Origin of the sequence: Synechococcus sp. PCC 7336, assembly GCF_000332275.1 — a bacterium.
In the GTDB taxonomy this organism is placed as follows: domain Bacteria; phylum Cyanobacteriota; class Cyanobacteriia; order Thermostichales; family PCC-7336; genus PCC-7336.
In genome coordinates this window covers 2891426-2945839 of sequence record NZ_CM001776.1, presented here as the reverse complement: position 1 = coordinate 2945839, position 54414 = coordinate 2891426, and the positions used below count along the sequence as shown (strand labels likewise).

Below are 54414 nucleotides of genomic sequence, written 5' to 3'. Positions count from 1 at the left end.
TGCCCATTGCTCGACGCCGCTGTTGACTTTCGGACTGCCAACTTTGCGAAGTTCGGAGACGATGTTGGTGTCGAGGAGAAACATTACTGCAGGTCTACCTCTCGCGCAGCCACCACTGCAGTGCGTTCGGGGTCGAAGTCAATGTCCGCAGATTCGGGCATGGCAAGTAGATCGGCTACGGTCTTTGTGGCTCCAATGAGTTTGTAGTATTCCTCTACGGTTAATAGGACGTGGGCGGGTTTGCCTCGATCGGTGATAAATACGGGGCCTTTTTCTGTGGCTCGCTTGGCTTTGCCTACATCTTGGTTGAAGTCTCGGCTTGAAATGGTTTGCAAGGTGCTTCCTCCACGGCATGTAGCAATGTGACTACATTGTATGCTGTCTGCAGGGTTGATGTGGTGAATTTCAGTGGGGGCGAGATAGTTTGCGGAGGGGTCGGGCGATCGCTAAAATCGCATATCTTTTTATCTCTACTTTCAAAAATCTATCCAATAGGCCAAAGCCTCTCAAACTCTCCCTTCTCTCCCAAAAAATCGACAAAATTAGCAAATTCTTCCGAACCATCATCAAACAACGTATGCCTGTTAGAACAAGTTTTCCCATTCATCGGAATGGATTAGTTGGAAACGTGAGATAGGTCATCCCTATCAAGGGAATTTCTAGAATTTTTTCCATTTATTCGTATGGGAAAATACCCATCATCGGAACGTATTTCGAACCACCGAATTGTAATCCTCATGCGACATCACCCTGAGCGGCAAAACCCCATCCCGCTCCCAGCGACACAACAACCGATACCCCACAGGCACACTCACAATTCGCCGATCCCACCTCATCCGCTTCCCCCCCAACTCCCTCACACTCTCCCCATCACCCAGCACCTCAATAATCTCCCGCGCCCTCAACACCACCTTCCGAGGCAAATGCCTCAACTCCACCCCATCCCCCTCAAACAAACGCCGCCACCGCAGCCTCTCCTCCCGCCTCTCCAACAAGCGATCGCCCCCCTCGCAACGGCAACAACCCTGCCTACTCCTCCTACTCAAGGGGATTTACTCGTCACCCGTTAAACCCCACTCCACATCTTGACGAATAAACTCCTCCATCAACTCTTCTCGATGAGACTCCAAAAAACGACGCAAAGCATCCAGAACAATTTCATCTAAATCTCGAAACCATCCTGCATCAACTAACTTTTGAGCCTGATTTATCAAACCAATGGGAACTTCAGTCTGAAGGGGTGCTGTTTCTAATGGGTGCATTTGTTTGGCTACGGTACCTATCAATATGATAAGGCGCTGGATGGTTAGACAGTTCCAAAGCAGTGAGCGGACAAGGCAAGGGCGATCGCCTTCCCAAAGTCAAAGAGGTCGAGCGGGAACCCTGGTGGCAGCAGATGTGGGGTGAGTAAAGGCAATTGAACACGCTTACGCCTTACACTGGCGAGGACTCAGTTAGGTTTGCTCGAACGATGCTATCGAGTAAGAACAGGCCCATTCGTTTGTTCAAGCCCTCATTCAGCTGCGGGCAACTGTGCTGCATCAGACAGCGGGGACAGCCGAAGTCACACTCACAGGATTCCGCCAAAGACTTCGCCCTCGCTGCCAGCTTTGGCAACTGCTGGAAAATCGCCTCCGTCGCCCCGTTCCCCCCTTCGCAGGTGTCGAAAAAGTAGCCCACCGTCCGCTTTGCCTCTCGCTCCACGACGTAGTTCGCATCCTGGCTGGAGCAGAGCACCACCTGAGGGAGAGCGGCAATGGTCTGATGCCCCATGCTGTGCAGTCCTAAAAAGTCGCAACCACTGGTCCACAGCGCGCGCACGGGCTCGGGAATCTCAGCACCGTGGGCGGCCTTGAGTTCGACTTTGACCCGGTCCACTTCTGCTTGTAGAGCTTTGCGCAAAGGAGGATTCAGTTCGAGGCAGACAACCGGAGCGCGATAGCGGTTGTGATAGGGCTGCTCAAATACCACCTCTTGCTTCACCTCGGTAATTTCTGCCATCCGTAAGGAACGCTTGCATTGCGAGCACAGTTTTCCGTTGAGAGCGCGACGAAAGTTGGCACACTTGGGATTCATGCAGGTCGAAGCGTATTCCCGCGCCATCAGCTTGAAACCGACAACTGACGACGTTAGCTCCCCCCACGCCAGAGACAGCTGGATTTTTCCCTGCGGCAACGCGGCTTGGCTTCAGGGTCGGTAGGAGATCCTACAGACGCGATCGCAGTCGCTTGCCCCTCAGGCAGGCAAAGACCTGCGATCGCGCCATAAAATTACCTTCGTCCAACGGTGAAGATTCGTGCGGCGATCGTTATCTGGACTATTTGGGATTCCTTCCAGCGGGAATTAAGCCGTCGTAGCCCCTGCAGCCGCTTCCTCCGTCTCCGACTCTACTTTCGAGCGAGGGTTAACCACAAACACCGAGCAAGGAGCGTGGTGCAACACGTAATTACTCACACTCCCCAACAAAAACTCCACCGCTGCATTGCGTCCCCGACGACCCAACACAATCGCATCTGCCCCCCACTCCTCGGCCACATCGCAAATGGTGCGACCGGGGTCGCCAAACCGATAGCTATACTCCGTGTCGAGTTCTGCCGATGGAGCCCGATTGGCATAGCTAGAGAGAGCCGCTTCAGCGCGATCGCTAAACGACCGCAACAACTGCAACCCTAACTTCTCCATCTCGCGAGTTTGCTGCATATAAGCCTCTAAATCTTCCCCAGCCCCCGACAGCGTCATCCCTTCAAATAAGGCTGTGACGTGCAAGAACAACAGTTTGGCCCCCGTCGCGCCCGCCAGAGTGACAGCTCGATCGAACACCTGTTCGCTCATTTCCGAGCGATCGAGGGCAACCAAAATCTTACGCACATAACCCCCTTTGCCCGGAAAATTCGCTCGGGCAAAATCCTTACATCTCAATTTTAGGAAGGCGAGCCGCTTGTCAGCGATCGCGATCGCAATAATTATCTAGACTATTTCAAGCAGTAGCAGGTCAACTGAGCAATTGGAACTCACGTGGGATTGGCCTGTCCTGTCGATAAACTTCTCAGGGGTCTAACATCCCCGAAGTCACTACTTCGCAAATTGAATATCGAGCGTCCGCATATAAATTTGCATGCCTGCATCCTGAACGGGGAAGACAAAAGCATCTTCATCCGATTCATTGTGGTGGGAATGCCAGAGGCTCGGCGGCGTAACAAAGACACTATACGGTTGCCAAGTCACTTTGACAGGATTGATGATATTTCCCTCACTATCAATAGATTGACCAATGAGAGTGTAGGTATTTGCTTGTGCGGACACGGCTAGATCGAGAGCAATGGAATTATGGCGGTGGGGTTTCTGGGTAGAGTGAGGGGGCACAAGGTTATACAAGGACCACATAGTATGAGTTGCAGTGCGAGTCGCTTCACTTTCGGGATTGCCTAAGATTACGCCATTGCGGTTGAGGTTACGCCGCACACCTTCATCTCGAATCCGTTCAATTTCATTGGTGAGATACTCCCGAGAGTAAAAGGCTGGTTCGAAGCGGGGCCTACTTGGCTGCACGCCGAGATAAGCCAACATTGGTGCATCGTGAACCCAATAGAGCGCTGCATCTTCAGCGGCAAAATGGGTTGCTCCAGCATTCATTGGCAAGGTAAAAGAATCACCTTGTTCCCATTGCACAATGCCGTACTCCGTCTCAGTTCTCCCCGTCCCCCGCATCACATAAAATACTTCTGAGCTTGAGGTGACTCTCGCCTGAATTGCTTCACCCGGATGAATACGAATGTAGTTGGCAAGGAGGTTTGGAGTGGTTGCGAAGTAAGCTGTCCCCAATTCCATGGATAAATCTAGGGGAATAATGCGAGTGTTCCCAGATTCGTGGAGACTTGCAGGAAAAGAACGAATTGGAACTTCAGACAAACGGGGATTTGCGGCTCGATGATATTCCCAACTGATTGCCGACTTCTGCCAATTTGTATTGACTACGCTCATCTCTTCGCTCCCAGTCAACCAACTCACCTCTTGTGCAATTATAAAGTTTTGTATCGGCTTCGGCAATTGCTCGAAGACCGCTAGCCCATTGCAAGCAAGGTCAAGTTTCAGATTATATGAACATTTATTACGCAAATGACTGTTGTAAAAAGTGCGCCTTGTTACAGAAAAACTAAGTCTGCCTGATAGAAGTGCTTGAAAGCCAGTTATCACAGGCTTTAGAGGGAAACCAGCAGGTCACTCAAATCGACTTCAAGCTCTTGTCAGACCTTTGCTTTGGCTTGCAACTTGGCCATCAACATCTACCGAGATTTTGGGCTGGCCCATCGAGATCGAGCTCGGCAACGATGCGGACAATGGATGGCCATCGGCATTCCTCGATCGTCATACTCGGGCAGCTCGGGCAAAGACTTCACCCCAGCGATCGCCCCCTGCTCTGCGGCTAGTGCCAATCCCAACGCATCCACAATGTCGTCATCTGCCATTTGCCGCTTGAGATAACTTTTTCGCACCTGCGCAAACCAATCCCTCGCCTGTGGCAGAACCCGTGCCAATAATCCCAATCGCTCCTCCTGTCCCTCTAATGTTTTCTTCTTCGCCCGCAAAGGGCGATCGCCATTCAACTTAAAAAACAACAACTCTGGATGGCTCTCCAAAACCCGCTGACACAGATCTGGGCGTGCTAGCAACACCTCATCCACCTGCCGAATCTTGCGAGTAATCTGCCAAGACTGTTTCGAGATCTTCTTGCCCGTGCGCTCGAAATTGCGATCGCAAGCTTCCCCATAAGACTCCGCATAGACCGCAGCCCGAATTGGCGGATTGAACACACTAGAGCTAAAGCGACCCCCCAGCGTTTTTCGCAAGAGGCGATCGCACCTCCGACTGGCTTCCCCCTCTGCCAGACCAATCGGAATATCGACAAACGTCAGTCCCGTCCGCCCGAACAATTCCAACAGTTGCGCGCCCTCCTCCAGCAACCAATGCCTGCAATCCCGTTCTCCCACGCGGGCGATCGCAAGCCACCCCCCTCGGCAGCCATCCATTCCCGCCGCCTGAAATTCAACTGACATCCGATTGCCATCTCCAAGATGTCCGCGCACCGCAGAGGAACTCGATAGGGGGATAGCCTCTCACCAGCCCCTCAAGATGTTGGTGGCATATACCGCACCAAAATCGCCTCCAACTGATTAGCACTCTCGCTCGAAATTTGGCTCAGATCCGTCAAGATAGAAAACTTCAGGGCATCGTGGGCCTGAGAAACCGGCGGGCTCTCGCTCAATCGCCGCACCACTTCGCGCACAACCATTTGGGCATTCGCTGCATTCTCGTGCAAATTCTCAATCACCATCTCCACTGTCACCGCCTCGCGATCGGGATGCCAGCAGTCGAAATCGGTCACCAGGGCTAACGTGGCGTATGCGATTTCGGCTTCGCGGGCCAGTTTGGCCTCAGTCACATTGGTCATGCCGATGACAGCGGCGTTCCAGCTTTTGTAGAGCAGCGACTCCGCTTGAGTGGAGAAAGCCGGACCTTCGATGCAGACATAGGAGCCCCCTCGATGGACGGCGATCGCGCTCGGGGAGACCGCCTCGGCTGCTTCGTACACCACATCGGCTAAGGCAGCGCAGACGGGATCGGCAAAACTGATGTGGGCCACAACGCCCTGGCCAAAAAAGGTATCGGTACGGTGTTTGGTGCGATCGATAAACTGAGTGGGAATCACCATATCTAAGGGCGCGATCGCCGCTTGCAGCGACCCCACAGCAGACGCCGAGATCAGATACTTTACCCCCAATTGTTTGAGGGCATAGATATTCGCTCGAAAGGGAATTTCGGAGGGCAAGAGGCTGTGGGTGCGTCCGTGGCGGGCCAAAAAGGCGACGCGGCTGCCTGCGAGAGTGCCAATGCGGATGGAATCGGAGGGTTCGCCGAAGGGGGTGAGCAGGGCCACCTCCTCGATGTCCTTCAGATCCTGCATGCGATACAGCCCGCTGCCCCCCACGATCGCGATGGGAGTGGGTTCGATGGGAAGAGTCGTCATGGTGCTCGGTCTAGAGTGCGGGGCTAAGTTAGGCGATCGCGCGGCGAAAGGCAAAGAACTTTTTCAGGAAAGTCTGCAGGCCGGTATTGTTTGCATAACTTTTCTTCTTGAACTGTAGGGCAGCCTTCGCACTAATTTCCGACAGAGTGGGATAGACGTGAACCATTCCGCTCACTTTATTGATGTCGAGACCGTAGGTCATGGCCATGACGTATTCGTGAATCAGTTCTCCTGCAGAACGGCCCACAATGTGTGCCCCCAAAATCTTGCCCTTCGGATTGCAAATCACCTTCGCAAACCCGTAACCGGCCCCCTCGGCCAGAGCGCGATCGACCTCGGCAAACTGATGTTCCACCACCACCACATCGTCTCCATATTTCTGGCGAGCTTCCGCTTCCGTCAGTCCCACCCGACCCAATTCGGGATCGGTAAACGTCGCCCAAGGAATGACGCTGTATTTGGCCTTGCTGAGAAAGGAGAAAAATAATGCATTTGTCAGCACCACCGTGGCTTCGTATCCCGCCACATGGGTGAATTGATAGCCGCCAATAACATCGCCGCAGCCATAGATTTTGGGGTTCGTCGTTTGCAGCCTCTCGTTCACCACAATCCCCCCCTTACCCACTTCCACACCAGCCGCCTCTAGATTGAGCCCCTCCACATTGGGTTTGCGACCGGCGGCTACTAGAATCTCGTCCGTTTCAATGCGGTGGCCGCCTGCATGCACAATCTTTTTGCCGTTATAGACCTCCACCTTCTCCAAGCGAGTCCGAGTCAAGATTTCGATCCCTTCGTAAATCATTCGATCCTGTACCACTCGGGCGAGGTCGGGATCTTCTTTGGGCATAATGACATCGCGGCTGGCCAAGATCGTCACCTTCGAGCCCAACCGCGAGAAAGATTGACCCAATTCGCAGCCAATGGGGCCAGCCCCAACCACCACTAAAGAACTGGGTCGCTGCGTCAGGGAGAAAACTTCAATATTGGTCAGATAGCCCGCCTCTTTGAGGCCGGGAACGGGGGGAGCCACCGGATGGGAGCCCGTGGCGACGACGAAGGCGCGGGCTTTGAGATCCCGTCCGTTGACAGTGAAGGTATCGCGATCTTTAAATTGACCGCTGCCATAAATAACTTCCACCCCCAAGCCTTCGAATCGCTCGGTAGAATCGTGGACGGCGATGGTTTTAATCACGTTTTGAACGTGGCCGGTGGCACGGGCAAATTCAATATGAGGGGGTTGGGTATTGACCCCCACGAGCTCGCCCGTTTTGACAGAGTGGGCCACCTCGCCTGCGTGGATGAGGGATTTACTGGGCACGCAACCGTAATAAAGACAGTCGCCACCGAGGCGATCCTGCTCTTTCTCGACGAGGGCGACTTTGGCATGGAGTTGGGCGGCGGCACTGGCCACGACTAGCCCCCCCGAACCACCGCCAATAATCACAACGTCGTAGGGAACTGCCACAATGCCACCTTCCTTCTTTGTGCGGAATCGAACTTTGTCCGAGATCGAATCTCTGTGCAAATATTAGCTTGCGGGAGTTGCCACCCACTCAGCGCCAGCCTCGTAAGCCATCCTAGAAGCGTCCGCAAGACCACACATGAAATTTCACTTAAAAAAACCGATGGCTCGGGGTCGATCGCCAGTTACGTCGATCGCGATCGACATTTATAAGGTTATGGTTCGGAGCTGTCTAACCCCGGACAGCCTGCCTTTTGCCAGTTGGCGATCGCCTGGGCAATTGCCCCCTGCGAAGCATCGCGAGGAGCCAACCGTCCGCCGCCGTTCGCCTGGCTGGATTGAGCCACTCGCACCGCAATTGGCAGCCAAGGGGCGGGACGATCGCGCGGGCGAACGAGATAGACCCGATAGGCCCGCTGCAATTGCGATCGCCCCGCCGCATCCCCTTGCTGGCGTTCGAGAGTGGAAAAGTAAACTTGCGCCAGTTCGTCATTCCCCTCACCCCAGTCCAATAACTGACCGCCACCATCAACGACTGGAACCACTTCGGGAAAACCCACAATGCTCACGTGGGTGGGGGTATTGGCTCGCCTGAAGGCGCGATTGGCATAGGCGGGTAATTGAGCGGTCATGGCCTCAGCCCAGGTTGTGGCAGAAGCGATGCAACTGGAAGGAACGGCGGCGATCGCTAGGGGAGGAGCGGCGTTAGCTGCAGTTGCCCAGACGATAGCAAAAGTTGGGAATATCGCTCGGGAAAAAAGCATCAGATGGGGCGATCGAGGGCAGTGAGGCGATCGGCAATGGCGGACATCGAAGCAGAGGGAATTGCCATCAAAGCAACGTGCTTGGGAGGCGTCAAGCATTCATTCAATCGAGAATAACGCCGGTCGTGGCGATGGGCTTATTAGAAAAATCTCACAACCTGCAACAGGGTCAGTGAGGAGTGTACTATACTTCAATGAATTCGAGCTGCCGCAAGCATTGCGCTGATTGGCATAGCCGATTGACGCAGCTTGGGTAGAGTTAAAGTTGTAGCCTGTAAACTCGGCTGTATCCAATATTCCCAATCATTCCTGTTCCACTTTCAGAACGAACCCACTGCCACCGTCAGCGTTTATGGATTCTTCTCATTCGATGCCTGACAATTCGATGCCTGACAATTCGATGCCCGATCGTTCGATGTCTAACGAGACATTCGTTCGCCAGCAGCAAGTGGAACGGCTGCAACAGCAACTGTCTGAGTGCGAGCGCCTTGCCGATCGAGGGCGCATCGAGTTGCAAGCCAAGGCCGCGGAACTAGAGTCGCAGTTGGCAGTGCGACAGAAGTTAAACGATCGCCAGCGCCACGACATCGAATCTTTGCAAGAGCAGTTAGAGCGGCAGCAGTTGGAGGCGGCCCGCGAGTCCCGTCAGTGGACGGAGCGTTACGAGCAACTCCAAACAGATTTAGTCGAAGCACGGGATGTGGCCCAGAAGCGGGTCGAGACAACACAGCGGTTTAAGGCGGAGTTATCGCTCTCGCGCACGTCGGTGGTGGAGCTTCAAACTGAGTTGAATGGACTCAAACAACAGGTGGCTGGCGAACGGGCAGCCTGGATGGAGCAGCGGGAATTGATGGAAGCTCAACTGGCTGGGTACGAAGAAACCGAGGTGGAGTCGGCCCAGCGATGGCAGGAGGAACGGGAAGCAGTCCAGCGCGAGCTGCAAGAGCAGCGGCAACAGTTACAAGAATTAGGACAGCAGTTGCAGGCGTGGCGACAGCGCTGCGAGGCTGCCGAACAACAATGGGCAGAGCTGGAAGATCGGTTGGGCGATCGCGATCGCCTGCAAGCCCAAAACCAGTGGCTGACCGAGCAGTCGGAACAATTACAGAACCAGAATCAGTTGCTGGCCGAACAGGTCGAGCAGCTACAAACGCAACTGAGCGAGTGGGAAGTGCTGGCTGGGGTGCAGGAGCAGTTACAGGCGAGCGAGCGGCGCAATCAGGAGTTGTTGAAGGAATCGTCTGAGGCCCGATCGCTGTTGCCCCGGCTGGAAACAGAGGTAGCTCGCTGGAAAGAGAAGTTTGCCAGTTTGCAGATGCAGCACATGCGTCTGAAATCGGCATTGGAGCGTTCGACCTCAGGGCGTGCGAGTAGTATGCGCTCGTTTGATGAAAAACCGGCCAGAGTGGGGGCAGTTAAAGCTGCGATTGAAGCAACTTCAGAGGACGCGATCGGAGGGGGTGGGCGATCGGGGGCCGATCTGCCTGGCTTCATCCAACACCGCCCTTAGCTGGCATTAGTCGCTTCGACTGCAAATCTTGCTTGGAGGCGAGCCGCTCTAACCCCTATTGGCCCATCGTTGCAAATACAGTAAAGTTCAGACGAAGTTTGGGGTTCCAGTATGGCGCTCACACTACAGCAGCAAGTGGCCCAAATGATTGTGGTGCGGGCTTCAGGCCATTTACTCGACTCGCAGGCTGGGTATCCCCAGTGGGAATGGCCCCGAGAGCAACTGGAGCCCCTGATTCGGCAGACCGGCATTGGGGGCGTACTGCTGTTTGGGGGCACGGTGGCGGATGTGGCGCTGCGGATTCAACAGATGCAGGATTGGGCCAACCTGCCGCTGCTCGTCTGTGCCGACGTGGAGGCGGGGGTGGGGCAGCGGTTTGCGGGGGGGACGAAGTTTCCGCCCGCGATCGCCTTTTCGACCTTAGGCGAGCGGGGGGTGCAGTGGGCTCGCCAGATGGGACAAATTGTGGCCAGCGAGGCAGCGGCGCTGGGGATTAACTGGCTCTTAGCTCCCGTAGTGGACGTGCAGAGCAACCCCGATAACCCCGTCATCGACATTCGTGCCTTTGGCCGCGAGCCCGAGCAGGTCTCTGCCCTGGCCGCCGCATTTATTGCCGGAGCGCAGTCCGCTCCAGTTCTCACCACCGCCAAACACTTCCCCGGCCACGGCGACACCAGCATCGATTCCCATCTGAACCTGCCCACCCTACTCCACAACCGAGACCGCCTCGAAGCTGTCGAGTGGATGCCCTTTCAGCGAGCGATCGCCGCTGGCGTCAGCACCATCATGAGTGCGCATTTAATGGTGCCGGCATTGGACGAGCGCTGGCCGGCCAGCCTATCTCCTGCCATCCTCAATGATGTCATTCGCCAACAATGGCATTTTTCCGGCCCGATCGTGACGGACGCCATGACCATGGGGGCGATCGCCAACTACCCCAACTCCGACACCCCCCTATCCGGCGGGGAGTTAGCCGTTCGCGCGGTTGAAGCCGGAGCTGACATCATTCTGATGCCCCCCGATCCGCAAGCGGCCATTACCGCCATTTGTGCAGCAGTAGAGAACGGCCAACTCTCTCGCCAGCGCATTCAGCAATCGCTCGAGCGAATTTTGCAGGCCAAACACAAGGTGTGCGATCCCAAACGTATGGCTCCTCCGAGCAGCGGCGATCTGCTCTCCGATCGGGCGATCGCCTCCCCAGCCGTACAGCCCAGCCCCCCAGCTCCCCTGCCACTGCTCGCCGACAAGCCCCTCTCCACCTCCAGCAGCCTCAATCGCCTGCTCGTCAACACTATCGCCAGCAATACAATTAGCGGCAAAACAGTGACCAGCAACAGACCTGATAGCCAGATACTTGCTAGCAAAACTGCCGCCCCCCGCTCATCCGCCACCCTTTGCAACATTGTCAGCATTAGTAACAGTGTCGGCACCCCCTCCGCCCGTCAATGTGCGAACGAGATCGCCCGCGCCGCCATCGTCTCGATTCGCAGCGAAAATTTGCCACTGCAGCCCGAGCCAAACTGGCTCAATTGGATGTGGAGCGATCGCTGGCTCGGGGCCAACTATCTCTCCCCCACCAGTCCGGCGATCGCCGCTGCCACAGCCCACAGCCTTCCTACGCTGCTAGCCGATCTCGACACCCCCCTCTCCATCCTGACCGACGCCCTCGATCGCGCTTCTGGCTTGGTGGTCCAATTGTTTGTGCAGGCTGGTCCCTTCCGGGGCTTTGGGGGATTGCCCCCCACCGCTCAACACCTGCTGGTGGAGCGCTGGGAAAAGGTGAAGGCCATTGTGGTGTATGGCAGTCGCAGTTGTAGCGATCGCCTGACGGCCCTCTCGGAACCCTACGACATTCCCTGTCTGTATGCGGGCGATCGACGGGATATCGCGCAGGCAGAAGTTGCCTCGAAACTGTGGGGGCAGGCGTTTGTGGCGCCGGAAGCTCGCCCAGAAGCTTAGGGAAGATCTGGCGGATGGCGTAGAACTCACACCAAAGCCCCTCAAATGCTTGTCTGGACTTTCGCCTCAACCGCTAGCATGAATGGGGAGCAATCTAATCTCGCGGCGGCTATGGACGTTTTTCGCTTGCCAGTGCTATCGGATAATTACGTGTTTCTGTTGTTCGATCCGAGCGATCGCACCGCTGCCGTCGTCGATCCCGCCGTTGCCGAGCCCGTCCTGGCCAAACTGCAGGAACTGGACGCCACACTCATCGCCATTTTCAACACCCACCACCACTTCGATCACGTGGGCGGCAATCGAGACTTGCTCGCGCGCTATCCCGACACCGTCGTGTACGGCAGCAGCGTCGATCGCCAGCGCATTCCGGGTATTCAGGTAAAATTGCAAGACGGCGATCGGGTGCAATTTGGCGGCGAAACGGCTGAAGTGCTCTTTGTTCCCGGCCACACTCGCGGCCACATCGCCTATTATTTCCCCACTGCGGGCCACTTGTTTTGCGGCGATACGCTGTTTGCGGGCGGCTGCGGGCGACTGTTTGAGGGCACGCCCGCCCAAATGCTGCAATCCCTCGATCGCCTGCGCCATTTACCCGACACCACCCAAATCTGGTGCGCTCACGAATATACGCTCAAAAATTTGCAATTTGCCATCACTGTCGATGGCGACAATACCGCCTTGCAAGTGCGCTTGCGCCAAGTACGGCAGGCGCGATCGCAAAACAAACCCACCATCCCCTCCACCATTGGCCTAGAAAAACGCACTAACCCCTTTCTGCGCTGGGATTGCCCAGCCCTCAAAACCGCCGCCAAGATCGAAGAACCCAACCGTGTTTTTGCCCGCATTCGCGGTATGAAGGATCGGTTTTAAGATCGCTTAACACTTCTCAGCTTCCCCCCTCATACAGCGCCAGTTCCCCAAGCCCGTGCTAGTATTGGCACCAGATTTGGTGTGTGAGTGCCATGAAAGCAGATGGATTTCCACATCAGCGGCGGTTGTATGAAGCTGCTGGCGATCGTCTCTGGAATATTTGGCCTCGAAGAGGCTGGGGTAAGGCGATCGCGATCGTGGGTTTACTCCTCCTCTGGCTGGCCATCTTTCTGCAGGAGCCTGCCACCGCCCAAACCCTCGATAGCCTGCAGCAGGAACGGCAACAGATCCAGCAACAGGTTGACGCCGCTAGAGCTCGCACGCACGCAGCGCAGCATCAGGAAAATACCGCTCGCGGCCACTTGTGGAATCTTCAGTCCAACTTGGGGGTAATGCAGACACGCATTGACGACAACGAATTTCGCCTGCGCAAGGCCGAAGCGGATCTGGTTCGCTTAACAGAGCAATTAAAACAATCTGAAGAAAAATTAGTCCAACAAAAATCCAGTACCTCCGCTCGCCTGCGCTACCTGCAGCGACAGGGACAAGAGCGCTGGTGGGCTCTGATGCTGAGCAGTCAGGATCTGAATGATTTTTTCGATCGCCGCTACTATCTCAAACTCCTGTTCGAGTCCGATCGCAAACTGATTGGTAACTTGCAAGACACGGCAGCAAAAATCGAACGCGATCGGATTGCCCTCGAAGAGCAGAAAAACGAAATTGCCTTGCTGTCTCAGCAACTGGCGGTGGAAAAACAGCAATTATTGCAGCAAGCCTCCGTGCAAACGCAACTGGTCGGTCGCTTGCAAAACCAACGGGCTGCCTATGCCGCCGCCCAACGCCGTTTGGAAGCGGATTCGCAGCGGGTTGCCAGTCTGATTCAGCAGTTGACGATCCAGCAAAATCAAGCCAGCGGAGGCGATCGCCCTCAGGGCACCGGTCGCCTGCAGCCCCCCGTTTCCGGTCCTGTGACCAGTCGGTTTGGCTGGCGCGTCCACCCCATCTACCGCACCCGCCGCCTGCACACTGGCATTGATTATGGCGTTGCCACCGGCACTCCCGTTCGAGCTGCCGATAGCGGCACGGTGATTTATTCCGGCTGGTACGGCGGCTACGGCTACACCGTCATTGTCAATCACGGCAACGGTCTGACCTCTCTGTACGCTCACAACAGCGGTCTGACAGTCGCCAAAGATCGGCCAGTCACCAAGGGACAAACGATCGCGCGATCGGGCTCCACCGGACTCTCCACCGGCCCCCACGTCCACTTTGAAGTGCGCCGCAACGGCCAGCCCGTCAATCCCGCCGACTACTTCTAGGCTGAAGCTCGGAAACTATCCTGACCTCCTGCCCATCTGCGGAGGTGACGCCAGACCGCAAATGCACGGGATTTCATCGGGGCTAGAGGGCTAAATTTGGTACGATCGCAGCTAAACGGATCGAGACTGTCGGACTAACCCCGCCGACTAGTTACATACTGCGAACATTTGTTCCTCTGCAACGTCTGTGGATTGATAACAATTTGTGGAAGGGAGAGCTTGTCGGTGGATATCGAAAACGTCAAAGCCATTGTGCAGCGTGCGTTAGCAGATAAACAATTGACCCGTGCCGAACAAGCCGAGATCATGGCAGCCATCTTGGCAGATGGGATTGTCAGTCCTGAAGAGCAAGCTCTGCTCAACACGATTTTGGAAGATATTCGCGAGGGCCACATCGAGACGGTGGACTGAGCGAGTTTAGCCCGGGGGGGATTTGCAATAGGATGGCAAGCTTCGATTTCAGGCGAGGAAGTCGGGCAAACGGGTAGTCTGAGGAAGAGAGTTGTCCCCCAACCGCAAGACAGCAGCCTCGATCGAAGCGGAGATACATCTAGGAGCGCTGAACTGCCCATGCCCACGCCCCCCGACCAAATGCGAATGCGCCTGCGCCGAGCGGGAAAGATCAGCTTCTGGGTACAAGCAGCGATTGGCGTCCTGTCAGGAATCTTTTGGTTGGTGGTGCTCGCCGCCCAAATTGCCAACGGGATTCAATCTTTTGGCTCGACGATCGCGTTGTGGGCTACATTGGCCACCCTCCTGACCTTAGCGGGCAACTGCCTGTTAACCTTCCGCTACTGGAGAGGGGCAGAAACCAGTCGTCTGAAAATCGTGCTCTACGTCAGTTTGATTGGAGCCTTTGTGGCCCTGATTAGTTCTGCCGCCCAAATTGGCGATCTGCTATCCAGTTTGATCTTTCGCCAAGTCTTAGTGGCTCGCCAAGAAGAGTGGGGGCTACTATTAGCGACCATCAACACCAACATCACCCTGGCTCACTTGAGTAGCCTGACAGCAGTGCTGTGGATCTATGGCGTGCTCGATCGCGATCGCAAATCGAGCCGCTAGCGAATCGAGCCTTCAGCTCAACCGGATGTTCCCATCCACCTGCAGCCGCGTGTACGGTCCCACCTGACAAAATTGCTCGACCAAATCTTCTGCAGTGGCAGGAGAGAGCCAGCCCAACTGGCGCAATAGGTGTAGGGCGATCGCGTATTTAGCCCGACTGCTGCCATCCGCCACCTTAATCGCCAGCCCCATGCCCTCGCCGACGCGGCCCACGCACTGCACCCCCTCCGCGCCCGACTTACTGACTAATTCCCCACCCGCAACCTTCATCAACTCGGTATCGAATGCCCCCGGCCCCGCCACCATCTCGGGTTGATGGATCATCGCGCGGGTGAGGGTTTCGAGATCGAAGCGATCGCCTGCAGACAGTTGGGCGTAGAGGGTGGCCATTTGTCCCAGTTGCAACTGGTAGGTGGGGGCACCGCAGTCATCCCGCGCCATTAATAATTCTTCGGCGGGCATTTTGAGTAGATCGCTGAGATGCGATCGCACCAATTTCTGCACCGGATGATTGCGATCGAGATAGTCTAGCAAGCTCCAGCCCTGGATGCGGCAGCACATCAAAAAACCGGCGTGCTTGCCAGAGCAATTGTGAAACAGGGCACTCTTTTGCCCTTTGGGCACCGGGCACATCAGGCTTTCCGCCTCCAGATCCGCCCGCCACAGCATCGAAAACACCTGGCGCACGTGGGACATGCTGCCTCGATGGGAACCGCACATAATGGCCAGGTCTTTATCTGTCAGCTCAAACCGTTCCTGCGCCCCCGAAGACAGGGCCGCCAGCGCTTGAAAGGGTTTAAACGAGGAGCGGATAAACGAGATCGAATCGCCGTTCCCGGCCACCGACAACAGTCGCCCGCGAGCATCCGCCACGGCAGCCCAAGCAGTATGGGCCGATTCAGGGATGCCTTCCCGCAATAGGTGGACGGTAATGGAGGGTGACGAAGTGCGACGCTCGAGATCCATAGAGGAGTTGATAGGGATTTATACAGGGTAAACCATTCAGGACTCGGCATCACTATCGCTGACAATCTGGGCAGTGGCAAAGTAACCGGCTGCAGTCAGGCGATCGAGCACCTGTTGAGTTTCAGCTCGGGTGGTATATTGACCGGCAACGAAGATATTGCGACCGGCCAATTGCGCGGCGGTGGCAGTAGAAACCAATGACTGCAACTGACTCAGGGTGTCATTGTTACGGGGGGTGACGATGATGCGGTAGCGGTTGCTGGGGCTGCTGGCAACGGCAATCACATCTTGGGTGGCGGGCACGGGGGCAGGAATGTCAGTAGCTAGGGGAGGAGTGTCTGGACGGGCAGTCTGCGAAGTGCGCTCGGGGGCAAAGGGCACAGCACGGAACTCGTCGGTGCTGTCGGAGGGTGTGGCAGTCGCTGTCGGAGCAGCCTCTGTCGCAGTCGTGGCGGCAGGAGCGGCCTCAAGCGGCTCAGCCGCCACCAAATTGGGCACAGCAACGCCACTATCTGCAGCATTACGGCTATGACCTGTGGACACTTGACCCTCAATTTTGTCCAATTCTGCAATCTGGTTGCCGTGGGCTGCAAACACCAGTTGGGTGCGGGTGGCATTGTGGATGTGCAGTTCGCCATTGCCCTCGAACCGGTTATTGCCCGGATCGGTCGGGGTACCCAAATTGGGTTGAGCACTGGCGATCGCCACCAAGCCAGCCTCTAAGTTTTCGCTAATAACATTACTTCTTAACACTGGAGTAGTATTGCCGGTCAGCACCAAACCACTGCGGTTGCGGGAGATGCGGTTGTGGGTGATGTGGGGAGCCGATCTCCCGCCAGCGGTAATGCCGTAGCCAGTTTCTTGGATGAGATTATTGACGATCGTGGGGGTGGAGGTGCCCAAAATCGTAATGCCGTTGGCACCGTTGCGATAGAAGCGATTGTCTTCAATCGTGGGGGCAGAACTGCCCACCATAAATACGCCATCGTGAATACTGCCGGTCAAACTGTTGCGCTCAATTCGGGGGGAGGTGGACTCCAACCAAATGGCATAACCCCGGCGACCCTGATTGAAGACCGTCACGCCGCGAATTTCCGCACCATCCTGCGGCAAAAGAGCGATACTTTGGCGAGCCAGCGTGGGACTGATAAACACGCCGCCCCCCTGAATAATGTGGGCTTCGCCGTAGTTGCTTTCGTTCCCTCGCAGCGTCACGCCCGTCGGAATCGAGATCGGAAACACTTCTCCGGTTGCGGCGCTGTAGGTGCCGGGAGCCAGTTGAACGGTGGTGCCGGGTAGAGCGAAGCGCAGGGCAGCCGTAATCGTCCGCAGCGGCGCAGTTTGCGAGCCATTACCCTGGCTGTCACTGCCTCGCGTCACATCCACAAACACAGTCCGAGCAGATGTGGCCCGCGAGATCGCCCCCCGATCGCCACTTTGAGCCAAAACTGGCAGCACCGCGACGATCGGGAAGCTAGCTAGTAATCCTATGCCGAGCGCGATCGCCGCTCGCCAACCGCATCGAATCCCTCCGCCAGATCCATTTGACCCATTCCAATCCCGCTGCATTTCTATTCTCCTAAAACCCGATCGGATCGCGCATCAACCGCTGTCATCGCTCGTTCTCTAGGTTGATTGTAACGATTTCCCCCCGATTGAAGGAAGTCGATCCCAGTACACCTAGACAGACTTTTAAAACACTACATGTAGTATTCCCCGAGATCGTCGATCGCGCTCGCATTTTCCCAATAAAACTCTCTCATTTTAGTAATTCTGCGCGCTCTTTCCAGCCACACAGCAAAATTTTCAGACACTACCTGTGGAATTTGTCCTCCTGGCGGTCGTACCGCCGCCAATGCTCGGGACAGGGTTTGTCTGCTCTTGGCGGAACTCGCTGCTAGCGCCAACCCTCAAGCGCTAGGATGGGAACGCCTCATTGGAAGGAATACCCATCGTGCCCGACTCGATTTTGTCTGGCTTGCCCCCTCAGAAACCCGAGGCGATCGCCCGTATTTTAGATGCCAACCTCGATCGCGCCCGCGAAGGATTGCGCGTCTTGGAGGATTGGTTCCGCTTTGCCAGTGAAGATCGCGCCCGTGCTGAAGACTGCAAAGAGATGCGGCAGCAGCTAGCCTGCTGGCACGGCGATCGCCTGCGACTGGCCCGCGACACCCCCAACGATCCGGGCACGCAACTGCACCCCGCAGCCGAGGCTCGACGCACTGGAGTCAACCACTTACTACAGGCCAATTGCAGTCGCGTCCAAGAGGCCCTGCGGGTACTAGAGGAATATGCCAAGCTCGATAACCCCCAGATGGCTGCCGATTGCAAGCAACTGCGCTATCGCAGCTATGCCCTCGAAAACGCCCTGATGGGGGGGCAACTGCGCGATCGCCTGCGCCAAGCCCCACTTTACTTAATTACCTCCCCCCTCCCCAATTGGCTGGAAGCTGTGGAGGGGGCGCTAGAAGGAGGGGTGCGACTGGTGCAGTATCGTCACAAAACGGCAGATTACCGCACCCTCAGGTCCGAAGCTAGCGCGCTCGCAGATCTCTGCCATCGGTTTGGGGCGATCGCGATCGTCAACGATCGCGTCGATCTGGCCCTCGATATTGGGGCCGATGGCGTGCATTTGGGCCAGACTGACATGCCGGTCGAAACCGCCCGCCAAATGTTAGGCCCCCACCGCCTCATCGGCCAATCCACCACCAATGGGCAGGAAATGCAGGCGGCATTGGCGACATCGGCAGACTATATTGGCGTCGGTCCCGTCTACGCCACCCCCACCAAAGCAGGCAAAGCTCCCGCTGGCTTAGAATACGTTCGGCTCGCGGCAGAGAAAGCCACCGTGCCTTGGTTTGCCATTGGCGGCATTAACGAGCAAACCCTACCGGAAGTGGTGGCTGCAGGTGCCCGACAAGTGTCGGTGGTGCGATCGCTGATGGCAGCCCCAGATCCCATCCAATCGGCCCGCCAGATGCTGCAAATCTTGGCATCGGCCCCTCTCTCTCACGCCTCTTCTCAATCGCACGCCTCTTCTCAATCGCACGACCCAGCGAGACAGTCCCATCCCACGGGAGAATAGCGATGAATTTAGCTGTGAACGGCGAGACTCAACAGATCCCCAACAACCTGACAATGCGTCAAGTCCTGATCTACCTCAAGCTAGAGCCCCGTATGGTGGCGGTGGAATACAACGGCGAGATTCTACATCGCCAGCATTGGGACGAGACGGTTTTGGCAGAGGGCGATCGGCTCGAAATTGTCACGATGGTAGGCGGAGGCTGACGGAGTCATTCCCTAAACCCCTCTCCTGCACTAGCCTTGCTATAATGACCACCTACTGCCATCCCAGCAATAATGAATTACATTTCAATCGAAGATTCTGACTTAGCCCGCCGTGCAGAAGAATTAATCAAAGCCTCTCAAAACCGCTACCGCATTACCGTCCAAGTGGCCAATCGGGCCAAGCGCCGCCGTTACGATGATGCTGACGAGGTGGATGACAGCATGCTCAAACCGGTGAAACGGGCAGTGTTGGAAATGTCGGACGAGTTGACCGAACCCGAGATTATTGGGGACTAGTGAGCCGCTTTCTGATTAGTGGATTTGGCCGCGATCGCCCCGGTATGGTGGCGACGGTCAGCAAGCTCCTGCTCGATCTGGGAGCCAATCTGGAAGATACCTCCATGACTCGCTTGGGGGGGCAGTTTGCCATGCTGATGTTGCTCAGCGACGGGGATGTGCCGTTGAGTGTGGAGGCAATTCGAGCGGCGATCGCGGCTCGTCAAGGGGAGTTTGATGCGGCGGGCTTGCATTTGCTCGTCTCGGAGATTGAAGACGAGGAGGAGGAGGAGAGTGCCACAGAGCCTCGCTATTTAATTCGGGTATCGGGGGCCGATCGCCCCGGTATCGTCTACGGCGTCACGCAGTTTCTAGCCGATCGCGGCGTTAACATTGTGGATGTTTCCTCCCGCCGCCTGCAGGGGTCGTCGCGAGCAGTGTATTTATTGTTGATCGAGGGGGTGTTGCCTGGGGGGTATGCTGCAGATCGGCTAGAGCGGGAGTTGAGCGAGTTACAGGCTCAGTTGGGGTTAGAGATTCAGACTGAGCCGGTGGATGTGATGACGCTATAAGCGGGGGTATGGCGTGGCTGTTTTGCCCATTTACGAATATCCCGATCCGATTTTGCGGCTGTCTGCAGAGCCGGTGACGGATTTTGGTACCGAGTTTCAGCAGCAGGTGGAAGATGCGATCGAGACGCTGTATTCCCATCGGGGAGCGGTGGGGCTAGCGGCGACTCAAATGGGATTGTTGGTGCGGATGTTTGTGATGGATTTACACCCCCACCAGCCGGAGTCGGATATCAAGGTTTTGGTCAATCCCGTCATTACTCGCAGTTCTCGCTGGAAGCTGGCGCGGGAGGGCTGTTTGAGTTTTCCGCAGTATTTGGCGAATGTGAAGCGGGCAAAGCGGCTGGCGGTGGAGGGATGCGATCGCTATGGCAATCGGTTTGAGTGGGAGTTGGAGGGGTTTGCAGCGGTGGTGGTGCAGCACGAGCTGGATCATTTGGATGGGGTGTTGATGGTCGATCGGATTCGCAGTATTAGTCGCGATTTGCGCTTGCGGGAGGCAGTGGTGGAGCCTGCGGGATCTTCGGGCTAGTGGCGAGGGCTGTTGGAGAGAGGTTGGGCGGCTCGGGGAAAGTTCCGAAATATTCAGGTTGTGAAAAGCTGAGGTTTCGACCAGATTGATATTAGTGTTGCTTTGCGGTTCTTCTGGAGGTCGCGGGTTGCCGATGTTGGGTGCGACCCGAGTGATGGAAGAGGAAGACTGACAAAGGACGACGCCCGCTAAACCCAGCAATGGTGAGGAGATTTGAGTTTTGAAGCATACGTTTTTGCTCGAACCCGGCAGGTGGATGTTGCGAGGTCATCGGTTGGCGAAGAATGTGGAGCCAATGCCGTTTAAGGGGCAGGCGTTGGTGAAGCGTGGAGCTGACGATTGGTTTCAGGCGGTGATGAAGCTGGTGTTTGAGGGGGAGGGGGGCGATCGCGCTCCGTTGTTGTTGGAGTATCGGGGGCGGTTGGCGCAGAATGCGCCGCAGTATACGTTTGTGTTGCAGCATGGCGATTTGGGTCGCGTCGAGGGGGAGGGCTGGATTGCACCTGCGACGTTGATGCATCGCTATTGGGTCTTGGGGGATGACCAGAAGCGAGTGGGATACGAGAGTTTTTTCCAGGTAGATGGCGATCGCTATTGTTATTCCAGTGGGGTGATGATGGGGTTGCGGTTGGTGAGTGGGTTAGAGGCGGAGTTGGAGAGGGTGTGAGGGATAGTTGAGAGAGCGATCGCTCTCATGCCAGAGGGCTCCAGCTAGCGAAAAGAAAACGCAAAGTTCCCAGGAACTCAGCCACATTATGTTTCTCTCGCAATGAATCGCTAGATAACCCGCAGAAAACTCAAACGGGGTGCTCCAAAACCATCGGATTTAAACGACGATAAACTCTGCCAGAAAGTCGGCAATTGCGATCGCCCCCATAATAAAGACTGAATATCTGACAAACATCTGCCAATCTTCATCGCGATTGACCGCTAGACCGATTCGGACAACAAAGTATCCCAGAACAATGACGATAATGGCCCGTAATATGCCGAAGAAAATATTCACTAATGGCTCGGAGCCATCGAAAAACTCTAGGCCATTCACGTAGTCTTGAGTGCTAGAGAGGAATAGGGCAAAGGCAGGTTCGCCTAGGTGTAGACCCCAGTAAAGGGCAATGGTGATGAGGAACCATCCGCCAAATCGACCGGGACCGCCAAACATTTGGGACGGTTTTGGAAACCAGCGCTCTATCAAAGGATTGAGGTGTTTCCCGAGACCGCTTTGATAGGCACGACCGACCGATTTGATTTCTCCTAACAACCAGAAAGCCAGCGGAACAACCAGCTTTTCCTGCGAGATTCGAGCACTGGAATTCCTGCTGGCAACTGCCAGCCGAGAGCGATTCTTCATGGCTAAATCCTCTTGCGAGTTTAGAAGTTAAATTGTGTTTGCCTGAGTTATATCAGTAGCGATCGCCGAATACAAGAGTGATTTGGTATATCCCATAACAATGGGAGATTAACTGAATATTAAGCGTACAGTTTTACTTTAGATTTGTTTTCAAGAATTGCAATGAGAATAATGTCATGAGCCTTCCCGATCGCGTCGGGATAGGCATTTGCTTTAGTGATTTTGCTCTCCTTGAAGATTAGACGATGAACTGTTCGAACAATCTTTGGGGAGAGCGAGGAGGTGAGTGAATGCTTCGGACACTCGCAGGTATTCGCGAAGCCGCGATCCGCTATGTGGCGATTGGCAGCCGCCAAAGGTGAAAGATTATCTTCGATTGCCAGTAGAAAGCTTGCGATTATGGGCCTTGAAAGCCAGATTTGTCTACTATCTGGTAGAAATTCAAGATTATCGTAGTCTGAAATCCATGCTAGGAAAGGATTTCAAGAGATATGGCAGCTAACACCAGAATCGTTGCCAGATCCCTTGACAGTTAGGCCACCTTTCTCGAAGGTGTGTTTGAGTAGGTGGCCTAGTTTGTAGCTGGAGACGGGGGAGGGGAGGGGGTAGTACAGGTGGAGGCCGCCGGAGTCACTGGAGGTGAGGACGACTGGCTCGATTAGGCCGATCTCTTCTAGTCGGCCTAGGACCTTTTGGTAGCCGGATGGTTGCAGGTCGGGGTGGTATTGGCTGTGGCGGTCGATGTCCACCATGCAGTATTGAGTTTCGCTGCCGAAGCTGACGCCGATTAGGCGTTTGGGGTCGCTCCAACGGCGAATTAAGGGGCGCGGATCTAGGGGGAAATTTTTGATTCGCTTCCACTGGGGGCGATCGCCAATGGTGGGGAGTGGGGCTTCGATGAAGTCCCATCGATACCACAGGCTGGAGAATTCGTTCGAGGGTAATGGGCTGGTGAAGACAGGGCGCTCGCCTGTCTGTTGATTGATTCCTATCGTCATTGTCTCGATCCCTTGTTAGTTCAGGGATAGAGAAGCGGCTGGCTGGTTAGATCGATGCTCGGAGCGAACCGCTCTCTAGCTCATAAGGGCGAGTCGGATAGAGCGCTGTTGGTGTAGCGGTGCAGAAAATTTCTTACAGGGGATGTTGCAACAGTCGAAAGTGACATCTAAAATGGCAATATCCACCTGTGGAGTCCTAACAATCAGCCCGCCAAAGCATCAGTTAGGTTCCGCCACCAGATAAATTGATAGGCTCCTATCCGACGTCGCCCCTTCTGTTCCCCAGGAGGGGTTTGGTCGTGTAGGGAGATTTTTCTAGGTCATTTCCGCTCTCCTCAGACGCTATATCTGGATATATTTCTACAGCTCCAAATATATCCCCACTTATCGAGCCCGAGCAGACAGAACTAGGATTTAGCTCGCAAGGTTTGCATTCCATAACATTACTCGCAGCGATCCCCGCCCTCTTCCTTGCAGTCGATCGCGATTCTTTACAAAACCCTAGAGATAGAAACCATCTGAGCCCTCGCCAGAGCGCTCGTGAGGGGCATCCATTCCGTTGCCACAAGCTAACCATTTGACCGTTCTTCGGCTTCGGCCTTTAGAGTCTGCTCGATCAGGATAGTAATTTGCGCCGAGACTGAGCGTCGCTGGCGAACGCAATACTCTTTGAATGCCTCTAAAACCGACTCGGGAATGGTGACCGAGGTACGCGCCATCTTCTCTTGGGTCATACGTCAACACTGATACGCATACCCATGATGGCGGCCTGACGCAACCAGAGCCACTAAATACTATTTAGAACACACTTAAAACACAGAAAATATGCTCTAGTATTACTAGGTAATATTTTATATCATTTGGGTGCTGCTGCATAGAGCTCGCACCTAAGCTCAAGTCGCGATTGCCCGCGTCCACTCCTCCTGAGCTTCCTGATAGACGCAGGTTTGTTTGATGTCTCCTAAACCCAGCATCTGCTCCAGCTCCTTGCTACTTAGCTGTGGGAATTTATAGATGGCCAGCTTTTCGAGCACCTTCATTATGTCCTGTCGCAAACTGATATCCGCGATCTCTTGCTCAGCCTGGGCCATCACCTTCTGAAATCGTTCGGGGGCACTACGTTCTGGCTCGACAGTCAACTGAACGATCGCCGCCCCCAACCGCAGCCGATCGGGGTCGAGCTCATCCAGATAAATCCGCCTAACTTGATTGCTCATCAGAAGCATTTGATAAGCATCAGTGTCAGTTGTCTGAAGGTGGCGGTGCGGGAAAATGACCGTTGCATGCCAGTCAGGATCGTCAGGGGCATGTCTGAGATACAGGAAGATTTCCCCGAACAGGCGACGGTAAATACCGTCGCTTAGTTGAAACTGATATTCGCAAAACCTGATTGGCTCCCCTGCCGCTTCCCCCTTCGGCACAAACACACCATCGATCCGAAAAGCCGGTTCACTTACCTCAATGGAGTCAAACTTGTACCTGTCCACAGCACTATCGGGCAAACCAGCAAGCTGAAAGAAGCTTGACGGATAAATGGAAAAGAGGTTGTAGAGGGGCGAATCTGTCTTCACAGCGCACTTGCACTCCAGAGTCCAAATAGCTTACAGCTAATCTCACCAACTGGTATACAAGCCCCCCAACTTCACCCCCCGCTACTCCCTAGTGAAAACCTCTCCGAATTATTAGCCGTACTTATCACTGAAGGGGCGATCGCCTGCGCATACACCCCCTCACCCCCCCCAAAATCCGATCCCACCATCCCCTCCGGCTGGAGAGCGCCGCAGGAAAAGTCCAGATAATTGAGAATAACCTCAAATATCAGAGAATGACTCAAGTTAATTTAGTGGATAAGACTCAGGCAGCTGATTTTGAGCGTCGGCTAAGATTGTTGCAAAACTCGTCGTGAAGGCTGGCCATGAGTTACTCAGGCATCATCACCATCGAACCCGGCAAGCGCAGCGGTAAGCCTTGCATTCGAGGGATGCGGATCGCGGTTTATGACGTTCTAGACTATCTAGCTTCAGGTATGACCCATCAAGAGATCCTTGATGATTTTCCCTATTTAACCGAAGAAGATATTCGCGCTTGCTTGAGCTACGCTGCCGATCGTGAAAAGGCTCTGCTGGTTGTCAAAGCGTGAAATTACTGTTCGATCACAATCTCTCTCCTACTCTCGTCAGTCGCTTGCAAGATCTCTATCCCAACTCCAACCATGTTTTTAAGCTTGGTCTAGATCGAAAACCAGATGATGAAGTTTGGGACTACGCCAAGAAAGGGGGTTTTACGATAGTTACTAAAGATAGTGACTTCAGCAGATAGTGACTTCAGCGATATTTGCTTACTTCGAGGATTCCCACCAAAGATTGTTTGGATTCGGCGAGGCAATTGCAAAACATCCGATATCGAGACAATCCTACGAAGCCACCAGGAAGATATTGAAGAACTGTATAATAATCCCAATACCGGACTTCTGACTTTGTTTTAGCCTCTAGCAGATAGTCAATATAATTGAAGATTTTTGGGGATATCAAAGGGTATAGCAGGTGAATTGAGTCGCTTGGACTAAACTGTTTCTGGCAATAATTTGGACGCTATGCGTCCAAATTATTGCCAATCGGCTAGATGCATACGTCTGGAATAAAAGACCTTTTTTTTCAACACTCTTTTCCGCTATTCACAAGCTGTAATTCACAGCCTGTAAGCTTTACAGACTATTTTAGTCACGTAAGAGTTTGATGGTCAATAGAGTTGTTCCATTTGTCAAAGAGCTTCCAGACAAATTCACCCAAGGGGCAAAATCCGCATCCAGTTATTCTCCCTTAACCTTTTGCACTCCATCACTGAGATAATCAGCCGGCGACGATGATAGTCGGATCCCATTCGAAATAGCCGTAGAGCTCGGGCTCCCCGGTGGTCTGACTGCGGGTGTAGAGGCCGAATTGCACCCTATAGCCTTCTTGTCCAGCTTTGATAACGTCAGCCTCGTAGAACCAGAAGACGTAATCAGCAGTCTTAGCCGGCAACGGGGTCGTTGTAGAGTTTGGAATAACGGTCGACTTGGTGAAATTCTGGTATTGGAACTCGCTTAACACCTGATCGCCACTGAATTTTGGCATCCCATAGAGCAGGACACCGTCCTCAAAATTATTGGAGCCTGATGTGGCAAAAGCGCGGAGGTTGTCGCCGACGAGGGCTGTTATATTGAGGTCCCCGGTTCCCTGTCCAGAGTTAATAACCGTCCCCGTGGCGACCATGAAACCGTAATTGTGGGCGATGCCAGTGGGCTCAGTCGAGTCCTGGCTGGGGTTCTGATAGTGTTTCTTGACAGCGTCTGTGTCGATTGTTATGAGAATATTGATGGTCTTACTCACGATTTTTTCTCCTTACTGTTGTGTTTTTTCTTCTGGTGATGATGAACTGAAATGTACAGTGATTTGAAGCTTCCATTTGTAGAGACCAGCTAAGCGAAGTTGTCCCTCCTCGTCATAGCTGTGGAGTGCTAGCACCAGGCTGTAGATCCCGGTACCTTCGCAAGCAACCTCGCACTGGTAGAACCAGAACTTCTGCCTGACGAGCTTGGCATTGGGATCGCTCTCGCCGATGGGAGATATCCCCCTCTGTTCCAGTCTCACAAGCTTGAAGCTTTGTAGGAGTTTGTCACCCCGAACATAATTGAGGTCGCGGATCAAAACAGGCTGCTCGAAGTTGTTCGACCCTGAAGTGGCGCAGAAGCGGATGATGTCACCTGCGCAGGCTTCGAAAGCAACATTCCCAGTGTCCTGATTCGTACTCCCTGCTGTCGTAGTGACGAACGCGTACTCCTGGTCCCAGCGAATAGTCGTGGGTTCCCGGATGTCCCTACCAAGATCGGGAAAGTCCTGAAGGACCATATCCGTGTCAACAATGATGCGGATATAGATTGTTCGATTGTTAGAATTGCCTATATGCTTGAGACTCATGAACAGTTTCTCTACATTGAGATTGAAGCCTCTTTCTCACTTAATGCTAAGTATGCCCCCTTCAGGGTTATTTCATTCAAAGATAGCCCTGAGTGTGTTGAAAGTCTGTCCACATCGTCGCTGAGCTTGGGCCATATTGGTAAAGCCAAACTCTCGGTAGAGGTTGATGGCAAAGTTGCGGGCCAAGGCGCAAATCTGGACCAGAGGAGTGGTGCGAATGCGAGATTTGTCCTCTCCTTGAGTAACATCTCGAACATAATGAACCTTGTTTTCCACCTCCCAATAGCTGCGAATCCGTTGAGCCAACTGCTCGGCGCTCTCTGGAAAGGAGTAGATGTAATAGCGGGTTTTGCGGGTAACCACATTCATATCGTGCAACAGTTCTTCGCGGGTGGACTGCACTCGAATGACACATTCGCCTTTATATAGTAGCGCGCCGCAGAAGTCGAGCGAAGGAGGGAATAAAATCTCACCAACAATGCTCCGGACAGAATTAGGCTGCTATAGCCCCGTAGCCAAGCAGGTTCTGGTAGCTGGGGTGGGATTTAATTGAACTTGGCTCCAACTCAAACATGGAAATAAATAAGTCCAACAGATGCTCGTTAAGGGCAAGCCGTTTGTAAGAAGCAATGGAAAAACTGAGCGGTTCAGTCGTTGGCTGCTGTTGTTGCAAGGCGGCTTTGGCTAAATTCAGTGCCATGAGACTGGTATTAATATGGGAATCTAAAGCTTCGGGGGAGCGGGCCTGACAATCGGCCAATCCGGTAAACTGGCGGGCATCGCGGAAAATAAATTCGATCTGAAAGCGGGCCTTGTAGCAGCGATAGAGCAGCAGAGGGTCAATCTCCAAGTCAGTCGAAAACAGCACGACATAGCTGCGTTTGCCATCCTGCTCTTTGAGCAAATAAGCCAGGCGGATGGACCGTTTGAGACACACCGACCAGACCACAGCAGTGTAGAGTTTGACGTCAAACTCTACACTCCCAACGAATTCAAAGCGACTGGGGTTAGTCAAATCCACTTTGCCGTCATAGCGGCGGTGACGTCCTCGTGGCTTCTGAGGCCCGTCATAAAGGAAGTTGAGGTTGGCATCGCAGCGCCGCAGTTTGCCAATCGCATGCAGCTTCAACTGCACCACCCCCTCCACCCACTTGTCCTTGGTGTAGTAGCCATCGCCAACCACATAGCGCAGCTGGGGGGGGAAATAGCTTTGACAATAGGCCAGATGTCCCAGGTAGAAGTCCACACGGTTGCCCCGAGACTGATGTGCTGGAGCCGCTGTGTCAGCCTGGCTAGCCAATCCCGCTTCGGTCTGTTGAGCGGACAGGGTATATCCCGTGTTCTGTTCCAGATCCACGATCGCCACTACCGACCACTCCAAACCTCGCTCGGCTCGTTGGGTTTTGCCGTTATAAAACCAATCCAGTCCGGGGGTATGACGACCACTTTTTTCGACGAAGTTACAATCCACCACGGCGATCTGGTTGCTTTGGGAGGAGCTCACCTGTTCTATCAGCGTTTGGTTGAGCCTCTCCAATCCCAGTCCTTGCTCAAAGTGGCGACGATAGGTTCGCTCGGATAGTTCGCTGTAGCGGCTGAGGTTGGTGTAATTGACCTTGCCACAGACCACGAAAATTGTGCTCATCAAGGTCAGCAGAAACTGGCGTTGGGGTTTGTGAAATGGCCTGCTGAGTCCAGCAGACCGGTTAGAATCTCTTTGAAGCTATCCATCGGTGTGTATTTTTTCTACAATCGCACTCTACACGGTGGGTGGCTTTTCTTCCATCTCCGTCTCAAAACTGTCCGGAGTATTGACCAATTGAGTGGAGAAAATCTCCCAGTGGCATCTGTCCCACTGTCCCCACGTAAAAGAGTCTCTGACTCCGGTCACATTGGCAGTCAGTAATGAAGCCAATGGAAGCAGACCACGAAAGTACCTAACCTGGTAGCCCAAACCGGGAGCGGGCAAGGGGAAGTTTGACCGGGTTAACGTGAGTGAACCGTTGATGACGCTTCGTCATAAAGGAATGAGTGAAATCAGGCTGACACACTCAGACCAAAAGGTGAATGGGTAGCTTAATGGCTTGCTATTCCGTTAAGCGACAGATTACATCCCCATCGGAGTTAGACGGAACCCACCCCAAACGCATCTCAAACGCTTGGAACTGCGTAAGCCCTATGGATTCTCTCAGTCAATCTGGGAGTAGGCCGACCGTAAGGGAAGCGGAACGATCCAGAGGGTAAAGGATGCCGGAGAAAGCGAATGCTCCTGGTAATGCGGGAGATAGGGGTTCAAACTTTGCCCTACATCGAAAGATGGCAGACTTCCGGCAGGTCTTCACCGATAAACCAAAGTAACGGAACCAAATCCACTGTGAAAGATAGATTCCAATTGGAAATCGGAGCAGGGAAACCTCTTCAAGACTGGGCTTCCATTAATTGGGAACAGGTCAAGAAGCGTGTTAGGAACTTGAGATAGCGGATTTATCGGGCAACTGAACAGCAGCAGTGGAATCGGGTGAGAAGCCTAATGAAACTGATGCTACGTAGCTACTCCAACCTGCTATTGTCCGTGCGACGGATCGCACAAGAAAATCGGGGAAGGAAGACTGCTGGCCTCGATGGTAAGACAGCCCAAACTCCAGCACAACGAGTCAAATTATGCAGGAATATAGTCTGTGGCAAGTGCAACCCACTAAACGCGTCTATATCCCTAAAGCCAACCAAAAACTCAGACCGTTGGGGATTCCCTGTCTAGCAGACCGTGTCGCTCAGACAATGGTGAAGAACGCCCTGGAACCTAGTTGGGAAGCCAGATTTGAAAGTCATAGCTATGGCTTTCGACCGGGCAGAGGGTGTCATGACACCATCGAACAAAGCCATTTACGGCTCAGAAGTGGCTGTGACACCTGGACCCTCGATGCAGATCTCCGAGGTGCGTTCGATCGCCTGAGCCATTCATTCATCCTTGAGGCCATCGGTCCTGTCCCAGGCCGAGAGCTGATCCGACAATGGCTTAAAGCAGGATATGTGGAAGCGGAGATCCTTCATCCAACAACGGAAGGAGCCCCCCAAGGGGGGACGATCTCGCCGTTATTGTTAAACGTGGCGCTCAACGGCCTACAAACACTGCTGTCGGGATACACCAGTGTGAGGGTCTGCCAACCTTCACCAAAAGCTATTAAATGTCAACCATCCTGGGCTCTTCCGAGCTTTTGGTGATCCTATGAAACCATTGAGGTTATTGCTCTTCAGCCTTTTTCGACTATACAGCCATGATGAATCGCTTGGCGAGCAACTCTAATCCAGCCCGTCCATACCTTTTGCATATTCATCCGACTTCGGGGTCTTGTCCGCTTTTGGCGCTTCAACATCTTCAGTCGGTTATTGAGTCCTTCAACCGGTCCATTGCTGACCTCTGTTGTCAGACTGGCTTTGACGGCAGCGTAGTCTTCAAACAGGCCTGCTGCAAACGACTGGAAGGGTTTAAAGACGCTGGTGATGGCCTTCTTCAACCAGTCATCCAATGCTTCTGCCTGACGCTGCCGGAGCAGGTGCAAAAACTCATCCGCTAGCTTGACAACCGCTGCCAGGTTCGGATGCTGCTGGAGGCGCTGCAAGAGCTGCGTCTCTTCTGGTTCTCGATTCTCTGGTTTGAGCACCATCAAGTAGGCTGCCCGACGGGGTGTTAAAGGAGGGGAGTGAGGGTCAATCACTGTTGGCAAGGGGTTGACGGGTTTGATCCGAAGTGGGGGTAAACCTTGCGCCTCACGCAAACCACTCAGATAGCGCTGCAGCGTCCGCTCACTGCCAGTGAACCCTTGTTGTTGCAGTAAGAGCATCAGCACGTGAGGTTGTCGAATTCCGGAATTCCACCACTCGAGTAGCTGCGGTTTATAGGGTTCAAGCATTCCCTTGCCAAAGCTCTTGCGTCTAGGAGGTGTGTCTGGGAAGTCCGGCAGGCTCACAAAGCGTTGGACCGTGCGGGTACTCACCCCGACATCCTGGGCAATGGCGACTTGCGGCCACCCTTGTGCGTGGAGCGTTTTAATCCTTTGCTGTTGTTGAATGCGTCGTTGATACGCCACCTGTTGCTGCTGCTGAGCTTGCACTGTTGCCGTTGGTTTGGGCAGAGCCACCACGGTATCGGGAGCAGCGGCTGCGAGCGACTGGCGCTGGGCATGCTCGATCGCTTTGAGCTCAGCGGCATAACCGCTCAAGGTTTTCTCCAACGTCTCACTCAAGTTCTGGACCAAATGAAAGCGATCCGCCACCTGGAGTGCTTGTGGGGCTCCATCATTCATCCCCCGTCGATAAGTTTTAGAGCGGTCTCGCGAGAGGATTTCTATCCCCGGATGCTCTCGCAACCAGTCCGCCAACGTCTCTGCCTTGCGAGCGGGGAGCAGGGCGATCGGCTGGTTCCGCTCTAGATCCAGCAAAATTGTTCCGTAACAATGGCCTTTTCGAAAGGCAAAGTCATCGACACCCAGCACTTTAGGCACCTCAAAGTGAGGCAATGGAAGCTGCCGCAGATGGTTGAGCAGGGTGCTGCCACAACTGAAATAGCCCAGTTGAACCTCCAGGCGAGCACCCGCTTCACCGCCCAAGGCCAAGCCAATGGTCTGCAACCGCTCAACCAAGCGAGCGGTCTCTCTGGCCCAGGGGGCTGTTACCTGAGCGTAAAGATGCGACGGCGGCAGTCTGGGTTCAAGCAAAAGAACTTCGCCACTTGAACCAGTAATGTCAAACTGAAATGCACACAGGGAAGGTCGGCGAGTGTTCGCTGATAGCGGCTATGGATGCGTTGAGTTAGTCCTCCACACAAGGGACATTGGGCTGTGGTTTGGGTGGAGCACACGCTGATGGTCAAATGATGGGCCTCGCTATCCAGTTCATGCTTGTCTAAGCGGAGCAGACTGGCACTGGGTAGCAAACACTTGAGTCATTCCATGGGTAGATCGCTTGAAGGGAGCTATCCCCTACAGTGTCTGGCTTTTGGGGCATCACTATTGACGGGTTATTTTTCGGCTTCACCAAAAGCTGGGAAGAGCCCAAGATCATTGTCGCCAGATAATGGTAGCTAATGCGAGCCGCCAGGGAGATACAGCAGGTTGACCTTGGATTGGAAAGAGCTGGTTGAAGTCCCGATCGCACAGAAACTCGCTCAGCGTATCAGCCATGGTGATACAAAGATTGCCCTTGGGAAAAATCGCATGGGCGACTTTAGAGGTTTCTTCTGGTACAACATATTGAGCTTGTGGTTTCAGTGACATCAGACGAATCCCCCGATGGAATTGACTTCTGACCATCCTAAGGAATTCTTACTCAAAGCCGATTCACTTGTTAAGCAATATTTCGCCACCAGTATCAAAAGTTGGCAAGAGCCCAAGATCATTGTCGCCAGATACTTGAGCGATCTGCTGATTCGAGACATTAAGCCCCATCAAATACAGACAGCTCATCCAGGCTCGCAGTGGCTAGCGACGACCGGCAAAAATCGTGTCCGTCAAATCATCAAACTGCTTGCCACAACCCTGACAGCAGTACCGTTGACGGTTGGGTTGGGTATCATCCTTGCCTCGCTTATTGACCTGCTCGCAGCCACACTTGGGACAATGCACGCCCTCTGGCCACCGCAACTGACGCACGGTTTCATAACACTTCGCATCATCGAGGAGATTGACAAGGTTCAGCATCTGAGAGAGGAACTAGCAACTGTTGCTCGTAGGCTAGCAGAATGCCCCTTCTGGCTCACCTCCCCGTAATCCCTATAGAGCCTAGAAAATTTCCATTCCTGAGCAGGCAATCCGCTGAGAGTTGGTTGAACAGTGGGGGGAACAATGTTAGCGATCGCCTGCCAGGGTAATGCCAGCAATTTGATCCATATGGTTTTGCATAAAATCTCGCATCAACCCCACTTGAGCCATATGGCCCACAGCTGTGTAGCCTGCCCCCAACAACATACCGTGATCGGGACGAAACCAAGGTTGAGAAAAATCTTCATAGAGTGGATGGGGTTGAAACTCCTTTGCCGACAAAGGTTGAAAATCTTCTTGGCCCCAACGTGCGATATTGCCAACTAGATCTAAGTCAGATCGAGTGAGTTGCTGGCTTGTGGAGGCCACGGGTAAGGGAGAAGCATGGCGCATGTTGAGATTGACATTTTTAAGTTGTAGGGCACCTTCTGCATTGCTGTATTCTTTCGTTAAAAGATAGTTAAACTCTGCTTCTGTTAGCAATCGCGAGTTAGCCCAATTGGCATAGGCGACTGCCTCGTGCCGGTTGACTTCTACGGGCCAATCCCAGGGCATATCGAACTCATCAAACACCCCTCGATGGCGGTAGCCTCCTTCAGCATTTTTGACCCAGGCAGTGGGATGAGTGGGAGACATTTCTGCAAACCATGCTGCAACTTCGCCAGTTGTCCACCACTGCGATCGCTCGTATCCGCCATCCTCAACAAAGTTAAGAAATTGCCGATTTGTGATGGGAAGACTCAATACCCGAAAATCCTCCACTTGACGGCTGACTTGAGGATATTCATTATCCCAACCGAAATAAGTAGAATCAGACTGTTCCCGTCCGAAGGTGACCTGACCGCCAGCAATCTCTAACCATTGAGGGTTCACCTCGATTGGGGTTTGGGTAATAGCATAATGCCAGCCATCGGGGCGAGAGACCCACTTTAACGGCAGTTTTCGAATCAGTGGGACGGAGGTTTGAAAGTGAATGGCTTCGTGCTCAATGCTCATTAGCAATGCCCAAAGAGGGGTTTGTGGCGTAATTGGAGCATCGTAACGAGCTGTTTCAATGACAGATTCTACGGCGTCATATACTTGACGGCGATATCGTTTCAGTTCGTCAAGCTGAGGCCATTGTTGCAAAGCAGCAATTTCCTGCGCACTAGAAGCCGACACGCCACGCGATAATTTCTCATCGTAGTCCGCATGAATTTCTGCAGAGAGTAGACCTGACATTCGTAGTTTTTGAGCATAGAAAGCAGCTGTATGCCCGTAATAAAATGCTATGGTGTTGCGCAAGGGGTGGGGCTGAACGGAAAAGGCCTCTTCACTTTGTTGAATTCCGCTAAATAGCCACTCATAAAGTTGCCAGATTGTTCGGAAATAGGTATAGATCTCTTCTTTAGATGGCTCAATCAGTTGAGGTAGATTTAGTATTTCAATCATGTTAACTTTTGAGCGCAAAGCTACCTTAGGAGAGTACTTCTGTGGCAGAAACTTATTTGAGATTTTAATCTATTTATAAGATTTATAAGGATGCAATATATGCTCCAAATCATTTTCGCCGAAGATTGTGCAAAAGCCAAGAACATGGACGATCGGCGTCAGTCCTGTATCGCTATATACTAGTCATGCCTAGATCGTTTGCTAAGCCGTCAGTGTGACAATCTCTATTTACTGTAAGTAGGCATACATTCAGATTCAATCCCAGTGCGATCGCTCTGCTTGGCAAACTTCTTCATTCCAGATGCAATGTTGCTATCGCTTGTATCTATATGGCTATGGAGATCGTATGACCTTTATATTAGACAAACTTCTGCTCCAGGTTTCAGTCATTAGTTTGCTAGCAAGACAGATCGAAGCCCTGCCTATCAGGAACTGGTGTAATCCCTGAGTGCGAATAGTAACTTTATTTCTGCATGTGGGAATACTGGAGGCAACGAGTTGAATGTAAATTGGTGAAAGTCTCATGACTGAAGAGAATCAAAAAGAAATTCAACTAGTTTTGGAAGGTGACGAGCTCAATTATAGTCTGAGACAAGATGAGAATTTAGGGGAGTCTCTACAGGTAGATAATGACAACCAAAATCTTGCCACCTTTGACGATAAGAACTCGACTGATGAGATGATTGATTTAGATCCAGCCGAGAATATAAATAATGGAAAATCTATAAATTTATTTGGAGCTGTAGCCTCTAAAGTGAATCGAATTACCGGAGGTTTTAGTCCGCAATCTGTCTTAAATAATACAAGCAATTTGGCAGAAAAAACAACTATTCAGGGAAGTAGATTAATCGATAAAACTCAGAAAAGTAATATCGTTCAAAGTGTCAGAAACTTGACGCAAAAAACTGCAATCAAGCTCGATAATCCATTGACTCAGGTCAAAGAAAATTCTGTTATTAAGCAAGCGGGCGAGGTGTTAGGAAAAGCTCTACCATATACAGCGGCTATGCTCTCATATGCCAATCAAACTGTTATCTCTCTCAAGGATATGCCTCAAGCGTGGCAAAACACGTTCTATTCTCGGATGAGAAGCCACGGTATTAATCCCGAGCAAGCATTTGATGCCTCTCCCGAAGCACTACGCCGCCTCAACGCAGAAGCGATCGCAGACTGGTTCAAACAGAAAGACTGGTCACATATCAAAAGTCAGAAGGAGCATCCTGATTTAGCTGACGATCTGAAGAATGCGATCTGGGAGGACAGTAGTCCTAATAAATCTCGTGGTGCTAGCGAGATGACTGGACAGGAGAAGCTGATAGCTCATCTTGACAATCGCTTAGACTTTCTTACAGATAGAAGGTTTTGGGATCGAGCTTTTAAAGGAGCATTAAAAGCTGCAGTTATTACTATTATCATCAAGTTTGTTGACGAAGTTCTAATACATAGAGATGAGCTCCTCAATGGCACAGCAGAAGAGCGAAAAAAATGCTTGGTGGAGATTGCCAAAGATACTGGTTTTGCCGGTCTCAGTGGAGTAGTTATCTTTTTTGTGATTACTGTTCTCTCTGTGGCGGTACCGGGAATGGGGTTGGCGTTCACAGTTTTATCGGGTCCCATGACAGTTATGGGTTCAGCAATGCTGGCCGGTCGTTTAATTAATTCCTACATCAACAATCCGACCGAGCAAGAACAACAGTTCTTTACGGATATGAAAGCGAAGTTTCTCGCCTATCTCGACGAAGCATCTTCTTCAGACACCGAGCTCAATGCTTTACCTGACGCCATCGATGACCCTGACCTCAAACTACTTAGACCAGGAGTTGCGTGAGTCATTTCGCTGGCTTCGGTACTAACCGATCGCTTTCTTGCATCGTTGCCATGAAAAAAATTCATACTTCTTTCCCGGTATTGCCGCTAAGATCCTCCCACAACTGAACCCATCGCCATGCAAGAGGCACTACCGTCATGGGAGGTCTCAATCTCAACCGCGTTAAGCTATCGCAACTGCGGGCGCTGGTGGCGGTCGCCGACTGTCACAACTTCAGCGAAGCCGCCCTGCAGCTAGAGGTATCGCAGTCTGCCATTAGCCACGCGATCGCCACCCTCGAAAGCGAACTGGGGGTACAACTGCTTTCGCGCGGACGCCGTGGCGCTCAGCTCACCCCCGCAGGCGAACAAATTACCGACCGCGCCCGCGACATCTTACAACAGGTGGACAACCTCGTTCGAGATGCCGACTTGCACAAGGGCCTACAAGGTGGACAGGTGCGCATCGCCACCTTTCGCAGTGTCGCTACCCACGTCCTGCCTGAGGTTATGGCCTTGTTTCAGCAACAGTTTCCCGACATTTCGGTGGCGATCGCCGAACACAACGACTTCCCCCACGTCGAACAAGCCCTCCACGACGGCAGCGCCGAAGTGGGCTTTACCTACTTACCCGCCGCCAAAGAGTTCGACACTTGGGAAATTTTGCGAGACGAATATGTTGTCCTGCTGCCCCCCCAGCCCCGCCTCATTTCCCCCAAACTCACCTGGGAACAACTGGCCCAATACCCCCTCATCCTTCCCCCCGAAACCGATAGCTGCAGTTTCATCGTCCGCGCCCACTTCGAGGCCCACCAGCAACCCTGTCAACCCGTATATCGCTTTCGGGAAGATACCACGACAGTGCAAATGGTCGATCGCGGTTTGGGAGCTGCCATTCTGCCGAGACTGGCTGCCGACCCGATCCCCCCCAGCATTCAAATCTGTAGCCTGCCGGTGAAGCTAGAACGGATCGTCGGAGCGGCGGTGCTGGCCGATGCACTGCAAACTCCAGCAGTGTTTGCGTTTCTGGATACGCTGCGGGAATGGGCGCGATCGCACCAGTTGTCCCAGACCGACGACCTCAGTAAATCTGCGTAGCTCGAGCTAGGTTGCTTTGCAACAACACGGAACTATGTAATTATCGGCTCGAGCGAACATCTGAGACTGATCTGGGAATCGATAATGCCTTACGTCAATATTCAGATTACCAAGGGAGCCACCAGAGAACAGAAGGCTGAGTTGGTCGAAGACGTCACTGATTCACTCGTGCGCGTACTCGGGAAGAAGCCAGAGCACATCCATATCGTCATCCAAGAGATAAACGATGAAGACTGGGGGTTCTCTGGTCTGCTGACGGACGAATGGAAAAAGCAGCAAAGTCAGTTGCCTGCAAGCGAATAAACCCCAACCATTCATGACAGCAGACCAGCTTAGGTGGCCGAGTCGACTGGTCGGAGTTCTTAATTAGCCATTCCACACAATTGAGAAGTCTCAATCGATCCTCGAGCAGCACAACCTTCCAAATGTCTTTCTCTCGTAAGTAGTCCCAGTTACAAATTGAAGGGGGCCAAGTTGCTACGTTAGCAGAAAATCCACGCAGACAAACGTTTGCAGTCGCCCATCTGGTAAGGAGTTCCGGCGTGTCCCCGTTACAAATTCAGATTGTAGAAGGCAATCCGCACCTCAGAACTCTGTTAAGTTGGCAACTGGAAAAAGCAGGTCATATTGTGCGCTCTTGCGGCAGCATTCAGCAGGCCCAAGCTCCGCTCAAAAGAAATATAACGCACATTCTAGTCTTGGATGGCGACCTGCCCGACAATAGCGGTCTGGAATTTTGTCGATGGGCCTATCAGCAGATGGATGCGGCCATCGTACTGCTGTCAGCCAAAGATTCTGAGGCAGATATCGTTGCCGGTTTGGAGGCAGGGGCAGATGATTATTTGACTAAGCCAATGAGTATGCAGGTGTTTACCGCCCGGGTTGAGGCGATCGCCCGCCGTATCAAACGCTGCACCCCCCCATCCTGTCTCAATTACCCCTCCTTGCGGATCGATTTGGTGCAGCGGCAAGTCACCGTTTCAGAGCGCGCTGTCGAACTCACCCCACAGGAATTTAGTCTTCTGTTTGTGCTCGCCCAAGCCGCAGGCGAGGCCCTGTCACGCTCCGAGCTGCTGCGGCGGGCTTGGCCCGATGCGATCGACAATCCCCGCACGGTGGACACTCACATCCTGTCGCTGCGCAAAAAACTCGAGACGAACCCCCAACAGCCCCACCTCATTCAGACTGTCCGCAATGTTGGCTATCGTCTCTATCCCGATGCGGCTACCTCCCCCCATGGAACCCTAGCCAGCAGATCTTCCAACGGTAAATTCGCGGCAGTAGTGGGCCGCTAGCCCCTTGGCAGCAGCGGAAATTGACCCTGCCGATGGGCGATCGCCAAACTCCAATACTCTTCGGCGTGATGGAGCAGCTTGCTGGCCTCTTCTGGGCTGAGGCTGCGACGGGGTTTGGCGGGCGTGCCGATTGCCAGTGTGTTGGGCTGCACCGATTTCGTCACAATAGCCCCTGCCCCCACAATGCTGCCCGCCCCAATGCGCACCCCATTCATGACAATTGCCCCCATTCCAATCAAGCAGCCGCGTTCTAAATAGGCAGAGTGGACGATCGCTTTATGCCCAATGGTGACGTAGTCTTCCAGCACCGTCGGCTCTCCTCCATCGCAATGGAGCACCGCTCCATCTTGAACGTTGCAGCAGCGTCCGATCTGAATGCGTTCGAGATCTCCCCGCACCACGGCTCCAAACCAAATATTGGTCTGAGGGCCAATCTCTACAGCTCCACAGACAGTGGCATTGGGAGCAATCCAGGTATCGGGATCGATGTTGCCTTGAAAAGATGCCATGGGGAACAGAATGGGACTGACGTTGCCCTCTTAGTTAATCACAGGCGATCTTGATACAGTGGGACAGCCTGCCTCTCGATCGCCCTATGACCGCCTCCGCTTCGGCCCCTTCCCCTGCGACCCAGAACCCAGCCTCGCCGATGCGGCTGGGGGTAATGGCTTCCGGCAAAGGGAGTAATTTTGTCGCCATCGCCCGAGCGATCGCCGACGGTACCCTGAACGCCACAATTGCAGTTGTCATCTACAACAATCCCAATGCAGGGGTAGCCGCTCGGGCTCGCGACTTCGGCATTCCGGCGGTGTTGGTCAATCATCGCGAGTTTGCGCAGCGGCAGGATTGCGATCGGGCGATCGTCAAAGTCTTGCAAGAGAAAGCGGTCGAATTAGTGGTGATGGCGGGCTGGATGCGTCGCGTCACCCAGGTGGCAATCGACGCTTACCCCCATCGCATGTTAAATATCCACCCCAGTTTATTGCCCGACTTCCCCGGCCTGCACCCCGTCAAACAGGCGTTGGATTGCGGTGTCAAATTCTCGGGCTGCACTGTCCATTGGGTGACCTTAGCCGTCGATAGCGGCCCCATCGTCCAGCAGGCCGTCGTCCCAGTCTTGCCAGACGACACCGAAGAGTCTTTGCAAGCGCGGATTCAGGTGGAGGAACATCGGATTTATCCAGAGGCGATCGCGATCGCCGCCCGACAATTGCGCAACACCCCCTCGGAACCACCTGCTTAGAGCCTTACGGATCTAACGATACGGCTTGCACTTGCTCCAACACCTCTGGATACCAGAAGGTAGCCCAGTCGCGGCCTACCTTCACCGTAATATCGGAGGTGATTTCGCCGGTGGATTCGACGTGAACCTCCCCAAATCCCAATAATGCCTGCACCTCAGCCGCCGACTGCGAATCCCCCTGTTGGGCGATAATTTCCGTGCGCTCGAGCATTTGGGGGGCGTCCGCCGTCACATACACATTGACAAACCCTTTCTGCTGCAAGGCATTGGCCATATTGCGGCCCATCCTGGGCAACCCCGACGCATTGGTCACCGCCACCCGCTGCTGCGCGGGAGATCGGGTCGGGCTGCCAAAGCGGGGCTCGGCACCGAAATAATTGACCGCCACTCGGTAGGTATCGACCGGGTCCACAATCCAAAAACTGGTGAGATATTCATCCGGGCGGCTAAACCGTCCGGGCAGCAAGACCATATTGAGACGATCGCTTTTCGACAGCAAGGCAAACTGGAATAAAGATAACACCTCTTCCCAAGTCATGTTGGTATCGACATTGTCTCGAATAGTCCCCATAATTTGGGGCAGGCGGGTCAGGGTACGCGGGTTGAAAGCCTGCTGACTTAAAGCCCGCATCATCAACTGTTGCCGTTGGACTCGACCGATATCCCCCAACTGGTCTTGCCGGAAGCGCAGGAACTGATGGGCCTGTTCGCCATTCAATCGCTGCAAGCCCGGTTCGAGATCGATCTCTAAATCTTGGGTGCGATCGACATATCGCATGCGGGTGGGTACATCGATTTCCACGCCCCCCAAAACGTCGATCAACTCGGCAATGCCGTCGGTGTTGAGGCGGACGTAGCGATCGATCGGCACATCCCCCAACAGCGAACTGACGATCTGGGCGGTGAGAGCGGGGCCGCCGATCGCATTGGCAGAATTGATTTTGTTAACGCCGCGATTGGGAATGCGCACGCGGGTATCGCGGGGAATAGAAATGACGTTGATGGTGCCGAGGTCTGGGTCGAAGCGGACGAGCAAAACCGTGTCGCTGCGGCCTTGCAATGAGGCTTCAAACGCCTGGTTGCGATTGACGGGGTTGGGGTTGTCGGTCCCTAGCACCAAGATATTGAGGGATTCATCCAATTGCGCTTCCCGCAACCGATCGTCGCGAAACACCGCCAGTTCACTTTCACTCATTTCCCTGGCGGGCAGAATGGGCTTGGGCAGCATGACGGCAATAAAGGCCCCCGCGATCGCGGCTCCTACAGCCACCACCGCCAGACAGCTCAACGGCAACCACCGCGCCACCGATTTGGAACTAGGGTGATGCCTGGAAGCATATTTCGAGGGGCGATCCATGCATCAGCTCCTGGAACTGAGGGGTTTCGCAGTCCGATGGGACTCACTAAACAGTCAGACGATCTCTAACAGTCAGACAATCTTAACGGATGTCGGGACGTTAACTGGGTGGCTTAGAGTACCGGCAAAGATAACAGTCGCGATTAGCATACCCTGGAGGCTCTACCTTCAATCGCAACCCGTGTCTCAAAACCAGTGCCATCTTACACGCCCGCTCCCACTGCCTGCACGAGCGATCGCCGCAACTGCGCTTGCTGCATTTAGAACAATTGGACAGTCCCGCGAGGATACTGCAGCGTCACTGGCGGGTGGATGTGGGACCGTAGCCAAATGGCTTTGGCTTTGAGAGGATGTCTGAGGTGAGTTCGATGTATTAGGGGACTGAAATCGATGCAGGCTGTGATTGTGGCTGGCGGGAAAGGAACCCGATTGAGACCGTTCACTCTGCGATCGCCCAAACCCCTGCTACCCCTGCTAGAAGTCCCGTTTCTCGAATGGATGGTGTTGCGCTGCAAAGCGGTGGGATTGACGGATATTTCAATTAATGTGGGCTATTTAGGCGAGCAAATCGAGGATTATTTCGGCACAGGCGATCGCTGGGATGTCAAGATTCGCTTCGTGCGGGAAGAGACTCCCCTCGACACGGCAGGGTCTCTGCTACTGGCCAAGCCCTACTTCACGGGGGAGCCGCTGGTGGTGTTTAACGCCGACATCCTCACCGATCTCGATCTCGCCGCCCTGATGGACTGGCATCGCCAGTCGGGAGCTGCAGCCACCCTCACTCTGACCCGCGTGGACGATATCACGGCGTTTGGATTGGTTGAAGTGGATGGCAACTCTCGGATTTTGGCCTTTCGCGAAAAACCCAGCCCGGAAGAAGCAGCCCAGATTTCCACCGACACCATCAATGCGGGCACCTATGTTTTAGAACCCAGTATTTTCGATCGCTATCCTGCGGGCGAACCCCTCAGTTTCGAACGAGCCGTCTTCCCCGGTTTGTTAGAGCGGGGGGAACATATGAGTGCCTTCGTTCACGAGGGCTACTGGCGCGATTTGGGCAAGCCCCCCAGCTATTACCAAGGGCAAATCGATATTCTGGAAAAAACAATGGCTGAATATCCCATCGCCGCTGAAGAACGTTCTCCTGGCGTTTGGATTCATCCCGAGGCTACAGTCGATCCTGACGCAAAACTGCAAGCTCCTTGCTATGTAGGTGCTCGCTCCAAACTAGGCCCCAATGCTTCTCTGCCTGCTGGCACGATTATCAACTCCGATTGTTGGATCGATAGCGCATTACTCCCCGGCGTTTATGCTTCCGGGACCTTAGCAGCTTAATGTCACTTAATTGGATAGGAAGGATTCGATGAGTATGGGTCACATAACGCCTGTCCATCCAGGTGAGGTTCTGCAAGAGGAATTAAACGAACTTGGTATCTCGCAAACGCTTCTTGCCCAACATATAGAAGTTCTACCAAAAACTATCAATGAAATCTGTCGCGGTAAGCAAGGCATCAGTGCAGCAATAGCAATGAGACTTTCCCGTGCGCTGGGAGCCAGTCCGCAGTTTTGGCTCAATCTTCAAAGCAATTGGGAACTCAGCCTGCTTGATGAATCAGACTATCAAGACATCAAACTTGTAACAGCTTAATATTGGAGTTTAGAAGTACGAATCACCTCAGCCCGTTAGCGATCGCCTCCAGCCAGCTCCAAACACAAAATACTACACACCCCTGCTTAAACTGCCTCACTATAGATCTTGGTTGTTTGCAGACCAGTCTTGAATGAAGTCAATGTATTCTGGAATTGGCATCATATTCAAATCTGCATCAGTAAAGTCTTCCGCTTTGCGAGCATCGTAAAAATCTGAAGCGAAGTCGTTAAAGCGATACCAAATACGGGTTGCACCCCTGACTCGCCGAAGGCTAACTGTCTCGACAAACTAGTCTCTAACAGATCGCACTACCTCGTATGCAATAGGAAACTACAGGCTTGACTTCAACCGATCGTGATCGCGTGCTGCTTCAGCTCGTCTAACGAAACGTGCTCTACCGCCAAAGCATGGGTAGCCTCCAATACGACGGGAGGAGCGACCCCATCATCTAGAGCCTCTTTCCAGCGGGAGGCACACAAACACCAGCGATCGCCCGGTTTCAAACCCGGAAAGGAATAGACTGGCGCTGGAGTACTCAAATCGTTGCCCTGGGCTTTGGTATAGGCCAAAAACTCTGCTGTCATCTGGGCGCACACCACATGCATGCCATAGTCGCCCGCCCCCGTTTTGCAAACGCCATCCCGATAAAATCCCGTCATCGGCGACATACAACAGACTTCTAGCGTCGTGCCCAAAACATTTCTTGCCTCAGCCATCTCGATCTCCCACAAATGCAAGCTGCGGATTCGCAGGAGTCACACAACTCCTAACCTCCCGCTGACCCAAGTTTATCCACTTCGAGCTCGCAACACTGGCGCGATCGCCCTTACAATTCGCTCCGAATCGTAAACGAATAATTACTGCCCGGTTCTAGATGATAGTCCCACTGTTCTAAAAACCGACTGAGCGGTTCGCGGATCAAAGCTCGACCTAAAGAGGGTTCCACCTGAAGCTCGCCCCGCTTGAAGCTCCACGAAAACTGCCAAGCCCACTCGTTTGCCTGTACTTCACCCTCAATTTGCCCCGCGTTCCAGCACTGGCGGGTAATACGGACGTGGGCTGTGGTTTGCGGCAGGCGAGGCATCGAGCTGGTCGATTGTAGCAACGCTTAACATACTAATCCGAACGATGCGAGCTGCTGCTGCATTTGCGACACATTGGCTCCGTTTTTTGGCCTCAGCATGCAGATCGTCCCGCCCGTGGATGAATCCGGCGATCGCGTCAATTTCGACAGATAATAGCGTCAGTAGTGCGATACGAGTCGAGGTCATACTGGCATGAGTCAATTGCTTTTACCCGGTCAACCGGTCAAGGTCATTAACCCCAACGATACCTATTTCCGCTTTCAGGGCCAGGTGCAGCGGGTGGTGGATGGCAAAGCTGCCGTGATTTTTGGGGGCGGCAACTGGGAAAAAATCGTCACCTTTAACGTGGACGATCTGCGAGTGTGTCAGTAGATCTATGGGTTCTATCAACCCATGGTCTGTAAATCCAGTTGTCCCTGAGGATTTGGCGGTGCGTCAGAGTTGGTTCGACCCGTTTGTCTGGATTCACGTGGCGGGAATTTTGGTTTTCCCCCTGTGGATGTTGCTGTGTGCCATCGGTCTGGCGACCGGAGACCCCCTCGGTCCGGCGGGCCTGGAAAAAATGGCAATCGCGCTGGCAGGGATACTACCCATTCTGGCAATGCAGTGCTATCGACCCTTCAATATTTTTAGCGTCTTACTCCTCGCCCTACCCCCCCATCAGCTTGCTGACGATCGCCGTCGTATTCTGGCAGCATTTCAAGCTCGCGAACATCGCTGGCTAGCTGCCGCTGTCGCCATTCTGCTGGTTTATTTTTTAAGCGATCTCTATCAGATCTACCCCCTGCTGGAAGGACTATCCCCCATTGCCGACAGTCCGGGTGCGCCCATCAGCCGATTTCTCATTGCCAGCTTGGGTCTTTTGGGGGCGAATTTGTTTTTGCAAGTGCCTCTGGCCACCTTGCGCGTCATGGTGATGGAAGATGGCGAACTGACGGCGATCGCCCCCGTCACCGTTGAAGGTGCGGCGGATGATTTTACAACATTGGGCTGGGAGTGGCCGAACTTGCTCTCGCGCTACGAGCCTGCATCGCCGACAGAGATTGTACCGGCTTCATCAGAAGATGAGTCTACAGAAGATTAGCCTACAGAAGAATCCCAAACTGCCCTGAAGTAGAGATAGCTGATCTCTAAAGTCAGATCGAAAAAAAGGAGAGGACATTTGACCTCTCCCTGCTACTTAATGACAACATTGCGATGGCAAGTTGCTATATCCATCACGATAGACCTAACTAAAATATGTTGCCCCAGGCTCTTACTGCAGAGTTAAATCGCAGAAAGCACAAAATTCTTTGCGCTAGAACGCATGTTTATGCCATACCAACGATACAGACGAACTGTTGCCGCCCGAGCGGGTCGCTCGTGTCAAACTGGTTGAGATGCGGCTTTTGAGGTGAATCGATGGCGAAAATTTACTCCGAACTCACTCCACCGCTAGAGCGGTTCATCGCCAAACAACACCTGTTTTTTACGGGAACGGCCCCCCTGGCGAGCAACGGCAGCATCAATGTCTCTCCCAAGGGTATCGACACCTTTCGCTGCCTGAATAACAACACTGTCGCCTACCTCGACTTGACCGGCAGCGGCAACGAAACTGCCGCTCACCTGAGCGAGAATGGCCGTCTGACCATTATGTTTTGCAGTTTTGCGGAGAAACCCACGATTCTGCGCCTGTATGGCAAAGGGCGAGTAGTGCGATCGCAGGATGCCGACTGGCAAGACCTCTATCGACACTTCGACAGCATTCCTGGAGAGCGCCAGATTGTCGTCCTCGCGATTCAGCGGGTACAAACCTCTTGCGGCTTTGGGGTGCCCCTCTTCGAGTACAAGCAACAGCGGAACGAGTTAATTGCTTGGGCTGAGCGGAAGGGAGCGGAGGGGTTGGAAGCCTATCGCCAGAAAAACAATCAGACGAGCGTTGACGGCTTGCCAGCTTACGATACAGGGCGATCGCCCTCCGAAAGAGTTTGAAGTTCTCGAACTTGACATCGATCCGATCTCTCGCCATCATGTAAAAGCTGAAATCAGCACAGATGCGGGTGTAGCTCAGTGGTAGAGCTTCTCGTTGCCAACGAGACGGTCGAGCGTTCGAATCGCTTCACCCGCTTAAAATCCCAAACTCAGTTCCGATCAAACTTTTGGCGCTTAACCGCATCAACGGCGATCGCTGTTGTATTAGCGCAGTCGAAACCAGTTTCCTCCCTACACAGATATCCTTCGCGAGGGGATATCCTTCGCGAGGGGGATCGAGGGGCAAAATGCAACATTTTGAGATCGTTTGGCAGATGTGCCTGCACGGTAGGCTATTTGTGGGGAAGGGGGACTGACTGACCTCTGGCGATACACTGGGCACCTGATAGTGCCGGAAAAAACTATGACCGAGCAGCTCAAGGGACGGGAAACAGTTGCCATTATTGGAGCGGGTTCGGTGGGCAGCACCCTCGCCCAACGAATCGTCGAACGCGATCTGGCGAATGTGGTGCTGCTGGACACGATCGAAGGCAGGCCGCAGGGGGTCGCCCTCGATCTAATGGAAGCAAGGGCGATCGAACAGCACGATCGCACGGTCATCGGTACCCAAAACTACGCCGATATTGCCGGGGCAGACATTGTTGTCATCACCGCCGGACGCCCTCGCACCCCAGACATGACGCGGGACGAGCTCCTGGGCGTCAACGCCCAGATTGTGGCCAGTGTCACTCGAGAGGCGATCGCCCAAGCCCCCAATGCCACCTTTATTGCCGTCACCAATCCGCTCGATGTCATGACCTACCTGATCTGGAAGGTGAGCGGCCTACCCCGCCAGCAGGTCATGGGTATGGCAGGAGTGCTAGACGCTGCCCGATTTGCCACCTTTGTTGCAATGGAATTGCAGGCATCGGCAGCCGACGTCACCGCAATGGTATTGGGAGGACATGGCGATCTCATGGTGCCGATCCCCCGCTACACCACCGTTCGCGGCATCCCTTTACCGCAGTTATTGCCCGCAGAGAAGATCGCCCAGTTGCTGGAACGCACCCGCGATGGGGGAGCCGAAATTGGTCGGTTGTTAAAAACGGGCAGTGCCTACTACGCTCCATCCTCTTCAGTCGCGCAGATGGTGGAAGCGATTTTGCGCGATCGCCATCGCACCCTGCCCGCAGCCATACCGCTGCAGGGGGAATACGGCATTGACGATCTGTGTATGGGGATTCCCGTGCGCTTGGGACGTAACGGGGTAGAAGCAATTGTAAAGTTGGACCTCACCGATGAGGAATCCAAGGCCCTCCACTCCTCAGCTGAGTCGGTGCGCGCGCAAGTGCAGCGCTTGCCAGACTTGGGCCTATTCTGATGCTGCTGAGATAGCCGCTTTAGCGTAAGGCGATCGCCTCAATCTCCACCCGCACGTCTTTGGGCAGGCGAGCCACTTCCACACAGGAGCGAGCGGGAACAATGCCAGTGAAATAACGGCTATATACCTCGTTCATCGCCGCAAAATCGTTCATATCCGCCAGATAGACCGTGGTTTTAACTGTATTGGCGAGAGAGCTGCCAGCCGCTGCCAAAACTGCTGCCAGATTTTCCAGCACCCGCTCGGTTTGAGCGGCAATGTCGTCAGACACAATCTCGCCCGTAACGGGATCGAGGGCAATTTGGCCGGCCGTGAACACCATCGAGCCCTGCACGGCGATCGCCTGATTGTAAGGACCGACGGGGGCGGGGGCAGCAGAAGTCAGAATCGGAGTGCGGTTGCTGGGGACGGACATGCGGTGGGGGCTCCAAAAGGCGATCGAGCGTTCGCAGACTACTTTAGAGCAATTTTCGGGTGGACGGTATAAGCTCTAATTTTCCAACCTAGAGTCTCCGCTCTCCTTCGGGACAGAATGTATATCGCTAACCGGGAAAATGCTCTATTCAAAAAAGCGTCGCAAGTTAAAGGGATTGAACGGAGCTTCCCGCAGGGGGGGCAAGTGGCGGCGTTCTTCCAGGGCTCTGTAATCTTCGGCGATCGCGTATTCGCACAATTGACGCACCTGCTCGGAACTCCAGCCGTGCCGGTCGAGCAGCGCTCGGACAGCGGCGATCGCGTAAGTCTCTGCCGCCAGAGCATCATCTTGGAGTAGCTTGCCAGCAGCGGTACGGCGGAGAGGCTGACGCTTGCGAACGGCAGGTATGGGTTGGCGGCGAATCTCGTAACCCGACTTAAACCCTCGGGCTCCCAGTTCCCACTGGGCGATGAAATCCTCGGCATCTGCATAGTTTTTACACTCGGCCAAGAGATTGCCATTGACCTTGACCGCGCAGCGCTCCCCATCCAGCATCTCGACCGTCAGAATGGCTTTGCGATTCACAACTATCTCCCCATCGAGCTCGATCCAATTCCTTTGAATTTTAAGGGCAGGCGATCGCCACTGGGCTGCGAGCCAATCGAGCCTTGCCCTCCAGCCAGCAGATTTCTGTTGTACGACTGTTCTACGATCTGTAAAAATTTGGCAAAAGTATCGACGATTTCAGGAGGAATTCGGTTAAGGTGAAAGCGAATTCTAATGTGAGTAACGGCATGGGCGATCGCGGTCCGTACCAAGTGTTGGGCATCTCGGAAGATGCTTCGTTTGAAGAAATTCAAGCCGCGCGCGATCGGCTTGTGAAATCTGCGCGCGAGGCAGAGCAGCAGCGGGTCGAGCAGGCATACGACTCAATCTTGATGCTGCGGCTGCGGCTGCGACAAGAAGGCAAAATTCCGGTGCCCGATCGCATCCGCTACCCCGATCGATCCGTCCCCGCCGAACCCAATTTCAATTCCCCCAACGTTCAAACTAGTTCGCGACCGGGCTGGCTTTCCGGTCTACTCGACACTCCTTCCTCCCGCGACATCCTACTGCCGCTGGGGATTATGTTCGTACTGTTCCTGCTCGCCCTCTTCGATAGTGGCGATCGCCCACCTGCTTGGGCCATGTCGATCTCGTTGCTGGTGTCGCTCTACTTCCTCTATGTCAAGGAGCGCCGCTTTTGGCGATCGGTTTTATTGGCTCTGGGTGGCTTGAGTCTGGGGCTCTTATTTGCCCTAGCGGTGGTCCAAGGCATCGGCTTTGCAGGCAACCCCTCCTCTGCGGTCATCATCGGTCCCACCTTATTGGTGATGTGGATTGTAACGGCCTTTTTACGCTAGCTGCATCTGGGCAGAAACCCCAGATTGGACTGCCCCATTAGACTGAAGGATCGCGACGATTTTGTCAGCAGTGGCGACAGTCCCCCCGCGTTCCCATCAAATAGCCAATAATCTCAATATTCCTACTCAACAGCAGTTGTCGCAGAAGCTACAACTGCTTGGGTTCGTGTCACAATAGTAGAAACTTACTCAAACTCGGAATGATTCCGCTATGGAGCCAGTTGTCGCCAATTCCATCCCGCTTTCCCCCCCCGCACTCGACCGAGTCCTAATTTTTGACACCACCTTGCGAGATGGGGAGCAATCGCCAGGAGCCACCCTCAATGGTGAGGAAAAACTGACCATTGCGCGGCAGCTCGCCCGCTTGGGCGCAGACATTATCGAGGCAGGATTTCCATTTGCCAGTCCGGGGGATTTTGAGGCCGTCCAAAAGATTGCCGAAGAGGTGGGGACTGAGGCAGGACCGACAATTTGCGGTTTAGCGCGGGCCACCCGTCGCGATATCGAAACGGCAGCACAAGCTCTAGCACCGGCAGCGAAGGGGCGCATTCACACGTTTATTGCCACGTCCGATATCCACATGCAGTACAAGCTGCGCAAAACTCGCGCTGAAGTGCTAGCAACAGTGGCAGAGATGGTAGCGTTAGCAGCCTCCCTGATTCCCGATGTGGAGTTTTCACCTGAAGATGCCGGTCGCTCCGATCCCGAATTTCTCTATCAGGTGCTGGAAACCGCCATTCGGGCGGGGGCAAAAACGGTCAATATCCCCGACACGGTGGGCTACACCATGCCCGAAGAGTTCGGTCGCATTATTCGGGGCATCCGCGAGAACGTGCTCAACGCCAGCGATGCCGTCATTTCAGTCCACGGTCACGACGATTTGGGAGTTGCGGTCGCAAACTTTTTAGAAGCCATTAAGAACGGCGCTCGCCAGGTGGAATGCACCATTAACGGCATTGGCGAGCGGGCGGGCAATGCTTCGCTGGAAGAGATTGTGATGGCGTTGCACGTTCGCCGTCCCTATTTCAATCCCTATTTCGGCTTGCCGGTGGAGTCGGAGAAGCCGCTGACGAATATTGTCACGCCAGAGATTTACCGCACCTCGCGGATGGTATCGAACCTGACGGGAATGCTGGTGCAGCCGAACAAGGCGATCGTGGGGGCAAATGCGTTTTCGCACGAGTCGGGCATTCACCAGGATGGGGTGCTCAAACACCGTCAGACCTACGAGATTATGGATGCCCAGACCATTGGCTTGCAGACAAATTCAATTGTGTTGGGTAAGTTGTCGGGTCGGAATGCATTTCGCACTCGCTTGCAGGAGTTGGGCTTCGAGTTGTCGGAGCAGGAGCTCAATAAAGCATTCGTTCGCTTTAAAGAGCTGGCGGATAAGAAGAAGGAAATTTCGGACTTGGATTTAGAGGCGATCGTGAATGACGAGATTCGCCAGATTCCCGAGCTGTTCCGGTTGGAACGGGTGCAGGTCAGTTGTGGCGATCGCGAGATTCCCACAGCAACAGTGACGGTGCTGACTCCCGCTGGAGAGGAACTGACGGATGCAGCGGTGGGAACGGGACCGGTAGATGCGGTGTACGAAGCGATTAATCGATTAGTGCAGGTGCCCAATCGATTGATTGAGTATTCTGTGCAATCGGTGACGGCGGGGATTGATGCGATTGGGGAGGTGACAATTCGCTTGTACCACCAGGGGCTGGGGAAAACGTTTTCGGGTCATGCAGCCAATACCGACATTATTGTGGCGTCGGCGAATGCGTATGTGAATGCCCTCAATCGCTTGTATTTTGCCTTGAGTTCCGAGCCTGCGAGTGCATCTCAGCGGGAGGCAGCCACTCAGAAGGTTTAGGACTATCTGCTCCAGCAAGACGATCTGTTCTGTTTCTGGCTGTTACTTCCCCCTCCCAAGTGTGATGCTGCTGGCGAAATTCATATTCCGAAACATTGGCCATTTGTCTAGATGCCTGTGGCCCCCTTCCCCTAACCCCTACCCCCAACTTTGGGGGCAGGGGAACAAGGCCCCGTAAGGATTTTCGGCTGTTTCTCCCCTCTCCCAAACTTGGGAGAGGGGCCGGGGGTGAGGGCCATGCAGAGGACTTGCACCATGCCAATATTTCTAAATGTTAAATTGGCCAGCAGTATCAAGTGTGGGAGAGGGACTGGGGGCAAGGTCTGAAATTTAAGCTTCAGCCATCAACTCCCGGGCCATGCTCTTAAACCCAGCTAGAGCTGCACCGGGACGGCGTTTGGGGCGAGTCAGGGGTAGCTCGTTGAGGGAGGCAAACTGTACTGGTGCCGCAGGCTCAGCCTCGGTCTCAGTTTCAATCGGGGCATTGGGGTCGACGGGAGTTGACTCGACAGTAGCAGCCACAGTGGCGGCAGGGGTAGAACCTGCAGAGGCACCATCTCCTCTAAACGCGGGCTCGGCAGCAGTGGCAAGGGTGGCGGTGGCAGAAGCTGGATCGGCAGCTTCTGCCTGAGGCCCCGTGAAAGCTCCCAACAGCCCTCCAAACAGGATTTTGAAAAAGTTGGCAATGCCGCCAAACAACGCTTTAAAAAATCTCATAACGGATGTAACTCCTATACCGCTGAGGGGTCAAGCCCCGATTATCACTAGATTATAGGGTTTCTTCCGATCGCATTGGGTCAAAAGCACTGCCCCCGAGCCAGAAAATGCGATCGCAGCCAGGGCTGAAATCCATGAATCTAGGCCCTGAGAACAAAACTCCGCAATGCGATAGCCCTCAGACTCTTCTCAGGGTTCGACACATAACTTCATATCTGTTACGCTCGATACTGGTCTGATTTGCTCGATAGCAACTGACTTCGAGTTGCCTGTGCGACTCAGAGCGGGTGCTTAGATCGCGCCATTCCTCAACCCTCTGTTCGAGATCTCGACCCAAGCAAGGGACTCGGCATTACAGGACAAATCTTTGATGATTGAGAATTCCTCTCTTGCCAGACCTGCTCTGGTTACGGGTGCCAGTCGCGGTATTGGTCGGGCAGTGGCAATGCAGTTGGCTGCATTGGGGGTTCCGGTGGTGGCGATCGCCCGCGACAAGGCGCAGTTGGCAGAAGTGGTGACGGAGATCGAGCAGTCGGGGGGCAAGGCCGTTGCTTATGCGATCGACCTGACCGATTTGGCCACACTCCCCGAACGATTGGACGAGATTGTTGAGGCTCGCGGCCCCTTTCAGATTACGATCGTAAATGCTGGCATGGGATATACCGCAGACATTGCGGATACCCCTCTCCAAGATTGGCAAACAGTGCTCGATCTCAATCTCACAGCAGCATTTGCTTGTATCAAAGCAGTTCTACCCGGCATGAGGGAGCGCCGTAGCGGGCAGATTGCGACCGTGATTTCGATCGCCGGAAAACAGGCTTTTCCCGGGTGGGGGGCGTACTGCGCCAGTAAATTTGGCTTGCTGGGCTTGTCAAAAGCCCTTGCCCAGGAGGAGAGCAAGCACGGCATCCGCGTTACAGCCTTTTGCCCTGGTGCAGTCAATAGCACTCTGTGGGATACCCCCACCGTGCAGGCAGATTTCGACCGGACGCAGATGTTGGATGTGGAAACGGTCGCGTCCGCTCTGATTCAAACTTTGTCCTTACCCCCCAATGCCGTGGTGGACGAGCTGGTGCTGATGCCCAGTGGGGGAACGTTTTAGATTTTGATGCCTGTTGGATTTGTCGCCTGCACGCATCGCTGTATCGCCTAGAGGTAACTCTTGCATGACTGTTGCACAAAACGGTTCTAGCTTTTCGCTCGACAACACCAATCGCTTTGCTGAAGACCTGCTCAGCCCCGCTGACTTCAGTGGCGATCCCGAATCCGATGCCAAAATGGAAGCCGCCGTACAAGTCCTCTTAGAAGGTGTCGGTGAAGATCCCGCCCGCGAAGGTCTGCTCAAGACCCCCAAGCGCGTCGCGAAAGCCCTGAAGTTCCTCACCAGCGGCTACAACCAGTCTCTAGAGGAATTGCTGAATGGAGCTATCTTCGATGTCGGTCACGACGAGATGGTATTGGTGCGCGACATCGATATGTTCAGTATGTGCGAGCATCACATGTTGCCCTTTATGGGTCGGGCACACGTAGCCTATATCCCCAACCAAAAGGTGGTCGGCCTGAGCAAAATTGCTCGCATCGTAGAAATGTATTCCCGCCGCCTGCAGGTGCAAGAGCGCCTCACCCGCCAAATTGCCGAAGCCTTGATGGCAGTACTCGAACCCCAAGGTGTGGCAGTGGTGATTGAAGCCTCCCACATGTGTATGGTGATGCGCGGCGTGCAAAAATCCGGCTCTTGGACTGTAACCAGCTCGATGGTGGGAGCGTTTAAAGAGGAGCAAAAGACGCGGGAAGAGTTTCTCAACTTGATTCGCCACCAGCCCCAGTTTTAGTCGTTTGGGTCTGGCGTTGAGAGAACTTTCTGCCGCTGGGGGACAGTTCCTGCCAGATCTGAGGGGGCTCGCGCCCTCGGAGCCGGAATCTGGTAGCTTGTTGGTATTCGTTTAGGATATTCTCGCCGTGAGCTATATTTTTCAACTCTCTTTATTGGGTCTCGTACTCTACAGCTTTCTATTGGTAGTGGCGGTACCGGTACTGTACAGCTCTGCTACTGAGTCGTCCAAGGGGAACGGCATTATTCTGCTGGGCTCCGCTGTATGGGCAGTGTTTGTGGTGGTGGTAGGCATTCTCAGTCGCTTTGCTTAGGGGGGCGATCGCGCTCCAGCAGGGGAACGGCACTCGATACTGCGATCGGGGCCTGCACGGTTTTAGCGGCAATGGGGCTGCGTCTGGCTGACAGGCTGGGGCAGCCTGTTGTTGCGTAATGGAGGGGTCACATGGCTGTTTTTGAAGGCTCGTTTGTCGCAACGGAGGGGTTGCGATTTGCGATCGCGATCGCCCGTTTTAATGACTTAATTACAGGGAAGTTACTGGCCGGCTGCAAAGATGCCCTCAAGCGTCACGGCATCGATATCGACGAGCAAAGCGGTCAGGTTGACTATGCTTGGGTACCGGGGTGTTTTGAAATCCCGATCGCGGCGCGGCAATTGGTGTCCACACAACGCTACGATGCTGTGATTTGTTTGGGTGCGGTCGTGCGCGGTCAAACCCCCCATTTCGATTACGTTGCCGCCGAAGTGTCGAAGGGGATTGCGGCGATTTCGCTTCAGACCGGAGTCCCGGTTATTTATGGCATTTTGACCACCGATACGATGCAGCAGGCGATCGAGCGGGCTGGGGTGAAGAGCAACCTGGGCTGGAACTACGGCATGGATGCGATCGAAATGGCCACTCTTCTGCCCCAAATTCGGGAGGGCAGCTCGAATGGCGTGTTGGGCGACGGCAATCAAATCCCTCAAGCAGCACTATCCCCGTCGGCAAATGTGGCGGTGGAAGGTTGAGACAGGCCAGACGCCTTTGGATTGCCTTAAAGCTGGACAAGTTAAGGCAGTAGTAGTGCGGGCGGCTCAATGCTATGGGGAATAGAGTGCAACCTAAGCATATTAAGCTTCTTCTAATTCTTTGATGACTAGGATTTGCAGCTCGCCAACTCGCTTGAGATTGATGTCATTGGTCAAGAAAGCTTCGCAGTTAGCTGCAAGAGCTGCCGCTA

General features: G+C 53.9%; 66 protein-coding genes, 1 tRNA gene and 1 pseudogene (2 of these 68 only partly in view). 36 read left to right on the top strand and 32 right to left on the bottom strand.

Annotated elements, in window-relative coordinates; genetic code table 11:
* Positions 1 to 84, bottom strand: partial view of a type II toxin-antitoxin system VapC family toxin gene (locus tag SYN7336_RS14185; RefSeq protein ID WP_017326613.1) — the start only. It extends 408 nt beyond the left edge of the window; only the first 84 of its 492 coding nucleotides appear in the window; the start codon lies at positions 82 to 84; the stop codon falls past the left edge of the window.
* Positions 84 to 335 carry a type II toxin-antitoxin system Phd/YefM family antitoxin gene (locus SYN7336_RS14180; RefSeq protein WP_017326612.1) on the bottom strand — a complete coding sequence of 84 codons (252 nt, stop codon included), beginning with the start codon at positions 333 to 335 and terminating at the stop codon, positions 84 to 86. Before SYN7336_RS14180 ends, SYN7336_RS14185 begins: the two co-directional genes overlap by 1 nt.
* A gap of 588 nt (positions 336 to 923) precedes the next feature.
* Between SYN7336_RS14180 and SYN7336_RS30920 the strand changes: the two genes are divergently transcribed.
* Complete coding sequence (locus SYN7336_RS30920; protein WP_156820154.1) at positions 924 to 1070, top strand: hypothetical protein; 147 nt, start codon at positions 924 to 926, stop codon at positions 1068 to 1070.
* Here SYN7336_RS30920 and SYN7336_RS14170 read toward each other — a convergent pair.
* From SYN7336_RS14170 to SYN7336_RS14135, 8 genes are all read right to left on the bottom strand, one after another.
* Positions 1053 to 1262 carry a hypothetical protein gene (locus SYN7336_RS14170; RefSeq protein WP_017326610.1) on the bottom strand — a complete coding sequence of 70 codons (210 nt, stop codon included), beginning with the start codon at positions 1260 to 1262 and terminating at the stop codon, positions 1053 to 1055. The two genes, SYN7336_RS30920 and SYN7336_RS14170, sit on opposite strands and share 18 nt — an antisense overlap.
* Before the next feature lie 172 nt (positions 1263 to 1434).
* Positions 1435 to 2001: a Zn-binding domain-containing protein gene (locus tag SYN7336_RS14165; RefSeq protein WP_017326609.1), complete on the bottom strand. Its 567-nt coding sequence runs from the start codon at positions 1999 to 2001 to the stop codon at positions 1435 to 1437.
* Positions 2002 to 2343: 342 nt separating this feature from the next.
* The gene (locus SYN7336_RS14160) at positions 2344 to 2868 is read right to left on the bottom strand and encodes a universal stress protein (protein WP_026101006.1); all 525 of its coding nucleotides are present in this window, start codon (positions 2866 to 2868) and stop codon (positions 2344 to 2346) included.
* Positions 2869 to 3072: 204 nt separating this feature from the next.
* Entirely contained in the window at positions 3073 to 3981 is a 909-nt protein-coding gene (locus SYN7336_RS14155; protein ID WP_026101005.1) for a dioxygenase, read from the bottom strand.
* 302 nt (positions 3982 to 4283) lie between these two features.
* The gene (locus SYN7336_RS25995; RefSeq protein WP_017326606.1) at positions 4284 to 5054 is read right to left on the bottom strand and encodes a DUF429 domain-containing protein; all 771 of its coding nucleotides are present in this window, start codon (positions 5052 to 5054) and stop codon (positions 4284 to 4286) included.
* Between the two features lie 71 nt (positions 5055 to 5125).
* Complete coding sequence (locus SYN7336_RS14145) at positions 5126 to 6025, bottom strand: S-methyl-5'-thioadenosine phosphorylase (RefSeq protein WP_017326605.1); 900 nt, start codon at positions 6023 to 6025, stop codon at positions 5126 to 5128.
* Positions 6026 to 6053: 28 nt separating this feature from the next.
* The gene (locus tag SYN7336_RS14140) at positions 6054 to 7490 is read right to left on the bottom strand and encodes an NAD(P)/FAD-dependent oxidoreductase (RefSeq protein ID WP_017326604.1); all 1437 of its coding nucleotides are present in this window, start codon (positions 7488 to 7490) and stop codon (positions 6054 to 6056) included.
* 212 nt (positions 7491 to 7702) lie between these two features.
* Complete coding sequence (locus SYN7336_RS14135; RefSeq protein ID WP_017326603.1) at positions 7703 to 8251, bottom strand: hypothetical protein; 549 nt, start codon at positions 8249 to 8251, stop codon at positions 7703 to 7705.
* 385 nt (positions 8252 to 8636) lie between these two features.
* Between SYN7336_RS14135 and SYN7336_RS25990 the strand changes: the two genes are divergently transcribed.
* The 6 genes from SYN7336_RS25990 (at position 8637) to SYN7336_RS14100 (ending at position 14971) form a co-directional block, all read left to right on the top strand.
* On the top strand, positions 8637 to 9761 hold the full coding sequence (locus SYN7336_RS25990; protein ID WP_017326601.1) for a hypothetical protein: 1125 nt from the start codon (positions 8637 to 8639) through the stop codon (positions 9759 to 9761).
* A gap of 111 nt (positions 9762 to 9872) precedes the next feature.
* Positions 9873 to 11720 carry a glycoside hydrolase family 3 N-terminal domain-containing protein gene (locus tag SYN7336_RS25985; RefSeq protein ID WP_017326600.1) on the top strand — a complete coding sequence of 616 codons (1848 nt, stop codon included), beginning with the start codon at positions 9873 to 9875 and terminating at the stop codon, positions 11718 to 11720.
* 111 nt (positions 11721 to 11831) lie between these two features.
* The gene (gene gloB / locus SYN7336_RS14115; protein ID WP_017326599.1) at positions 11832 to 12590 is read left to right on the top strand and encodes a hydroxyacylglutathione hydrolase; all 759 of its coding nucleotides are present in this window, start codon (positions 11832 to 11834) and stop codon (positions 12588 to 12590) included.
* A 92-nt stretch (positions 12591 to 12682) separates the two neighbouring features.
* Positions 12683 to 13909 (top strand): murein hydrolase activator EnvC, encoded by a 1227-nt coding sequence (locus tag SYN7336_RS14110; protein WP_017326598.1) that lies wholly within the window; start codon positions 12683 to 12685, stop codon positions 13907 to 13909.
* 225 nt (positions 13910 to 14134) lie between these two features.
* Entirely contained in the window at positions 14135 to 14320 is a 186-nt protein-coding gene (locus SYN7336_RS14105; protein WP_017326597.1) for a hypothetical protein, read from the top strand.
* A 159-nt stretch (positions 14321 to 14479) separates the two neighbouring features.
* Positions 14480 to 14971 (top strand): DUF3611 family protein, encoded by a 492-nt coding sequence (locus tag SYN7336_RS14100; protein ID WP_017326596.1) that lies wholly within the window; start codon positions 14480 to 14482, stop codon positions 14969 to 14971.
* Positions 14972 to 14983: 12 nt separating this feature from the next.
* On the opposite strand, the gene SYN7336_RS14095 is transcribed toward SYN7336_RS14100, so the two are convergent.
* Together SYN7336_RS14095 and SYN7336_RS25980 are read right to left on the bottom strand one after the other, a co-directional pair.
* Positions 14984 to 15937, bottom strand: coding sequence for an asparaginase (locus SYN7336_RS14095; protein ID WP_017326595.1), 954 nt, complete (start codon positions 15935 to 15937; stop codon positions 14984 to 14986).
* 36 nt (positions 15938 to 15973) lie between these two features.
* Positions 15974 to 17506, bottom strand: coding sequence for a DUF1565 domain-containing protein (locus SYN7336_RS25980; RefSeq protein WP_051039820.1), 1533 nt, complete (start codon positions 17504 to 17506; stop codon positions 15974 to 15976).
* A gap of 409 nt (positions 17507 to 17915) precedes the next feature.
* On the opposite strand from SYN7336_RS25980, the gene SYN7336_RS14085 reads away from it, so the two are divergent.
* The 6 genes from SYN7336_RS14085 to SYN7336_RS14060 all read left to right on the top strand — a co-directional run bounded on the left by SYN7336_RS14085 (position 17916) and on the right by SYN7336_RS14060 (position 21269).
* Positions 17916 to 19022 carry a thiamine phosphate synthase gene (locus SYN7336_RS14085; protein WP_156820381.1) on the top strand — a complete coding sequence of 369 codons (1107 nt, stop codon included), beginning with the start codon at positions 17916 to 17918 and terminating at the stop codon, positions 19020 to 19022.
* A 2-nt stretch (positions 19023 to 19024) separates the two neighbouring features.
* The gene (thiS, locus tag SYN7336_RS14080) at positions 19025 to 19225 is read left to right on the top strand and encodes a sulfur carrier protein ThiS (protein ID WP_017326593.1); all 201 of its coding nucleotides are present in this window, start codon (positions 19025 to 19027) and stop codon (positions 19223 to 19225) included.
* A 69-nt stretch (positions 19226 to 19294) separates the two neighbouring features.
* A complete protein-coding gene (locus SYN7336_RS14075; RefSeq protein ID WP_369791882.1) occupies positions 19295 to 19522 on the top strand; it encodes a DNA-directed RNA polymerase subunit omega in 228 nt (75 codons plus the stop codon).
* Positions 19522 to 20073 (top strand): glycine cleavage system protein R, encoded by a 552-nt coding sequence (locus tag SYN7336_RS14070; protein WP_017326591.1) that lies wholly within the window; start codon positions 19522 to 19524, stop codon positions 20071 to 20073. Before SYN7336_RS14075 ends, SYN7336_RS14070 begins: the two co-directional genes overlap by 1 nt.
* 13 nt (positions 20074 to 20086) lie before the next feature.
* Positions 20087 to 20602 (top strand): peptide deformylase, encoded by a 516-nt coding sequence (gene def / locus SYN7336_RS14065; RefSeq protein WP_017326590.1) that lies wholly within the window; start codon positions 20087 to 20089, stop codon positions 20600 to 20602.
* Between the two features lie 220 nt (positions 20603 to 20822).
* A complete protein-coding gene (locus SYN7336_RS14060) occupies positions 20823 to 21269 on the top strand; it encodes a hypothetical protein (RefSeq protein WP_026101001.1) in 447 nt (148 codons plus the stop codon).
* A gap of 159 nt (positions 21270 to 21428) precedes the next feature.
* Here SYN7336_RS14060 and SYN7336_RS14055 read toward each other — a convergent pair whose 3' ends face one another.
* The 4 genes from SYN7336_RS14055 to SYN7336_RS25975 form a co-directional block, all read right to left on the bottom strand.
* Positions 21429 to 21953 (bottom strand): hypothetical protein, encoded by a 525-nt coding sequence (locus SYN7336_RS14055; RefSeq protein WP_017326588.1) that lies wholly within the window; start codon positions 21951 to 21953, stop codon positions 21429 to 21431.
* 482 nt (positions 21954 to 22435) lie between these two features.
* On the bottom strand, positions 22436 to 22951 hold the full coding sequence (locus tag SYN7336_RS14045; RefSeq protein WP_017326586.1) for a bifunctional DNA primase/polymerase: 516 nt from the start codon (positions 22949 to 22951) through the stop codon (positions 22436 to 22438).
* Positions 22952 to 23520: 569 nt separating this feature from the next.
* Positions 23521 to 23685 (bottom strand): hypothetical protein, encoded by a 165-nt coding sequence (locus SYN7336_RS14040; RefSeq protein ID WP_017326585.1) that lies wholly within the window; start codon positions 23683 to 23685, stop codon positions 23521 to 23523.
* A 159-nt stretch (positions 23686 to 23844) separates the two neighbouring features.
* The gene (locus SYN7336_RS25975) at positions 23845 to 24522 is read right to left on the bottom strand and encodes a DUF2887 domain-containing protein (protein WP_017326584.1); all 678 of its coding nucleotides are present in this window, start codon (positions 24520 to 24522) and stop codon (positions 23845 to 23847) included.
* 344 nt (positions 24523 to 24866) lie between these two features.
* Here SYN7336_RS25975 and SYN7336_RS14030 point away from each other — a divergent pair, with 344 nt between their 5' ends.
* From SYN7336_RS14030 to SYN7336_RS33015, 3 genes are read left to right on the top strand one after another with little or no spacing between them, the layout of a single operon-like run.
* Entirely contained in the window at positions 24867 to 25091 is a 225-nt protein-coding gene (locus SYN7336_RS14030) for a DUF433 domain-containing protein (RefSeq protein WP_017326583.1), read from the top strand.
* Complete coding sequence (locus SYN7336_RS32320) at positions 25088 to 25270, top strand: DUF5615 family PIN-like protein (protein WP_017326582.1); 183 nt, start codon at positions 25088 to 25090, stop codon at positions 25268 to 25270. The genes SYN7336_RS14030 and SYN7336_RS32320 overlap by 4 nt, the downstream gene beginning before the upstream one ends.
* The gene (locus tag SYN7336_RS33015; protein WP_369791858.1) at positions 25254 to 25436 is read left to right on the top strand and encodes a DUF5615 family PIN-like protein; all 183 of its coding nucleotides are present in this window, start codon (positions 25254 to 25256) and stop codon (positions 25434 to 25436) included. The genes SYN7336_RS32320 and SYN7336_RS33015 overlap by 17 nt, the downstream gene beginning before the upstream one ends.
* 364 nt (positions 25437 to 25800) lie before the next feature.
* Here the strand turns inward: SYN7336_RS33015 and SYN7336_RS14020 are convergent, their stop codons facing one another.
* The 4 genes from SYN7336_RS14020 to SYN7336_RS28065 all read right to left on the bottom strand — a co-directional run bounded on the left by SYN7336_RS14020 (position 25801) and on the right by SYN7336_RS28065 (position 28555).
* Positions 25801 to 26322: an inclusion body family protein gene (locus SYN7336_RS14020; RefSeq protein WP_017326581.1), complete on the bottom strand. Its 522-nt coding sequence runs from the start codon at positions 26320 to 26322 to the stop codon at positions 25801 to 25803.
* Between the two features lie 12 nt (positions 26323 to 26334).
* Positions 26335 to 26910, bottom strand: coding sequence for an AidA/PixA family protein (locus SYN7336_RS14015; RefSeq protein WP_017326580.1), 576 nt, complete (start codon positions 26908 to 26910; stop codon positions 26335 to 26337).
* A 72-nt stretch (positions 26911 to 26982) separates the two neighbouring features.
* Complete coding sequence (locus SYN7336_RS28070) at positions 26983 to 27312, bottom strand: transposase (protein ID WP_017326579.1); 330 nt, start codon at positions 27310 to 27312, stop codon at positions 26983 to 26985.
* A gap of 91 nt (positions 27313 to 27403) precedes the next feature.
* On the bottom strand, positions 27404 to 28555 hold the full coding sequence (locus tag SYN7336_RS28065; RefSeq protein WP_017326578.1) for an IS4 family transposase: 1152 nt from the start codon (positions 28553 to 28555) through the stop codon (positions 27404 to 27406).
* An 885-nt stretch (positions 28556 to 29440) separates the two neighbouring features.
* Between SYN7336_RS28065 and SYN7336_RS32315 the strand changes: the two genes are divergently transcribed.
* Positions 29441 to 29668, top strand: coding sequence for a reverse transcriptase N-terminal domain-containing protein (locus SYN7336_RS32315; RefSeq protein WP_369791857.1), 228 nt, complete (start codon positions 29441 to 29443; stop codon positions 29666 to 29668).
* Positions 29572 to 30132, top strand: a complete 561-nt coding sequence (locus tag SYN7336_RS28965) for a reverse transcriptase domain-containing protein (RefSeq protein ID WP_017326576.1) — start codon at positions 29572 to 29574, stop codon at positions 30130 to 30132. Before SYN7336_RS32315 ends, SYN7336_RS28965 begins: the two co-directional genes overlap by 97 nt.
* Positions 30133 to 30175: 43 nt before the next feature.
* Here the strand turns inward: SYN7336_RS28965 and SYN7336_RS25950 are convergent.
* The 4 genes and pseudogenes from SYN7336_RS25950 to SYN7336_RS13975 form a co-directional block, all read right to left on the bottom strand.
* A pseudogene (locus SYN7336_RS25950) lies at positions 30176 to 31843 on the bottom strand (ISL3 family transposase).
* Between the two features lie 124 nt (positions 31844 to 31967).
* Complete coding sequence (locus SYN7336_RS13985; protein ID WP_017326575.1) at positions 31968 to 32183, bottom strand: hypothetical protein; 216 nt, start codon at positions 32181 to 32183, stop codon at positions 31968 to 31970.
* A gap of 204 nt (positions 32184 to 32387) precedes the next feature.
* A complete protein-coding gene (locus SYN7336_RS33010; protein WP_071590785.1) occupies positions 32388 to 32606 on the bottom strand; it encodes a transposase in 219 nt (72 codons plus the stop codon).
* Positions 32607 to 32753: 147 nt separating this feature from the next.
* The gene (locus SYN7336_RS13975) at positions 32754 to 34097 is read right to left on the bottom strand and encodes an SUMF1/EgtB/PvdO family nonheme iron enzyme (protein WP_017326573.1); all 1344 of its coding nucleotides are present in this window, start codon (positions 34095 to 34097) and stop codon (positions 32754 to 32756) included.
* Between the two features lie 523 nt (positions 34098 to 34620).
* Between SYN7336_RS13975 and SYN7336_RS13970 the strand changes: the two genes are divergently transcribed.
* From SYN7336_RS13970 to SYN7336_RS13955, 4 genes are all read left to right on the top strand, one after another.
* Positions 34621 to 35925, top strand: coding sequence for a hypothetical protein (locus SYN7336_RS13970; RefSeq protein ID WP_017326572.1), 1305 nt, complete (start codon positions 34621 to 34623; stop codon positions 35923 to 35925).
* 137 nt (positions 35926 to 36062) lie between these two features.
* The gene (locus SYN7336_RS13965; protein ID WP_017326571.1) at positions 36063 to 37001 is read left to right on the top strand and encodes a LysR family transcriptional regulator; all 939 of its coding nucleotides are present in this window, start codon (positions 36063 to 36065) and stop codon (positions 36999 to 37001) included.
* An 84-nt stretch (positions 37002 to 37085) separates the two neighbouring features.
* A complete protein-coding gene (locus tag SYN7336_RS13960; RefSeq protein WP_017326570.1) occupies positions 37086 to 37304 on the top strand; it encodes a 4-oxalocrotonate tautomerase family protein in 219 nt (72 codons plus the stop codon).
* Between the two features lie 239 nt (positions 37305 to 37543).
* Positions 37544 to 38296, top strand: coding sequence for a response regulator transcription factor (locus tag SYN7336_RS13955; RefSeq protein WP_017326569.1), 753 nt, complete (start codon positions 37544 to 37546; stop codon positions 38294 to 38296).
* Here the strand turns inward: SYN7336_RS13955 and SYN7336_RS13950 are convergent.
* Positions 38293 to 38805, bottom strand: a complete 513-nt coding sequence (locus SYN7336_RS13950; protein ID WP_017326568.1) for a gamma carbonic anhydrase family protein — start codon at positions 38803 to 38805, stop codon at positions 38293 to 38295. The two genes, SYN7336_RS13955 and SYN7336_RS13950, sit on opposite strands and share 4 nt — an antisense overlap.
* Before the next feature lie 86 nt (positions 38806 to 38891).
* Between SYN7336_RS13950 and purN the strand changes: the two genes are divergently transcribed.
* Positions 38892 to 39539, top strand: a complete 648-nt coding sequence (purN, locus tag SYN7336_RS13945; RefSeq protein ID WP_017326567.1) for a phosphoribosylglycinamide formyltransferase — start codon at positions 38892 to 38894, stop codon at positions 39537 to 39539.
* Positions 39540 to 39543: 4 nt separating this feature from the next.
* On the opposite strand, the gene SYN7336_RS13940 is transcribed toward purN, so the two are convergent.
* Entirely contained in the window at positions 39544 to 40896 is a 1353-nt protein-coding gene (locus SYN7336_RS13940) for an LCP family protein (RefSeq protein WP_017326566.1), read from the bottom strand.
* Positions 40897 to 41286: 390 nt separating this feature from the next.
* Between SYN7336_RS13940 and SYN7336_RS13930 the strand changes: the two genes are divergently transcribed.
* Together SYN7336_RS13930 and SYN7336_RS13925 are read left to right on the top strand one after the other, a co-directional pair.
* Positions 41287 to 42231, top strand: a complete 945-nt coding sequence (locus tag SYN7336_RS13930; RefSeq protein ID WP_017326564.1) for an NDP-sugar synthase — start codon at positions 41287 to 41289, stop codon at positions 42229 to 42231.
* Positions 42232 to 42259: 28 nt separating this feature from the next.
* Positions 42260 to 42544 (top strand): HigA family addiction module antitoxin, encoded by a 285-nt coding sequence (locus tag SYN7336_RS13925; RefSeq protein ID WP_017326563.1) that lies wholly within the window; start codon positions 42260 to 42262, stop codon positions 42542 to 42544.
* A gap of 347 nt (positions 42545 to 42891) precedes the next feature.
* Here SYN7336_RS13925 and SYN7336_RS13920 read toward each other — a convergent pair whose 3' ends face one another.
* Both SYN7336_RS13920 and SYN7336_RS13915 read right to left on the bottom strand, forming a co-directional pair.
* Positions 42892 to 43263, bottom strand: coding sequence for a DUF2237 family protein (locus SYN7336_RS13920; RefSeq protein ID WP_026100998.1), 372 nt, complete (start codon positions 43261 to 43263; stop codon positions 42892 to 42894).
* Positions 43264 to 43373: 110 nt separating this feature from the next.
* Positions 43374 to 43631, bottom strand: coding sequence for a DUF3146 family protein (locus tag SYN7336_RS13915; protein ID WP_017326561.1), 258 nt, complete (start codon positions 43629 to 43631; stop codon positions 43374 to 43376).
* A gap of 193 nt (positions 43632 to 43824) precedes the next feature.
* Here SYN7336_RS13915 and SYN7336_RS25945 point away from each other — a divergent pair, with 193 nt between their 5' ends.
* From SYN7336_RS25945 to mdh, 5 genes are all read left to right on the top strand, one after another.
* Positions 43825 to 44004 (top strand): NAD(P)H dehydrogenase subunit NdhS, encoded by a 180-nt coding sequence (locus SYN7336_RS25945; RefSeq protein ID WP_017326560.1) that lies wholly within the window; start codon positions 43825 to 43827, stop codon positions 44002 to 44004.
* Positions 44005 to 44062: 58 nt separating this feature from the next.
* Complete coding sequence (locus SYN7336_RS25940; RefSeq protein ID WP_162139108.1) at positions 44063 to 44716, top strand: low-complexity tail membrane protein; 654 nt, start codon at positions 44063 to 44065, stop codon at positions 44714 to 44716.
* 317 nt (positions 44717 to 45033) lie between these two features.
* Positions 45034 to 45603, top strand: coding sequence for a pyridoxamine 5'-phosphate oxidase family protein (locus SYN7336_RS13900; protein ID WP_017326558.1), 570 nt, complete (start codon positions 45034 to 45036; stop codon positions 45601 to 45603).
* Positions 45604 to 45667: 64 nt separating this feature from the next.
* Positions 45668 to 45739, top strand: a tRNA-Gly gene (locus SYN7336_RS13895).
* Positions 45740 to 46006: 267 nt separating this feature from the next.
* Complete coding sequence (gene mdh / locus SYN7336_RS13890) at positions 46007 to 46963, top strand: malate dehydrogenase (RefSeq protein ID WP_017326557.1); 957 nt, start codon at positions 46007 to 46009, stop codon at positions 46961 to 46963.
* A gap of 19 nt (positions 46964 to 46982) precedes the next feature.
* Here mdh and SYN7336_RS13885 read toward each other — a convergent pair whose 3' ends face one another.
* Together SYN7336_RS13885 and SYN7336_RS13880 are read right to left on the bottom strand one after the other, a co-directional pair.
* Positions 46983 to 47378 carry a RidA family protein gene (locus tag SYN7336_RS13885; RefSeq protein WP_017326556.1) on the bottom strand — a complete coding sequence of 132 codons (396 nt, stop codon included), beginning with the start codon at positions 47376 to 47378 and terminating at the stop codon, positions 46983 to 46985.
* 144 nt (positions 47379 to 47522) lie between these two features.
* Positions 47523 to 47963, bottom strand: a complete 441-nt coding sequence (locus tag SYN7336_RS13880) for a hypothetical protein (RefSeq protein WP_017326555.1) — start codon at positions 47961 to 47963, stop codon at positions 47523 to 47525.
* Between the two features lie 179 nt (positions 47964 to 48142).
* Here SYN7336_RS13880 and SYN7336_RS13875 point away from each other — a divergent pair, with 179 nt between their 5' ends.
* Positions 48143 to 48781, top strand: coding sequence for a CPP1-like family protein (locus SYN7336_RS13875; RefSeq protein ID WP_227498510.1), 639 nt, complete (start codon positions 48143 to 48145; stop codon positions 48779 to 48781).
* A gap of 211 nt (positions 48782 to 48992) precedes the next feature.
* Entirely contained in the window at positions 48993 to 50645 is a 1653-nt protein-coding gene (locus tag SYN7336_RS13870) for a 2-isopropylmalate synthase (RefSeq protein ID WP_017326552.1), read from the top strand.
* A 330-nt stretch (positions 50646 to 50975) separates the two neighbouring features.
* Here the strand turns inward: SYN7336_RS13870 and SYN7336_RS13865 are convergent, their stop codons facing one another.
* Positions 50976 to 51362, bottom strand: a complete 387-nt coding sequence (locus SYN7336_RS13865) for a hypothetical protein (protein ID WP_017326551.1) — start codon at positions 51360 to 51362, stop codon at positions 50976 to 50978.
* Positions 51363 to 51732: 370 nt separating this feature from the next.
* Between SYN7336_RS13865 and SYN7336_RS13855 the strand changes: the two genes are divergently transcribed.
* The 4 genes from SYN7336_RS13855 to ribH all read left to right on the top strand — a co-directional run bounded on the left by SYN7336_RS13855 (position 51733) and on the right by ribH (position 54202).
* On the top strand, positions 51733 to 52464 hold the full coding sequence (locus SYN7336_RS13855) for an SDR family oxidoreductase (protein WP_017326550.1): 732 nt from the start codon (positions 51733 to 51735) through the stop codon (positions 52462 to 52464).
* Between the two features lie 64 nt (positions 52465 to 52528).
* The gene (folE, locus tag SYN7336_RS13850; RefSeq protein WP_017326549.1) at positions 52529 to 53194 is read left to right on the top strand and encodes a GTP cyclohydrolase I FolE; all 666 of its coding nucleotides are present in this window, start codon (positions 52529 to 52531) and stop codon (positions 53192 to 53194) included.
* A gap of 127 nt (positions 53195 to 53321) precedes the next feature.
* Positions 53322 to 53507, top strand: coding sequence for a photosystem II reaction center protein PsbZ (gene psbZ, locus SYN7336_RS13845; protein ID WP_017326548.1), 186 nt, complete (start codon positions 53322 to 53324; stop codon positions 53505 to 53507).
* Between the two features lie 131 nt (positions 53508 to 53638).
* The gene (gene ribH, locus SYN7336_RS13840; protein WP_017326547.1) at positions 53639 to 54202 is read left to right on the top strand and encodes a 6,7-dimethyl-8-ribityllumazine synthase; all 564 of its coding nucleotides are present in this window, start codon (positions 53639 to 53641) and stop codon (positions 54200 to 54202) included.
* Positions 54203 to 54304: 102 nt separating this feature from the next.
* On the opposite strand, the gene SYN7336_RS13835 is transcribed toward ribH, so the two are convergent.
* Positions 54305 to 54414: the 3' end of a PIN domain-containing protein gene (locus SYN7336_RS13835; protein ID WP_017326546.1), read on the bottom strand. Its footprint extends 340 nt past the window's final position; 110 of the gene's 450 nt are visible here — the last part of the coding sequence; the start codon falls outside the window, past its right edge; the stop codon is at positions 54305 to 54307.

Bases quoted from the DNA above. Each gene is read 5' to 3' on its own strand.
- SYN7336_RS25990 (WP_017326601.1), top strand. From the start codon at position 8,637: ATGCCTGACAATTCGATGCCCGATCGTTCGATGTCTAACGAGACATTC.
- SYN7336_RS25995 (WP_017326606.1), bottom strand. From the start codon at position 5,054: ATGTCAGTTGAATTTCAGGCGGCGGGAATGGATGGCTGCCGAGGGGGG.
- SYN7336_RS14015 (WP_017326580.1), bottom strand. From the start codon at position 26,910: ATGAGTCTCAAGCATATAGGCAATTCTAACAATCGAACAATCTATATC.
- folE (WP_017326549.1), top strand. From the start codon at position 52,529: ATGACTGTTGCACAAAACGGTTCTAGCTTTTCGCTCGACAACACCAAT.
- SYN7336_RS25980 (WP_051039820.1), bottom strand. From the start codon at position 17,506: ATGCAGCGGGATTGGAATGGGTCAAATGGATCTGGCGGAGGGATTCGA.
- SYN7336_RS14045 (WP_017326586.1), bottom strand. From the start codon at position 22,951: ATGACGATAGGAATCAATCAACAGACAGGCGAGCGCCCTGTCTTCACC.
- purN (WP_017326567.1), top strand. From the start codon at position 38,892: ATGACCGCCTCCGCTTCGGCCCCTTCCCCTGCGACCCAGAACCCAGCC.
- SYN7336_RS13865 (WP_017326551.1), bottom strand. From the start codon at position 51,362: ATGAGATTTTTTAAAGCGTTGTTTGGCGGCATTGCCAACTTTTTCAAA.
- SYN7336_RS14135 (WP_017326603.1), bottom strand. From the start codon at position 8,251: ATGCTTTTTTCCCGAGCGATATTCCCAACTTTTGCTATCGTCTGGGCA.
- SYN7336_RS13975 (WP_017326573.1), bottom strand. From the start codon at position 34,097: ATGATTGAAATACTAAATCTACCTCAACTGATTGAGCCATCTAAAGAA.
- SYN7336_RS25985 (WP_017326600.1), top strand. From the start codon at position 9,873: ATGGCGCTCACACTACAGCAGCAAGTGGCCCAAATGATTGTGGTGCGG.
- SYN7336_RS13960 (WP_017326570.1), top strand. From the start codon at position 37,086: ATGCCTTACGTCAATATTCAGATTACCAAGGGAGCCACCAGAGAACAG.
- SYN7336_RS13870 (WP_017326552.1), top strand. From the start codon at position 48,993: ATGGAGCCAGTTGTCGCCAATTCCATCCCGCTTTCCCCCCCCGCACTC.
- SYN7336_RS13940 (WP_017326566.1), bottom strand. From the start codon at position 40,896: ATGGATCGCCCCTCGAAATATGCTTCCAGGCATCACCCTAGTTCCAAA.
- SYN7336_RS13900 (WP_017326558.1), top strand. From the start codon at position 45,034: ATGGCGAAAATTTACTCCGAACTCACTCCACCGCTAGAGCGGTTCATC.
- SYN7336_RS13985 (WP_017326575.1), bottom strand. From the start codon at position 32,183: ATGTCACTGAAACCACAAGCTCAATATGTTGTACCAGAAGAAACCTCT.
- SYN7336_RS14055 (WP_017326588.1), bottom strand. From the start codon at position 21,953: ATGAAGAATCGCTCTCGGCTGGCAGTTGCCAGCAGGAATTCCAGTGCT.
- thiS (WP_017326593.1), top strand. From the start codon at position 19,025: ATGAATTTAGCTGTGAACGGCGAGACTCAACAGATCCCCAACAACCTG.
- SYN7336_RS13930 (WP_017326564.1), top strand. From the start codon at position 41,287: ATGCAGGCTGTGATTGTGGCTGGCGGGAAAGGAACCCGATTGAGACCG.
- SYN7336_RS13885 (WP_017326556.1), bottom strand. From the start codon at position 47,378: ATGTCCGTCCCCAGCAACCGCACTCCGATTCTGACTTCTGCTGCCCCC.
- SYN7336_RS13925 (WP_017326563.1), top strand. From the start codon at position 42,260: ATGAGTATGGGTCACATAACGCCTGTCCATCCAGGTGAGGTTCTGCAA.
- SYN7336_RS13855 (WP_017326550.1), top strand. From the start codon at position 51,733: ATGATTGAGAATTCCTCTCTTGCCAGACCTGCTCTGGTTACGGGTGCC.
- SYN7336_RS13950 (WP_017326568.1), bottom strand. From the start codon at position 38,805: ATGGCATCTTTTCAAGGCAACATCGATCCCGATACCTGGATTGCTCCC.
- SYN7336_RS13965 (WP_017326571.1), top strand. From the start codon at position 36,063: ATGGGAGGTCTCAATCTCAACCGCGTTAAGCTATCGCAACTGCGGGCG.
- SYN7336_RS14165 (WP_017326609.1), bottom strand. From the start codon at position 2,001: ATGGCAGAAATTACCGAGGTGAAGCAAGAGGTGGTATTTGAGCAGCCC.
- SYN7336_RS14170 (WP_017326610.1), bottom strand. From the start codon at position 1,262: ATGCACCCATTAGAAACAGCACCCCTTCAGACTGAAGTTCCCATTGGT.
- mdh (WP_017326557.1), top strand. From the start codon at position 46,007: ATGACCGAGCAGCTCAAGGGACGGGAAACAGTTGCCATTATTGGAGCG.
- SYN7336_RS13970 (WP_017326572.1), top strand. From the start codon at position 34,621: ATGACTGAAGAGAATCAAAAAGAAATTCAACTAGTTTTGGAAGGTGAC.
- SYN7336_RS13920 (WP_026100998.1), bottom strand. From the start codon at position 43,263: ATGGCTGAGGCAAGAAATGTTTTGGGCACGACGCTAGAAGTCTGTTGT.
- SYN7336_RS28965 (WP_017326576.1), top strand. From the start codon at position 29,572: ATGCAGGAATATAGTCTGTGGCAAGTGCAACCCACTAAACGCGTCTAT.
- SYN7336_RS14145 (WP_017326605.1), bottom strand. From the start codon at position 6,025: ATGACGACTCTTCCCATCGAACCCACTCCCATCGCGATCGTGGGGGGC.
- gloB (WP_017326599.1), top strand. From the start codon at position 11,832: ATGGACGTTTTTCGCTTGCCAGTGCTATCGGATAATTACGTGTTTCTG.
- SYN7336_RS33010 (WP_071590785.1), bottom strand. From the start codon at position 32,606: ATGCTGAACCTTGTCAATCTCCTCGATGATGCGAAGTGTTATGAAACC.
- SYN7336_RS14095 (WP_017326595.1), bottom strand. From the start codon at position 15,937: ATGGATCTCGAGCGTCGCACTTCGTCACCCTCCATTACCGTCCACCTA.
- SYN7336_RS30920 (WP_156820154.1), top strand. From the start codon at position 924: ATGCCTCAACTCCACCCCATCCCCCTCAAACAAACGCCGCCACCGCAG.
- SYN7336_RS25945 (WP_017326560.1), top strand. From the start codon at position 43,825: ATGAGTCAATTGCTTTTACCCGGTCAACCGGTCAAGGTCATTAACCCC.
- SYN7336_RS28065 (WP_017326578.1), bottom strand. From the start codon at position 28,555: ATGAGCACAATTTTCGTGGTCTGTGGCAAGGTCAATTACACCAACCTC.
- ribH (WP_017326547.1), top strand. From the start codon at position 53,639: ATGGCTGTTTTTGAAGGCTCGTTTGTCGCAACGGAGGGGTTGCGATTT.
- SYN7336_RS14030 (WP_017326583.1), top strand. From the start codon at position 24,867: ATGAGTTACTCAGGCATCATCACCATCGAACCCGGCAAGCGCAGCGGT.
- SYN7336_RS14100 (WP_017326596.1), top strand. From the start codon at position 14,480: ATGCCCACGCCCCCCGACCAAATGCGAATGCGCCTGCGCCGAGCGGGA.
- SYN7336_RS14040 (WP_017326585.1), bottom strand. From the start codon at position 23,685: ATGACCCAAGAGAAGATGGCGCGTACCTCGGTCACCATTCCCGAGTCG.
- SYN7336_RS32315 (WP_369791857.1), top strand. From the start codon at position 29,441: ATGAAACTGATGCTACGTAGCTACTCCAACCTGCTATTGTCCGTGCGA.
- SYN7336_RS14110 (WP_017326598.1), top strand. From the start codon at position 12,683: ATGAAAGCAGATGGATTTCCACATCAGCGGCGGTTGTATGAAGCTGCT.
- SYN7336_RS13915 (WP_017326561.1), bottom strand. From the start codon at position 43,631: ATGCCTCGCCTGCCGCAAACCACAGCCCACGTCCGTATTACCCGCCAG.
- SYN7336_RS14155 (WP_026101005.1), bottom strand. From the start codon at position 3,981: ATGAGCGTAGTCAATACAAATTGGCAGAAGTCGGCAATCAGTTGGGAA.